The sequence below is a fragment of the Rhodococcus sp. LMD genome (genome assembly GCF_056108245.1).
In genome coordinates this window covers 5,363,625-5,421,295 of sequence record NZ_CM148557.1, presented here as the reverse complement: position 1 = coordinate 5,421,295, position 57,671 = coordinate 5,363,625, and the positions used below count along the sequence as shown (strand labels likewise).

General features: G+C 70.8%; 49 protein-coding genes (1 of these 49 only partly in view). 27 read left to right on the top strand and 22 right to left on the bottom strand.

The genetic code is table 11. From position 1 onward, the window contains the following. The 6 genes from yidC to ACWPQI_RS24825 all read left to right on the top strand — a co-directional run. A protein-coding gene (yidC, locus tag ACWPQI_RS24850) for a membrane protein insertase YidC (RefSeq protein WP_010595437.1) crosses the window boundary here: on the top strand, positions 1 to 406 show its final stretch. Its footprint begins 701 nt before the window's first position; only the last 406 of its 1,107 coding nucleotides appear in the window; its start codon lies beyond the left edge, outside the window; it ends in the stop codon at positions 404 to 406. 21 nt (positions 407 to 427) lie between these two features. Continuing rightward, on the top strand, positions 428 to 973 hold the full coding sequence (locus ACWPQI_RS24845; protein WP_010595436.1) for a Jag family protein: 546 nt from the start codon (positions 428 to 430) through the stop codon (positions 971 to 973). A 101-nt stretch (positions 974 to 1,074) separates the two neighbouring features. Then, positions 1,075 to 1,755: a 16S rRNA (guanine(527)-N(7))-methyltransferase RsmG gene (rsmG, locus tag ACWPQI_RS24840; protein WP_048771175.1), complete on the top strand. Its 681-nt coding sequence runs from the start codon at positions 1,075 to 1,077 to the stop codon at positions 1,753 to 1,755. Between the two features lie 854 nt (positions 1,756 to 2,609). After that, on the top strand, positions 2,610 to 3,614 hold the full coding sequence (locus tag ACWPQI_RS24835; RefSeq protein WP_010595434.1) for a ParA family protein: 1,005 nt from the start codon (positions 2,610 to 2,612) through the stop codon (positions 3,612 to 3,614). After that, positions 3,611 to 4,684, top strand: coding sequence for a ParB/RepB/Spo0J family partition protein (locus tag ACWPQI_RS24830; RefSeq protein ID WP_010595433.1), 1,074 nt, complete (start codon positions 3,611 to 3,613; stop codon positions 4,682 to 4,684). Before ACWPQI_RS24835 ends, ACWPQI_RS24830 begins: the two co-directional genes overlap by 4 nt. 57 nt (positions 4,685 to 4,741) lie before the next feature. After that, entirely contained in the window at positions 4,742 to 5,431 is a 690-nt protein-coding gene (locus ACWPQI_RS24825; RefSeq protein WP_026137832.1) for a hypothetical protein, read from the top strand. Positions 5,432 to 5,440: 9 nt separating this feature from the next. On the opposite strand, the gene ACWPQI_RS24820 is transcribed toward ACWPQI_RS24825, so the two are convergent. The 4 genes from ACWPQI_RS24820 to ACWPQI_RS24805 form a co-directional block, all read right to left on the bottom strand. After that, entirely contained in the window at positions 5,441 to 6,625 is a 1,185-nt protein-coding gene (locus tag ACWPQI_RS24820; protein ID WP_124258685.1) for an N-acetylmuramoyl-L-alanine amidase, read from the bottom strand. Between the two features lie 128 nt (positions 6,626 to 6,753). Further along, positions 6,754 to 7,083, bottom strand: a complete 330-nt coding sequence (trxA, locus tag ACWPQI_RS24815) for a thioredoxin (RefSeq protein WP_003936658.1) — start codon at positions 7,081 to 7,083, stop codon at positions 6,754 to 6,756. 31 nt (positions 7,084 to 7,114) lie between these two features. Next, on the bottom strand, positions 7,115 to 8,083 hold the full coding sequence (trxB, locus tag ACWPQI_RS24810; protein WP_059175062.1) for a thioredoxin-disulfide reductase: 969 nt from the start codon (positions 8,081 to 8,083) through the stop codon (positions 7,115 to 7,117). 589 nt (positions 8,084 to 8,672) lie between these two features. Next, positions 8,673 to 9,872, bottom strand: a complete 1,200-nt coding sequence (locus ACWPQI_RS24805; protein WP_017681023.1) for an NADH:flavin oxidoreductase — start codon at positions 9,870 to 9,872, stop codon at positions 8,673 to 8,675. Between the two features lie 81 nt (positions 9,873 to 9,953). Between ACWPQI_RS24805 and ACWPQI_RS24800 the strand changes: the two genes are divergently transcribed. Then, complete coding sequence (locus ACWPQI_RS24800) at positions 9,954 to 10,523, top strand: TetR/AcrR family transcriptional regulator (RefSeq protein ID WP_010595428.1); 570 nt, start codon at positions 9,954 to 9,956, stop codon at positions 10,521 to 10,523. Positions 10,524 to 10,535: 12 nt separating this feature from the next. Here the strand turns inward: ACWPQI_RS24800 and ACWPQI_RS24795 are convergent, their stop codons facing one another. The 5 genes from ACWPQI_RS24795 to ACWPQI_RS24775 form a co-directional block, all read right to left on the bottom strand. After that, positions 10,536 to 11,234, bottom strand: a complete 699-nt coding sequence (locus ACWPQI_RS24795; RefSeq protein WP_010595427.1) for a hypothetical protein — start codon at positions 11,232 to 11,234, stop codon at positions 10,536 to 10,538. Positions 11,235 to 11,285: 51 nt separating this feature from the next. After that, positions 11,286 to 11,831 (bottom strand): RNA polymerase sigma factor SigM, encoded by a 546-nt coding sequence (gene sigM / locus ACWPQI_RS24790; RefSeq protein ID WP_010595426.1) that lies wholly within the window; start codon positions 11,829 to 11,831, stop codon positions 11,286 to 11,288. 83 nt (positions 11,832 to 11,914) lie between these two features. Then, the gene (gene murJ / locus ACWPQI_RS24785; protein ID WP_474738559.1) at positions 11,915 to 15,739 is read right to left on the bottom strand and encodes a murein biosynthesis integral membrane protein MurJ; all 3,825 of its coding nucleotides are present in this window, start codon (positions 15,737 to 15,739) and stop codon (positions 11,915 to 11,917) included. After that, positions 15,736 to 18,069, bottom strand: a complete 2,334-nt coding sequence (locus ACWPQI_RS24780) for a glycoprotein (protein ID WP_474738558.1) — start codon at positions 18,067 to 18,069, stop codon at positions 15,736 to 15,738. The genes murJ and ACWPQI_RS24780 overlap by 4 nt, the downstream gene beginning before the upstream one ends. After that, positions 18,066 to 18,659, bottom strand: a complete 594-nt coding sequence (locus tag ACWPQI_RS24775; RefSeq protein ID WP_010595422.1) for an NUDIX hydrolase — start codon at positions 18,657 to 18,659, stop codon at positions 18,066 to 18,068. Before ACWPQI_RS24775 ends, ACWPQI_RS24780 begins: the two co-directional genes overlap by 4 nt. A 98-nt stretch (positions 18,660 to 18,757) precedes the next feature. Here ACWPQI_RS24775 and ACWPQI_RS24770 point away from each other — a divergent pair, with 98 nt between their 5' ends. The 8 genes from ACWPQI_RS24770 (at position 18,758) to ACWPQI_RS24735 (ending at position 30,392) form a co-directional block, all read left to right on the top strand. Beyond that, on the top strand, positions 18,758 to 20,212 hold the full coding sequence (locus ACWPQI_RS24770; protein WP_474738557.1) for a CCA tRNA nucleotidyltransferase: 1,455 nt from the start codon (positions 18,758 to 18,760) through the stop codon (positions 20,210 to 20,212). 152 nt (positions 20,213 to 20,364) lie between these two features. Then, positions 20,365 to 20,808: a Fur family transcriptional regulator gene (locus tag ACWPQI_RS24765; protein WP_026137834.1), complete on the top strand. Its 444-nt coding sequence runs from the start codon at positions 20,365 to 20,367 to the stop codon at positions 20,806 to 20,808. A 39-nt stretch (positions 20,809 to 20,847) separates the two neighbouring features. Beyond that, a complete protein-coding gene (katG, locus tag ACWPQI_RS24760) occupies positions 20,848 to 23,034 on the top strand; it encodes a catalase/peroxidase HPI (protein ID WP_059175061.1) in 2,187 nt (728 codons plus the stop codon). A gap of 242 nt (positions 23,035 to 23,276) precedes the next feature. Beyond that, positions 23,277 to 27,323, top strand: a complete 4,047-nt coding sequence (locus tag ACWPQI_RS24755; RefSeq protein ID WP_474738556.1) for a molybdopterin-dependent oxidoreductase — start codon at positions 23,277 to 23,279, stop codon at positions 27,321 to 27,323. 60 nt (positions 27,324 to 27,383) lie between these two features. Beyond that, on the top strand, positions 27,384 to 27,788 hold the full coding sequence (locus tag ACWPQI_RS24750; protein ID WP_017681031.1) for a TOBE domain-containing protein: 405 nt from the start codon (positions 27,384 to 27,386) through the stop codon (positions 27,786 to 27,788). Then, entirely contained in the window at positions 27,785 to 28,546 is a 762-nt protein-coding gene (gene modA, locus ACWPQI_RS24745) for a molybdate ABC transporter substrate-binding protein (protein ID WP_040273090.1), read from the top strand. Before ACWPQI_RS24750 ends, modA begins: the two co-directional genes overlap by 4 nt. Then, complete coding sequence (locus tag ACWPQI_RS24740) at positions 28,543 to 29,337, top strand: ABC transporter permease (RefSeq protein WP_017681033.1); 795 nt, start codon at positions 28,543 to 28,545, stop codon at positions 29,335 to 29,337. The genes modA and ACWPQI_RS24740 overlap by 4 nt, the downstream gene beginning before the upstream one ends. Further along, complete coding sequence (locus ACWPQI_RS24735) at positions 29,334 to 30,392, top strand: sulfate/molybdate ABC transporter ATP-binding protein (RefSeq protein ID WP_017681034.1); 1,059 nt, start codon at positions 29,334 to 29,336, stop codon at positions 30,390 to 30,392. Before ACWPQI_RS24740 ends, ACWPQI_RS24735 begins: the two co-directional genes overlap by 4 nt. Before the next feature lie 77 nt (positions 30,393 to 30,469). Here the strand turns inward: ACWPQI_RS24735 and ACWPQI_RS24730 are convergent, their stop codons facing one another. Next, positions 30,470 to 32,014 carry a DUF4185 domain-containing protein gene (locus ACWPQI_RS24730; protein WP_017681035.1) on the bottom strand — a complete coding sequence of 515 codons (1,545 nt, stop codon included), beginning with the start codon at positions 32,012 to 32,014 and terminating at the stop codon, positions 30,470 to 30,472. Between the two features lie 73 nt (positions 32,015 to 32,087). Further along, the gene (locus ACWPQI_RS24725; protein ID WP_474738555.1) at positions 32,088 to 33,365 is read right to left on the bottom strand and encodes an MFS transporter; all 1,278 of its coding nucleotides are present in this window, start codon (positions 33,363 to 33,365) and stop codon (positions 32,088 to 32,090) included. Between the two features lie 135 nt (positions 33,366 to 33,500). Here ACWPQI_RS24725 and ACWPQI_RS24720 point away from each other — a divergent pair, with 135 nt between their 5' ends. Further along, positions 33,501 to 34,370, top strand: a complete 870-nt coding sequence (locus tag ACWPQI_RS24720; RefSeq protein ID WP_474738554.1) for a class II glutamine amidotransferase — start codon at positions 33,501 to 33,503, stop codon at positions 34,368 to 34,370. 3 nt (positions 34,371 to 34,373) lie between these two features. On the opposite strand, the gene ACWPQI_RS24715 is transcribed toward ACWPQI_RS24720, so the two are convergent. After that, positions 34,374 to 35,300, bottom strand: coding sequence for an NAD-dependent epimerase/dehydratase family protein (locus tag ACWPQI_RS24715; protein ID WP_474738553.1), 927 nt, complete (start codon positions 35,298 to 35,300; stop codon positions 34,374 to 34,376). 129 nt (positions 35,301 to 35,429) lie between these two features. On the opposite strand from ACWPQI_RS24715, the gene ACWPQI_RS24710 reads away from it, so the two are divergent. Beyond that, on the top strand, positions 35,430 to 36,125 hold the full coding sequence (locus tag ACWPQI_RS24710) for a TetR/AcrR family transcriptional regulator (RefSeq protein ID WP_210063143.1): 696 nt from the start codon (positions 35,430 to 35,432) through the stop codon (positions 36,123 to 36,125). Positions 36,126 to 36,179: 54 nt separating this feature from the next. Further along, positions 36,180 to 36,788, top strand: a complete 609-nt coding sequence (locus ACWPQI_RS24705; protein WP_010595408.1) for a YqgE/AlgH family protein — start codon at positions 36,180 to 36,182, stop codon at positions 36,786 to 36,788. A 28-nt stretch (positions 36,789 to 36,816) separates the two neighbouring features. Here ACWPQI_RS24705 and gad read toward each other — a convergent pair whose 3' ends face one another. Both gad and ACWPQI_RS24695 read right to left on the bottom strand, forming a co-directional pair. Continuing rightward, positions 36,817 to 38,205, bottom strand: a complete 1,389-nt coding sequence (gad, locus tag ACWPQI_RS24700; protein ID WP_474738552.1) for a glutamate decarboxylase — start codon at positions 38,203 to 38,205, stop codon at positions 36,817 to 36,819. Positions 38,206 to 38,318: 113 nt separating this feature from the next. Next, positions 38,319 to 39,272: a DUF1648 domain-containing protein gene (locus ACWPQI_RS24695; protein ID WP_474738551.1), complete on the bottom strand. Its 954-nt coding sequence runs from the start codon at positions 39,270 to 39,272 to the stop codon at positions 38,319 to 38,321. Positions 39,273 to 39,388: 116 nt separating this feature from the next. Between ACWPQI_RS24695 and ACWPQI_RS24690 the strand changes: the two genes are divergently transcribed. After that, complete coding sequence (locus ACWPQI_RS24690; RefSeq protein ID WP_474738550.1) at positions 39,389 to 40,042, top strand: hemerythrin domain-containing protein; 654 nt, start codon at positions 39,389 to 39,391, stop codon at positions 40,040 to 40,042. A 23-nt stretch (positions 40,043 to 40,065) separates the two neighbouring features. Here ACWPQI_RS24690 and ACWPQI_RS24685 read toward each other — a convergent pair whose 3' ends face one another. Next, complete coding sequence (locus ACWPQI_RS24685) at positions 40,066 to 41,199, bottom strand: response regulator transcription factor (protein WP_119700235.1); 1,134 nt, start codon at positions 41,197 to 41,199, stop codon at positions 40,066 to 40,068. Positions 41,200 to 41,460: 261 nt separating this feature from the next. Continuing rightward, positions 41,461 to 41,865, bottom strand: coding sequence for an SdpI family protein (locus tag ACWPQI_RS24680; protein ID WP_010595402.1), 405 nt, complete (start codon positions 41,863 to 41,865; stop codon positions 41,461 to 41,463). Between the two features lie 104 nt (positions 41,866 to 41,969). Between ACWPQI_RS24680 and leuS the strand changes: the two genes are divergently transcribed. Next, entirely contained in the window at positions 41,970 to 44,831 is a 2,862-nt protein-coding gene (gene leuS, locus ACWPQI_RS24675; RefSeq protein ID WP_040273061.1) for a leucine--tRNA ligase, read from the top strand. Between the two features lie 51 nt (positions 44,832 to 44,882). Then, positions 44,883 to 45,188 carry a chorismate mutase gene (locus tag ACWPQI_RS24670; protein WP_010595400.1) on the top strand — a complete coding sequence of 102 codons (306 nt, stop codon included), beginning with the start codon at positions 44,883 to 44,885 and terminating at the stop codon, positions 45,186 to 45,188. Positions 45,189 to 45,349: 161 nt separating this feature from the next. Here the strand turns inward: ACWPQI_RS24670 and ACWPQI_RS24665 are convergent, their stop codons facing one another. Continuing rightward, positions 45,350 to 46,168 (bottom strand): alpha/beta hydrolase, encoded by an 819-nt coding sequence (locus ACWPQI_RS24665; RefSeq protein ID WP_010595399.1) that lies wholly within the window; start codon positions 46,166 to 46,168, stop codon positions 45,350 to 45,352. A 275-nt stretch (positions 46,169 to 46,443) separates the two neighbouring features. Between ACWPQI_RS24665 and ACWPQI_RS24660 the strand changes: the two genes are divergently transcribed. The 5 genes from ACWPQI_RS24660 to ACWPQI_RS24640 all read left to right on the top strand — a co-directional run bounded on the left by ACWPQI_RS24660 (position 46,444) and on the right by ACWPQI_RS24640 (position 51,815). Next, positions 46,444 to 47,814 (top strand): hemolysin family protein, encoded by a 1,371-nt coding sequence (locus ACWPQI_RS24660; RefSeq protein WP_017681046.1) that lies wholly within the window; start codon positions 46,444 to 46,446, stop codon positions 47,812 to 47,814. Next, positions 47,807 to 48,820 (top strand): hemolysin family protein, encoded by a 1,014-nt coding sequence (locus tag ACWPQI_RS24655; RefSeq protein ID WP_026137839.1) that lies wholly within the window; start codon positions 47,807 to 47,809, stop codon positions 48,818 to 48,820. Before ACWPQI_RS24660 ends, ACWPQI_RS24655 begins: the two co-directional genes overlap by 8 nt. Before the next feature lie 113 nt (positions 48,821 to 48,933). After that, positions 48,934 to 49,317 carry a nuclear transport factor 2 family protein gene (locus ACWPQI_RS24650; RefSeq protein ID WP_017681048.1) on the top strand — a complete coding sequence of 128 codons (384 nt, stop codon included), beginning with the start codon at positions 48,934 to 48,936 and terminating at the stop codon, positions 49,315 to 49,317. Positions 49,318 to 49,451: 134 nt separating this feature from the next. After that, the gene (locus tag ACWPQI_RS24645; protein ID WP_119700352.1) at positions 49,452 to 50,732 is read left to right on the top strand and encodes a hemolysin family protein; all 1,281 of its coding nucleotides are present in this window, start codon (positions 49,452 to 49,454) and stop codon (positions 50,730 to 50,732) included. A 279-nt stretch (positions 50,733 to 51,011) separates the two neighbouring features. Further along, positions 51,012 to 51,815, top strand: coding sequence for a DUF6777 domain-containing protein (locus ACWPQI_RS24640; RefSeq protein WP_237211207.1), 804 nt, complete (start codon positions 51,012 to 51,014; stop codon positions 51,813 to 51,815). A gap of 67 nt (positions 51,816 to 51,882) precedes the next feature. On the opposite strand, the gene ACWPQI_RS24635 is transcribed toward ACWPQI_RS24640, so the two are convergent. Together ACWPQI_RS24635 and ACWPQI_RS24630 are read right to left on the bottom strand one after the other, a co-directional pair. Next, positions 51,883 to 52,554 carry an SDR family oxidoreductase gene (locus ACWPQI_RS24635; RefSeq protein WP_010595393.1) on the bottom strand — a complete coding sequence of 224 codons (672 nt, stop codon included), beginning with the start codon at positions 52,552 to 52,554 and terminating at the stop codon, positions 51,883 to 51,885. 9 nt (positions 52,555 to 52,563) lie between these two features. Further along, positions 52,564 to 53,226 (bottom strand): SanA/YdcF family protein, encoded by a 663-nt coding sequence (locus ACWPQI_RS24630; RefSeq protein WP_225223001.1) that lies wholly within the window; start codon positions 53,224 to 53,226, stop codon positions 52,564 to 52,566. A gap of 39 nt (positions 53,227 to 53,265) precedes the next feature. On the opposite strand from ACWPQI_RS24630, the gene ACWPQI_RS24625 reads away from it, so the two are divergent. Continuing rightward, positions 53,266 to 54,294: a PHP domain-containing protein gene (locus ACWPQI_RS24625; protein ID WP_119700231.1), complete on the top strand. Its 1,029-nt coding sequence runs from the start codon at positions 53,266 to 53,268 to the stop codon at positions 54,292 to 54,294. 5 nt (positions 54,295 to 54,299) lie between these two features. Here the strand turns inward: ACWPQI_RS24625 and ACWPQI_RS24620 are convergent, their stop codons facing one another. The 3 genes from ACWPQI_RS24620 to ctaD form a co-directional block, all read right to left on the bottom strand. Continuing rightward, positions 54,300 to 55,172, bottom strand: a complete 873-nt coding sequence (locus tag ACWPQI_RS24620; protein WP_010595390.1) for a spermidine synthase — start codon at positions 55,170 to 55,172, stop codon at positions 54,300 to 54,302. Positions 55,173 to 55,244: 72 nt separating this feature from the next. Continuing rightward, on the bottom strand, positions 55,245 to 55,472 hold the full coding sequence (locus tag ACWPQI_RS24615; RefSeq protein ID WP_059175081.1) for a hypothetical protein: 228 nt from the start codon (positions 55,470 to 55,472) through the stop codon (positions 55,245 to 55,247). Between the two features lies 1 nt (position 55,473). Continuing rightward, positions 55,474 to 57,204, bottom strand: coding sequence for an aa3-type cytochrome oxidase subunit I (gene ctaD / locus ACWPQI_RS24610; RefSeq protein WP_048771649.1), 1,731 nt, complete (start codon positions 57,202 to 57,204; stop codon positions 55,474 to 55,476). Positions 57,205 to 57,671 lie beyond the last annotated feature (467 nt).

Sequence of the window (57,671 nt, the reverse complement as noted above, 5' to 3'; positions counted from 1 at the left end):
GGCGCTGTACGTGTTCCCGCTCGGCGTCATCGTCGGCGGTCCGTTCCTGCCGATCGCCATCCTGCTGTACTGGGTGAGCAACAACATCTGGACCTACGCGCAGCAGCACATCGTCTTCCGCAAGATCGACCAGGAAGAAGAGGCCAAGAAGCAGGCCGCGATCGCACGCCGCAGCGACAACGCTCCCAAGCCCGGTGCCCGTCCCGATCGGACGACGAAGAAGAAGACTGCCTCCACCGGTGTCGAGGACGCTGCGGGTGCCCCGGAGGTCTCCCTGGAGAAGACGGCCACGGACGACGCGTCCGGCGGTGCCACGCCGTCCGCCCCGCCGTCCGGATCTCCCAAGAACGCGGCCGGATCGAAACGCCCCGGCGGCTCGAAGAACTCCAAGCGCAAGCGGCGCTGACCGAAGAAGAGAGAGCGAATCATGGCCAGTGACCTGGACAAGGCACAGGAGGATGCCGACGTGACCACCGAGACGCCGGATCTCGACGCGGATTCCGACTCCGAGGACGATCTGCTGGTCGAGGAGGGCGAGATCGCCGGTGACTACCTCGAGCAGCTGCTCGACGTGCTGGACTTCGACGGCGACATCGACCTCGACGTGGAGGGCGATCGCGCGGTGGTGAGCATCGACGGCGGTAAGGACCTGTCCAAGCTCGTCGGTCGCGAGGGCGAGGTGCTCGACGCCCTGCAGGAGCTCACCCGCCTCGCCGTGCAGCAGGTCACCGGTGAACGCAGCAAGCTGATGCTCGACATCGCGGGATGGCGGGCCGGCAAGCGGGCCGAACTCAGCGCGCTCGGCACGGCCGCCGCGAAGCGTGTCCTCGAGACCGGGGAGCGCGAGGAACTGACTCCGATGACGCCCTTCGAGCGCAAGATCGTGCACGACGCGGTGGCCAGGATCGACGGTGTCTCCAGCGAGAGCGAGGGCGCCGAGCCGCAGCGTCGGGTCGTCGTCCTCAAGGACTGACGGACAGCAGTCCGACCGGACAGCAGTAAGGAGGGAGGGATCTCGGCGCGCGACGTCGGGATCCCTCCCTTCTCTCGAGGCGAGGTTGTCGCCGGGAGAGGATGTTTCACGTGGAACAGGACGAGGGACGCATCCGCGAGATCGCCGTTCGCGTCTTCGGTGAGCGGCTCGGTCTCGCGGAGCAGTATCGGGATTCGCTCGCGACCGACGGTGTGGAGCGTGGACTCATCGGGCCGCGCGAGGTCCCCCGACTGTGGGATCGTCACCTGCTCAACTGCGCCGTACTCGGTGAATTGATCGACGAGGGCGAACGTGTCGTCGACGTGGGTAGCGGTGCCGGTCTCCCGGGCATCCCCCTGGCTATCGCCCGTCCCGATCTGCACGTGATCCTCGTCGAGCCGTTGCTGCGCCGGTCGGTGTATCTGGCGGAGTTCGTCGAAGCGCACGGCCTGACCAATGTGCTTGTCATTCGCGGTCGTGCCGAGCAACCCGGCGTCGTGAAAGAGGCCGGAGGGTCCGACGTCGTCACCTCCCGAGCCGTGGCTCCCCTGGCGAAACTCGCCAAGTGGTCGCTGCCGCTCGTGCGCGAGGGTGGGCGGATGCTGGCGCTCAAGGGTTCCAGCGCGGCGGAGGAGATCGCGCGCGACCGCGACGAACTGGCTCGTCTCGGCGCCGGCAACCTCGAGGTCCTCGAGTGCGGCGTGGGGCTGCTCGAGACACCCACCCTCGTGGTGAAAGCCGAGCGGATGCCGCGGCCGACTCGGCGGCGCAAGAAGCACTGATCCGGTTTCACGTGAAACCGACCCGCACTCTCGAGTGCGGCGCCCTCTCGAGGATCGCACTCGAGGAGATGAGCGACTCGAGGCACTCGAGGCGGACAGGGTGTCGGGCAGTGCGCCCCCGTCGTCCCCGGCGGCCGCCATACCCGGATGCCGGGCCGCCCGCGGCTCGAGACCTGCGGTGTCCCTCTCCTGTCGCGTCCCTCTCCTGTCGCGTCCCTCTCCTGTCGCGTCCCTCTCCTGTCGCGTCCTTTCTCTGTCGCGTCACGGTCCTGTCGCGTCGTCACCGGCCGATCCCCGCCGAAATCCGCTCCGGTGTGCCCGGTCCTGCCCGCAACTACCGCGGGCTGGCCTCTCCTGCAGCACGAGTCACCGAAGTTGTTGTCCTCCTTGACTTTTAGGGTCGACGGCACGGCAGCGCCAGGACGGCGAATCCTCTTCGGCACACACCCTTCCCTATACCCTCGGCCAAATCGTCACTGTGACAGTAGCTCCCCCTTCACATCGAGGCGGTCGCGAGTGCGACGCGTTGTTTCACGTGAAACCTGCACTTTTCGGTTTCACGTGAAACGGTGGGTTTCCCGTGAAACGAGATTCGTCGGCGACGTCGTCGCACTCCCGCGGAAGGCGGATGGGATACTGAATCGAAACGAGGAAAGGGAGTGGGCCGGGAACGGTCGCCAACCCTCGCCGGCGCACTCCACCTTCCGAGTTCGGGCATCAGTCACTGCGCCTCGGCTCACTCCACCCCCCGTGGGACCGAAACGGTGACCGGCCGCGGTGGTCGAGCGCGGATCACCGGCGTGGTGTCGCGAGGGGGATGTACCGTGCGGGTGTCGACAACAAAGGAGCGGTCAATGTCGGGTGGATCTGAATCCGCTGTTTCACGTGAAACCGAGACGCAGAGGACGACGGCAGCCGCGTCCGGGTCCGCCGAGGACGAGTTCTCTCCGATTCCGTACGAGGGACTCTCGCCGCTGGATACGCCGATCGGCGCCGCTGCGCACCGGGCCAGCCAGGTGCTGCACCCGAGTTCCGTGAACGCCCTCCCCAAACCGGCGCACCGTCGAGTGATCACGATCGCGAACCAGAAGGGCGGGGTCGGCAAGACCACGTCCACCGTGAACCTCGCCTCCGCCCTCGCCGTCCAGGGGCTGACCGTCCTCGTCGTCGATCTCGATCCCCAGGGCAACGCCAGCACCGCGCTCGGAGTGCCACACCACTCCGGCATCCCGTCGAGCTACGAGGTGCTCCTCGGGGAGGTCAAGGCGGCCGAAGCCGTCCAGCAGAGCCCGCACAGCGAGCGCCTGTTCTGCATCCCGGCCACGATCGATCTTGCGGGCGCCGAGATCGAACTCGTCTCGATGGTGGCGCGCGAGAACCGTCTGAAGAACGCTCTCTCCGCAACTGCGCTGGGCGACCAGGACTTCGACTACATCATCATCGACTGCCCGCCGTCGCTGGGTCTTCTCACCGTCAATGCGCTCGTCGCGGCGAAGGAGGTGCTCATTCCCATCCAGTGCGAGTACTACGCGCTCGAGGGCGTCGGCCAGTTGCTGCGGAACATCGAACTGGTCCAGTCGCACCTCAATCCCGAACTGCACGTCTCCACCGTGCTGCTCACCATGTACGACGGCCGCACGAAGCTCGCCGATCAGGTGGCGGAGGAGGTGCGCGCCCACTTCGGCAGCGCGGTGCTGCGCTCCGTCATCCCCCGAAGCGTGCGGGTCTCGGAAGCTCCCGGGTACGGGATGACCGTCCTCGACTACGATCCAGGTTCGCGCGGCGCGATGAGCTACCTCGACGCGGGGCGTGAACTGGCGGCACGTGGGTACCGGAACGAGAAGCAGGGGAACGAATGAGCGCGACACGCAAGGGCGGGTTGGGCCGGGGTCTGGCGTCGCTGATTCCGACCGGCCCGGCGGCCGCCCCCGGTCTCGGCAACGCTGCGGCGGACGTGATCATCGGCGACAACCGCAAGACCGCGGCCGCGGAGACCGCGTCGAAAAAGGCTGCTGCCACCGCACCGGCGAGGTCCGGGAGCAGCCGGACCGAGGGCGCGAAAGCCGTGGGCGACGGCGGTCCGGCGCCCACCGACGCTCCCCTCCCCTCCCCCGCCGGCGCGGTCTACCTCGAGATCGACACGGACAAGATCGAGCCGAACCCGCGACAGCCCCGCCAGGTCTTCGACGAGGAGGCGCTCGCCGAGCTCGTCCACTCCATCCGCGAGTTCGGGCTCATGCAGCCCATCGTCGTGCGCAGGATCGACGGCGAGCGATACCAGCTCGTCATGGGTGAGCGCCGGTGGCGTGCCGGTCAGGAGGCCGGCCTCGCCACCATCCCGGCGATCGTCCGTGAGACCGACGACCAGTCCCTCCTGCGCGACGCGCTGCTCGAGAACATCCACCGCGTCCAGCTCAATCCGCTGGAGGAAGCCGCGGCCTACCAACAGCTGCTCGAGGAGTTCGGGGTCACCCACGAGGAACTCGCGGCTCGCATCGGACGATCGCGTCCCGTGGTGACCAACATGATCCGGTTGCTCAAGCTGCCGATCCCCGTCCAGCGGCGGGTGGCGGCGGGTGTGCTGTCCGCGGGGCATGCCCGCGCCCTGCTGTCCCTCGAAGCCGGGTCCGACGCGCAGGAGGTTCTCGCGGCGCGCATCGTCGCCGAGGGCCTCTCCGTCCGCGCCACCGAGGAAGCGGTCATGCTGGCGAATCGCGGCGACGGGAAGGACCCCGCACCGCAGCAGCGTCGCAAACCCATCCAGATGCCCGGCCTGCAGGACGTCGCGGAGCGCCTGTCCAATTCCTTCGACACCCGTGTCACGGTCAGCCTCGGCAAGCGCAAGGGCAAGATCGTCGTGGAGTTCGGTTCGGTCGACGATCTGGAGCGGATCGTGGCGATGATGGAAACTCAGGCCGACCCCTCTTGACGCCTCGGCACGTCAGGACGACAGTCGAGGATACGGACATGGAGGCTGAGTAACCCAGTGTCGACTCGAGTCACAACACTCACCCTGGGCGGACTGGACCAGCTGTCGGCACACGCCCGACGCTGTGTGTTCTGGGAGATGGATCCCGCGGCGGTACGCGACGCGGGCGGGTTCTACGATCCGGAGTTCGAGAAGGAAGCGTGGCTGTCGATGGTCATGCTCCAGTGGGGTTCCTGCGCCCAGGTCGCCACGCTCGACGACAAGCCCGCCGGCAGCGCGTTCTATGCCCCACCGAACATGGTGCCGCGCGCCCACCTGTTCCCGACCTCCCCGGTGAGCGCCGATGCGATCCTGCTGACCACCGTCCGGATCGAGCCGCTCGCGGAGGACAGCGACCTCGGCGCGGGACTGATCCGCGCCGTGATCTCCGACCTGGTCCGCCGCAACGTGCGCGCGATCGAGGCCTTCGGGTACCGGTCCGCCGGCGAGGAGGAGAGCGATGTCCCCGGCGCAACGGCGGCCCGGGACTGCTCCCCCGCCGAATGCATGATCGAGGCCGGATTCCTCGAGGACATGGGGTTCGAGGTTGTCGCCCCCCATCACCGCTTCCCCAGGCTGCGACTCGAACTCGATCGCGATCACGAGTGGAAGATCGGCGTGGAAGCGGCCCTGGACCGGCTGCTCGAGGAGGCCGCACTTACCGTCGCGGGCATCTCGGACCGCACGCCCGTCGGGGCGGCCCGCTGAGCGAACCGCTCAGCGGGTCTCGGTGATCGACAGTTCCTCGGCGAGCAGTTCGGCGAAGGTGTACGTGCCGGTGGGCTGATCGTCCTGCCCCAGGAGGTAGAGGCGCTTCACGGAGATGAGAATGGCCTCGGCGATGATGTCCCGCGAACGGGGGTTGGCCAGGACCGAGGCATCCTGCGCGTTCGTGAGATATCCGAGATCGAGCTGCACGGTGGGCATGTTCGTCAGGCGCAGCAGATCCCACGTGCGGCCGTGGCTGCGGCAGTCCCGCAGGGCCGTGCGTGCCGTCACTTCGCGTTGGATGAATCCGGTGAGCACCTGGCCGATCATCGACTCGGAGCCGTGCGCGTTGCCGTAGTGGAAGCTTGCGATGCCGCTCGCGGCCGGGTTGGTGCTGCTGTCGCAGCGGAGGGAGATCATCAGATCGGCGCCGAACGCGTTGGAGGTTCCGGCTCGCTCGATGTTCGACGGATTCGCGTGGTACGGCCGGGAGAGGAAGGTCTCCATTCCCGTCGCGGCCATGCGGCCCTCGAGGCGTCGAGCGAGGTCCCACAGGATGTCGGCCTCGGAGATGTCGCCGTGTGGGCTGCGCACGATGATTCCGTGGTCGCGCCCGCCGAGGCCGGGGTCGATGACGATGCGTTTGCCGCTCAGATGCGGACCGGACCGGCGGACGATCTCCTCTTCGCTGATGGCGTGCGGAGACCCACCGGTGACGCGGGTGCCGAGCAGCTCCAGCGAGCGGAGGGTCTCCGGGCCGCAGATACCGTCGGGCGCGAGACCGATCTCCCGCTGGAAGGAACTCAGCGCCTCGTGGGTGCGCGGTCCGAAGTAGCCGTCGACCCGGTCCACGTAGAACCCGAGGTCCTGTAGGCGCCGCTGCAGGGTTGCGACGTCGTCGCCGTAGAGCGGGGCGGAGAGCTGATAGATGAGGGTGCGGGCGCCGAGCCGGTACGAGGCTTCCTTCAGCGACCGGTACGTGGCGGGACCGACGATGCCGTCGACGAGCAGACCACGCTGCTGCTGGAACGCACGCACCGCGCTGTCGAGGTCACGGTCGAACACCGCATCGGAGCCCACCCAGCTGTCGCCGGCGGCGACGTCGGACTCGCCGTGCAGAAACCCGAGGCCGGTGAGGGTGCTCCGGATTTCGGCGACGGCAGGGCCATGGTCGCCGTAGCGCAGTCGGTGCATGTCTCGGCCCTTTCCGTGCTGCTGACCTGCTGTGCCCGGTGTTCCACCAGACCATCGTTCGATTGTCGCAGATACGCCCGGACCACGAATAATCCGGGCGCATCCGTGTCGACGTGGAAAACGGTGATTCAGAGTACGTCGGCGAGGTCGCGGAGGAGGGCCGCCTTGCCCTTCGCACCGACGATGGTCTTCACCGGCTTGCCGCCGGAGAACAGGATCATCGTCGGGATCGACATGACCTTGTAGTCGCGCGCCGCAGCGGGGTTGGCGTCGATGTCGAGCTTGGCGATCTTGAGCTTGTCGGAGTGCTCCCCGGCGATCTCCTCGAGAACGGGAGCCACCATCTTGCACGGGCCGCACCAGGTGGCCCAGAAATCGACCAGTACCGGCTTGTCGGACTGCAGGACGTCCTCGACGAACGAGGCGTCGGAGATGGTGACGGTGTTCTTGTCGGCCACGATTGCTCCTACTCGATGAAGGGGGAAGGGATCAGTATCCGGCGTTGACGGTGATCGGGTGGTGGTCCGGCAGTTCGGCGAGCCAGCGCTCGGCGTCGAGCGAGGCGGAGCAGCCGGTGCCGGCGGCGGTGATCGCCTGGCGGTAGATGTGGTCGACGAGGTCGCCGGCGGCGAACACACCGGGCAGGTTGGTGGCGGTGGTCGGCTGCTGCACCTTCACGTAGCCGGCGTCGTCGACGTCGACCTGTCCGCGGACGAGTTCGCTGCGGGGATCGTGGCCGATCGCGACGAACATGCCGGTCACCGGGAGAGTGCTGCGTTCGCCGGTGACGGTGTCCTCCAGGACCAGACCGGTGACGGAGGTATCGCCGAGCACCTCGACCGGCTTGGCGTTGGTGACGATGCGGATCTTCTCGTTCGCGCGGGCGCGGTCGAGCATGATCTTGGAGGCGCGGAACTCCTCACGACGGTGGACGAGGGTGACGCTGCGGGCGAAGCGGGTCAGGAAGGTCGCTTCCTCCATGGCGGAGTCGCCACCGCCGACGACGGCGATGTCCTGGTCGCGGAAGAAGAAGCCGTCGCAGGTGGCGCAGGCGGACACACCGCGTCCGAGGAGCTGTTCCTCGCCGGGGATGCCGAGGTAGCGGGCGGCGGCGCCCATCGCGAGGATGACGGCGCGGGCCTGGTAGGTCTGTCCGTTGGCGACGATCTTCTTGACGTCGCCGGTCAGGTCGAGTTCGTCGACGTCCTCGGAGCGGATGTCGGCGCCGAAACGCAGGGCCTGCTCACGCATCTGATCCATCAGGTCCGGCCCCATGATGCCCTCGCGGAAGCCGGGAAAGTTCTCGACTTCGGTGGTGGTCATCAGGGCGCCGCCGAACTGGGTTCCTTCGAACAGCAACGGCTTCAGTTCGGCACGGGCGGCGTAGATCCCGGCGGTGTATCCGGCCGGGCCCGAACCGACGATGACAAGGTCGTGGATCGTGGAATCAGTGGTCATGCGAGCCTTCCGGTGTCTGCTGGTGCTTCTGCTGGTACTTCTGCCTGCTGGTACTTCGATGACGGACGAGCCTGAAGGCCCGTGACCGGGACGTCAGTGGTCCACAACATGGGTCAACACCAGGGTAAGGGGTGTTGTTCCTCGCGTGCCGTGCGTCACGCCACAGTCAGGCGTATTCTGCCCCGCTGCCGGTGGAGTGGTGGCGGGAGCCCTGGCACACAGAGGTCGAATCGTCACGTTGACGATATGGACGCTGTCAGCTCTTGCCGTCTCGTCCCGGGCATCGGGTCCTCTCCCCTCCCCCACGCGCGACCCGATGCCCGGCATGTCGACGACCGCCGATCATGTCTCCCGGGAGTCCGGGCGCTCGTACCGTCCGAGCACGGGCCGGGTCTGCACGGGATCGGGTGTGCACGGGCCGGGTGAGTGGGGTGGCGCCACGAGGTACGCGGTCGGCGCCCGGCGGGTGCCGCACCGGCGGCGCGACCCGCTGCGCACGCGGCGCATCGGGTTCGATTCCGGAAGCGCGAATCTCGTGCGCGAACGCCGGGTCCCGGATCGTCGGCCCCGCATCGCCGTTCAGCGTCCGTCAGGCGCGGTGCTCCACGTCGCGCAGGGCTTCGCGCACGACACACCGGGTGCCGGTGTAGATGGTCGGCATGCACTTGTTGCAGTGGATGCACAGCCCCTCGCGCACGTGTTCGTCCCGGAACTTGTTGACGAGAGACGGGTCCCGCAACAGCGCCCGCCCCATCGCGACGAAATCGAATCCCTCGTCGAGCGCGTTCTCGATGGTGTCGATCCGGTTGATGCCGCCGAGGAGGATGAGCGGCATGCTCAGTTCCGACCGGAACTGCCGCGCCATCGGGAGGAAGAACGCCTCCTCGAACGGGTAGACGGGGAAGAGCCTCGGTCCGTAGAACCGCAGCCCCAGTCCGACGAGCCTGGGCTGGGACGCGACGAACTCGGCCATCGGGACGTCGCCGCGGAAGAAGTACATGCCGTTGAGCAGCGAGCTGCCGCCCGTGAGTTCCATTGCGTCGATGTGACCGTCGGATTCGATCAGCCGCGCCATCGGCAGGCTCTCGTGGAGCCACAGTCCCTTCGGGACGCCGTCCGTCATGTTGAACTTGACGATGACGGCAACCGAGTCACCGGCTGCCTTTCGGACGGCCTCGAGAACGCGCCGGGGCAGCGCGGTTCGCTTCTCGAGACTGCCGCCGTAGCGGTCGCTGCGCTTGTTGAGATTCGGGCTGAGGAACGAGCTGAGCAGATAGTTGTGTCCCAGATGCACCTCGAGCGCGTCGAATCCGGCCTCGACGGCGTAGCGGGTCGCGTTCTCGTAGTCGGCGACGACCTGATCGAGTTGCTCGAGACTCGCGCCCCGCACCAGGCCCATCGCGGGGGCGCTGATGCGGGTGGACGGGGCGAGGGTCTTCGTTCCGTTGGAGATCTGATTGGCGACGAGGCCGGCGTGACCGATCTGCGCCGAGGCGAGAGCGCCCTCGGCGTGCACGGCGTCGGTGAGTCGCCGGAGGCCGGGGACGGTGTCGCGGTCGAGGACGACGGTGTTGCGATGCACGCGTCCGCCTGGGGCGACGGCGCAGTACGCGACGGTGGTCAGGGCGGTGCCACCGCGGGCGACCTCGGCATGGAACTCGACGAGTTCGTCGGTGACGCGACCGCCGGGCATGACGCCTTCGAATGTCGCGGCCTTGAGGATGCGGTTGCGCAGGGTGAGCGGTCCGAGCCGGGCGGGCTCGAACACGGCAGGTCGCGACGAGGTCATGCCCCTACTTTCGATGCCAGTGGTTCTGTAACGTGTTGCAACTATAGTGCCGCGGCGTGCCGTGCGCCACAATCACCGGTGATGACCACATCCGACCGCTCCCCCACGCCCGCCGGCCGCCCCCGCGATCCGCGCATCGACACCGAGGTCCTCGCCGTGACCCGTGCGATGCTGCTCGAGGTCGGCTGGGAGCGCCTGAGCCTGCGCGGGATCGCGGCCCGCGCCGGGGTGAGCCGGGCGGCGCTGGCCCGGCGGTGGCCGTCCAAGGCGCACCTCGTGCTCGACTCGATTCTCGGCTCCGCGCCGGACCTGGCACCGATCCAGGGGACGGACCGTCGGGGCTGGATCGAGTGGGTGGTCCAGGGCAGTGCGGACCTGTTCGCCCGCCCCGACGTCCGCGCTGCCCTGCCCGGGCTCGTCGCGGCGCTCCGTGATCACGAGGATCTGCGGAACACGCTGTGGCGCAACTTCAGCGGCCCGAGCGCGGCCCTGTTCTCCGACGGCTCCGCCCGCGCCGACCTCGACGCGCGCGCCGTGCTCGTCCTTGCCGCGGGCGCGGCGATGTTCGCGAGTGTCGTTGCGGCCGAAGATGATACGTCGTCCCTGCGGACACGGATCCTCGACCTGCTGCTGCCCGCCGCCGACGAGTGAACTCGTTGCGTCTCAGCCGATCCCGTGGACAGCCAGGGTGGCCGGATCGGAGGCGCCACACCCGGTACCCACCACCAGCGCCGTCAACCGCGGCGACGCGGGATCGCCCAGGACCAGTGCCACCGCCTCCCGGCCGTCGAACCGGATCGTGCGCGATCCCAGTAGTAGTCGTGACTCGTCGATCCCGTTGGCGTCGAGGCATTCTCGGAGGGCTTCCCGGTCCGACAGAGGACCGGTGTCCGACGAGCCGATCATCGCGCGCCACGTCGCCGGATCCAGTACGTCGGTGTCGGGCGCGACGGTGTCGGGAGCGACGAGGGCAGGCGCAGCTGTCGATGCCGGAATCTCCGGACGGTCCGCGCCGCGGGCGACGACGGCGAATCCGATCGCCACCGCGGCCGCGGCCGCGGTCCCGATGCCGGCCGCAGCGAGCCGTCGGCGGCGACGCGCGGCGGCGTCGGCGGTCAGCGCCGTATCGATCCGGGCCGCGACGTCCGGCGGGATCGACGGCCCCCCGCCGTCTTCGGCTTCACCGAGAGCCCGCAGACGGCGGCCGACGGAGTCGAGCGCGGCGATCACCGTCATGGCGTCCGGATCCCGCCGTACCGCCGGCCACAACCGGGCGGCGACATCGTCGTCCAGAACACCGGCGTGCAGGTCGGCGAGCAGGTCGGCAGAATACGGCGGCTGCGGCAGCTCGTCCTCGGTCATCCGCTGTCCTCTCCGCCTCGGGTGCCCTCACCAGGATAAGACGGTCACCGCTCACGATCGGTTCCCCGTCTCCCGCAGGTCGCCGAGAAGCACCGCGAGCCGACGACGCCCCCGCGCGCACCGGCTCTTGACGGTGCCCTCGGGGACGCCGAGCCGTCGGGCCGCCTCGCTCACCGGCCGGCCTTCCACGTCGACCGCGACGATTGCGGCGCGCTGCTCCGGTGGCAGGGTGCACAGCGCCGCCTCGATGTCCAGCGCAATTTCCCGCTCCGCGATGCGATTTCGTTCGTCGCGGATGTCGGTGTGGTCGTCGTACAGCGGAACGGTCGGTCGTGCCCTGTTGCGCCGGATGCGGTCCAGGCACGCGTTCACCACGATGGTGTGCAACCAGCTGCGCACCGCCGCGTTGTTCCGGAACTTCCCCGCCGTGCGATGCGCCGACAGCAGCGCCTCCTGCAGTGCGTCCGCTGCATCCTCCGGCGAGTAGCTGGTGCGGCGCGCCACCTGCCACAGATGGTCGTAGTGCCGTTCGAGCAGGTGCGCGAACGCACGTCGGTCCCCCGCCACGTGCGCCGCCAGCAACTCGGCGTCGGACATGGCAATTCCTGCGATCCCCCCCAAAATTCGCACGCGCGGATGGTAGCCGATCGAGGTGGGCTACCGGGGGGTGCGAGTGCCGGCTACTCGGCGGCGGTGAACGTCACCTCGGCGATCGAGCTCTTGTTGCCGCCACCGGACGTGCTCAGGCCCGTGATCCACACCAGCACGTCGGAGGTGCGTCCCTCGGACTCGACCGGGATCTCCGTGACGCCGGAACGCAGTGTCGCCGAACCGATCACCTGGGTCTGGTCCAGGGACGCCTGGTCCGACGGCGCGCTGCGGATCTCGACCTTCGTACCCGGGCTGTCCGATGTCACCGACACCGACGAGAGCGCCGCCGGCTCGGCGAGCGCCACCATCAGGCCCACTCCGTTCTTCAACGCGGGAAACGGCTGGAAGTAGGCATCGGTGCTCCACTCCGTCGAGGGATCGCCGTCGATCGCCAACCGCGCCGTCGCCGGCGAGTCCGGAGTGCCCTGGGGGGAGAACACCGACACCGCCGACGCCGCCACCGGGCCCGCGGCCGCGGCCGGCGCCGGCGCCTGGGCCACCGGTTCCGACGGGGCCTCGGTGGTCGGGGTGAGTCCGAAGTCCTGACTCGTGAGCGGCTCGTCGGAGCTGCCCCCCGCGAGCAGGTTCGCGATCCACCAGCCGATCAGGGCGAGCAGCACCACGGTGGTGATGCCGAGCCCGACGAGCGCGAACAGCATCCGCTCCGACCGCTTCTTCTCCTCCGCGAGGGCCTCGGGGTCCGCGAGCGCGTGGTTGGTGGCACCGGGACTGCGCTGCCCGAGCCGCAGCGCCGGGATCATGTCGGTCTTCTGGTCCACGACCGAGGCCTGGCCGAGGATGTGCTGCACGGTGGCCGCCGTCCGGATGCCGCCGTCGGCCGCGAGCGCGCGCACCGCGACCGCCGAGATCTCGAACGGCACCTCCGGCCGCAGCGCGCGGGGTTCGACCGGGGTGCCCTCGGCGGTCAGGTCCGCGGGGCGCATGCCGCCGATCGTGCCGCCGGTCTGGGCCGGGGGCTGCTGCCCGGGCGCGGCCTGCTCGGGCAGCGGCCAGCGCGCGGTGATCAGGCCGTACAGGCCGGCGCCGAGGCCCCGGACGTCGGAGGTGACGCCCGCGTCGGCGAAGGTGGCGGGGAAGGCCAGCACCGCGTCGCCGGCGACACTGATGCGGATCCGGTCGGGGTGGTCGATCGAGAGGGCGCCACCGCCGCGGTGCGCAGCCTCGGCCGCGGCCGCGAGGGCCTGCACCGCGCGTGCCGCACCGAGCGGGGACGGCTCGGTGCCGGACATCTCGCGCAGCGAGCGACCGGGTGTCCACTCGGCGACGACGATGCCGCCCGAACTGCCGCGGACCACGTCGAGTACCCGGGCGAGCCCCGGTGAGTTGATCCGTCCCAGGCGCAGCGTGCGCGAAAGGATCGCCTGCGGACCGTCGGGACCGGTGACGTCCCCGGCGCGCTGCTCGGCGTCGACGAACGTCAGCGCCACCTCACGGTCGAGCTTGACGTCCTGCGCCTGCCAGAAGCGCAGACCGCGCGCGCCGCCGTGCGGGGCGAGCAGACGGTAGCGACCGCCGGCGACCGACGCGCCGGGGATCAGCTTCGGCCCGCGCATCGGGGTGCGCGGAGCGGACCCGGGCACCCGCAGGGGCGGCAGCTGGGGCGAGCCGACGGGGACGACGCCGGTGTCGACGTGAGGATCGCGCTGCGGCCGGCCGGCGCCGGACCGGCCGTCGGCCGCACCGTCGGCGGACTTGCGGGACGAGGGGGAACGATCGGGCGTGCCGGCCTGCGGGGACCGCGTGCCGTCGGCGTCTGTGGACACCGAACCGGGATCGGTCGATGCGGACTCATCGACCGTGGACTTACCGGTAGCGTGATCGTCGCTCACCCTCACTCCTTCTTGTTCGACTCGCCCGCCCCGGAGGTAGCCGGGAGGCCGTCCGGCATCCGCGAACCGGCGCGATCCGTCCCGGGCGGTCCGAACCTGCCGTCGACCAGGGTACGGGAGTTGCCCGTGTGCATCGATGTGGCTCGGCAGGTTCCGGAGCGCGGGAAGCACCTCGGTGACCGCGTCGTAGGGGGCCACCCCGTAGTCGCCGTAGTCCAGTCGTGGCAACACGATGGTCTTCTCCGCCTCGGACTCCCGGGCCGCCTCGAGTTCGGCGATCTCGTCGGCATCGGCCTCGGCGATCTCCGGTTCGACCGGCGTGCGACCGCGCAGCGCATCGACCTTGCGCCGGACCGCCGCGGTGATCGCCAGGATCTCGGGCACCTTCAGCAGCCACATGACCGTGAGAGTCACCAGCAGCATCAGCGCGCCGGTGATCGCGACGCGCACCATCGAGCCGACGCCGCCGAACCGGTCGCTGAGCGCACCGAGCCGCAGCAGCCGATCGGCGATCAGCATCACCACGGCGCCCGCGGCCGACGCGGTCACCACGTGCCACAGGGTCCGGCCCACGTTCGCCATCCGCAGATCGCCGAGGGCGCGGTGCAGCAGGAATCCGCCGATGCCCGCCCCGACCGTGAACGCCAGGCCGGTCGCCACGCCCAGCAGCAGCACCACCTGGTCGTCGTTGCGGGCGACGACGGGCGCGAGGGCGGACAGGGCGACCTTCACGGCGGTGATGCCGAGGATGATCCACGTGGGGGTCCACGCCTGCTCGCGCGCGTAGAACACGCGCAGATGGATGAGGACGAGGGCGTACGGGATCAGGGTGAACGCCGACCAGCTGACGGCCTGGCCGAGCCGTTCGGCGTTGCCCTCGCCGAAGCTGCCGTAGCCGTACAGGGCCGTGCCGATCTGCGGGCCGGCGACGGTGAAGAACACGACGATCGGGATCAGCGCGATCATCGTCAGCCGGGTCGCGACCGACAGGTCGTCCACCACGGCGGGGGTGTCCTCCGCGGCGGCGTTGCGGCTCAGCCGCGGCATGATCGCCGTGAGCACCGTGACGCCGAGGACGCCGTACGGCAGCTGCAGCAGCAACCACGCGTTGTTGTAGATCGCCGGACCGGCCGCGTCGGCACTCGACGAGACGTGGGTCGCGAACACCATGCCCGCCTGGCTGATGAGCACGTACAGCACGATGGCTGCGCCCATGCCGCCGAACTGGCGCAACCGGTCGTCGAGCCCCCACAGCGGTTTGAGGCTGATCCCCTCGCGGCGCAGCGCCGGCACCAGGGACATCGCCTGGGTCACCACACCGAGGGTGACGCCGCAGCCGAGCAGGAGCAGGTGCGGGTCGCTCATCCGCACCGGGTCGAGGGTGATCTCCCCGGGCAGCAGGAAGTACAGGACGAGAACCGTGATGACGACGACGTTGTTGAGCACCGGCGCCCACGCGCCCGGCTTGAACACCTGCCGGGTGTTCAGGATGGCGGTGAGCAGCGCCGACAGGCCGTAGAACAGGATCGCCGGCAGCAGCAGATACGTCAGCGCCGTGGTCAGCGTCGTCGACACCTTGCCCGTGTCGTCGAGGAAGAACCGGGTGACGAGGACCGGCGCGGCGGCGGTGGCCAGCAGGGCGGCGAGCCCGAGCACGGTGACGGAGACGGTGAACAGGCGCCGGACGAAGGCCGCACCGCCGTCCGGGTCCTCGCGTTCCGCGCGGACCAGCACCGGCACGACGATCGAGGTGAGGACGGCGCCGAGCACCAGCTCGGAGATCATGTTCGGGATCTGGGCGGCGACCGTGTAGGAGCTGGCGACGGCGGCACCGAGCAGGGTCAGCAGCAGCACCTGCTTGACGAAGCCGGTGATCCGGCTGATCAGGGTGGCGAAGGCGATCGAGCCGGTCGCGGCGAGGAGGCCGGGGTTCTTACGCGGGGCCGGCTCCGCCGCCGCGGGGGCGGGCGGGGCGACGTCCTCACGGGTCGGATTCCCGGTCATTGCTTCTCGTACCCTTCGTCGGCTGGATCGGGCTCGCCGCGGAAGCGGTGCAGGAGACGACGGCCCGCCAGGAACAGCAGCAGCGCCCCCGCACAGCCGGTGACGATCGCGAGAACCTGGCCGTACGCGTTGGACCGTACCGTCACGTTCGTCGGGGTGCCGAGCGGCAGCCCGGACTCCGTGGTCAGGGCGAACTCGACACCGATCTTCCGCGAATCGCTGATCTGCGCGGGCACCGTGAGGGTGCGGCTGCCCCGCGGCGGCAGCTGCGTGGGCCCGATGTCGGTGATCTTCATCGCCGACGGGGCGTCCACGTGCAGCCGCACGGTGATGCCCACCGGCAGATCGTTGCGCGCGACCAACAGTAGGGGACTCTGCTCCGAGGTCAGCGTGTAGACGCCACCGGGTGAGAGCACGGTCACCCCCGCGAACATCCCGTCGACGGCGTCGCGGACCTCGTCGCCGCGCCGCACCGCGTCGCGTGCTGCGGCGCCGGGGTCGGGTCCGCGCCGGCCCGCCAGACTCATCGCGCGCAGCAGATCCTCGCGCAACGGCGCGGTGAACTGCTGCGGCGTGAGCTGTGCCTGGGGATCCTCGACGAGCGCCTCCTCGAACGCATCCAGGCGGGGTGCCTGCTCGCGGGCCGTGTCCATCACCTCGGCCGAGGCGCCGTCGACGATGGCCTGCTCCGGGTAGGACAGCGCGACAGTGGGCGTGTCCCCGGGGACCGGTGTGAACAGGGTGTCGAACGGACGCGCGGTGGCCAGGCCCGAGCGGATCAGCGTGCCGACCATCGACAGGACCGCGGCGGCGTCGTCGCCGGATGCGCTCCACGACTGCGGCGGCGCGAACAGCACGGAGTCCGGGGCCGCGGGTGCGCCGGTGGACACGGTCCGGGTGACGTCGTCCCGGGTGCGCAGCGCGGACCAGCTCAGGGCGCCCAGCGCGTCCTGCAGACGGGCGTCCGGGGAATCCTCGGTGAGGTCGTAGCGGGCGTCCTCGTCGGTGAACGACGGCGTCTGCGGTGCGTCACCGAGCGCCGCGAGCGCGGTCGCGGCGGCGCTGTCGAACAGGACCGTGGACAGGCCGTCCACGCCCCGCACGGGCGCGGGACCCGTGCCCGCGGCCGAGTCCGCGGCGTCGACCGCGGTGTCGGCGAGCAGGGTCGTCACCGGACTGTCGGCGGCGAGCAACGCCCCCGCCTTCTCGGTCAGGACTCCGGCGTCGGGCCAGACCACGTCGTCGCGGGTCGTGGTGATCCCGAGGATCGTGTTCACGATGCCGGTGGGGGCGGCGAGGGCGGGTCCGGCGAGCGAGGCGTCGTCGAGTTCGGCGAGGGCGGCGGTGTCGACCTGGGCGAAGGGCACGGCGACCGTGCACATCGAGCCGGCGACGGCTCGCAACCGTTCCAGCCACGCGGCGGCCGCCGCCGTCCCCTCCCCGTCGCGGGCGTCGCCCATCGGCTCGGCGGGGTCCTCGACCACCAGATAGCCGCGGGTCATGTTGGCGACGGTGACGAGCAGGTCGGGGTCGACAGCCAGGCACAGCGCGTCGGCGACGCGGCGGTCCTCGGCGGTGGCCGCCCGTTCGGCGGCGTCGAGCAGTCCGTCGAGACGACCGCCGTCGGCGAGCGACGTCGCAAGGTCGTCGTCGACGAGGCGGACCGGCTCCGTCGCCGAGCCGGGCACCCCCGCCGCGAGACGCGGCCGGTCCGCGAGCGGCCACATCATCGTGATCCCCACGGGTGCGGACGTGTCCGGCGGCACGGGGCGGTCCGTCCGGTTCTCGCTCGGGGGCACCCCGAGCACGGGCAGCAGGAACCGGGCGTCGTCGAGCCGGGCCTGACCGCCGTACTCGGGAGCGCCGTTGACGTTGACGAGCAGCGGGTACACCCCGGGTGCGTCGATTCCCAGCGACGGGTCCTGCGCCGAGCGCAGCGCCAGTTCGAGACGGAACTGCCGCTGCTCACCCCGCTCGAGGACGTCGGCGACCGATTCGAACGGACCCGTGCGGTCGTAGGCGGTCTGATCCCAGGTCAACGCGGTGCGCAGCTCCTCGGCGGAGCCGACCGCCGGGGCACGCTGCAGCCGCACGGCGATGTCCTCGACGTCGCGGTCCCCGACGTTCTCGAGCGTGCCGGTCACCGTCACCACCGGCTCGCTGCTGGTGGACACCGTCGTCGGCGTCACCGAGTCGATGCGCAGTTCGAGGAAGCGCGGCGCGTCGGACCCGTCGCTGCGCGGCTGGGCGACGGACACGCCCGCCGTCGTCAGGACGAGCGCGAGCACGGCGAGAACGGCCGCCGCGGCCCGGCGAGCTGCCGACGTCATCCGAGACGGGCCTCCGGTCCGCCGGGTCCGAGCAGCATCGACGGATCCATCTCGGCGATCAACTGGTCGGCGACGTCGGCGAGCCTGCGCTCGTCCGCGTACGCCAGGCGCGAGCGCAGCTCCGGCAGCGGGACCCAGGCCACCTCGGTGACCTCGACGTCGGCGTCGGAGAGCTCGCCGTCCAGGTAGCGCAGCAGGTAGTGGTGCACGGTCTTGTGGACGCGCCGGCCCTCGGTGACGAACCAGTAGTCGATGCTGCCGAGGGTGGCGAGGACGGTGCCGTGGATGCCGGTCTCCTCGTGGACCTCGCGCATCGCCGTCTGCTCGGCGGTCTCACCCTTCTCGATGTGTCCCTTCGGCAGCGACCACAGCAGCCGGCCCCGACGGTCGGTGCGTCCGATCAACGCCGCGCACAGTTTCTCGGGGGGTCCGCCGAGGCCGTCGACCACCAGTCCCCCGGCCGAGGTCTCGCGGACCGTGCGCAGGTGAGGCTTCGACGTGTCGGAGGTGGACCGGCCACCGGACTTGGCGCCCGCGCCACGCCGCCGCGAGGTGCGGCGGTTGCGGTTGGCACGTTCTGCGGGCGACACCCCATCGATACTAGTTGGCGGGACGCGCCCGGCGGTTCAACCAGGCACGTCCGGAGCGCGCACCGGTGCGTTCGGCCACCTCGGTAAGGTTCGAAGACGTGAACTCTCCCTCCACCGACACCGAGCGGCGCGCCCGACTGCTCGCCGGGGCCGACGCGACGCTGCGTGCGCTGTCGGACATCCTGGCGCCGCTCGGTGCGCGCTTCACCGCCGCCGGTCACGAGCTCTACCTGGTGGGAGGGAGCGTCCGGGACGCGGTCCTCGGTCGCCTCGGGACCGATCTCGACTTCACCACCGATGCGCGGCCCGAGCAGGTGCAGGCGCTGCTGCGCGGCTGGGCCGACCACCAGTGGGACACCGGCATCGACTTCGGCACGATCAGCGCGGTCAAGGGACCGGAGCAGATCGAGATCACCACGTTCCGCAGCGACGCGTACGACCGCGTCACCCGCCATCCGATCGTCGAGTACGGCACCCGCCTCGAGGACGACCTCGTCCGGCGCGACTTCACCGTCAACGCGATGGCCGTGCGGATCGGCCCGACCGGCGCGGAGGACTTCGTCGATCCGCTCGGCGGAATGGATGCCCTGCTCGCCGGGGTCATCGACACGCCCGCGCTGCCGAGCGAGTCGTTCCACGACGACCCGCTGCGGATGCTGCGCGCGGCGCGGTTCGTCTCCCAGCTGGGGTTCGGGCTGGCCGAACGCGTGCACGACGCGATCGTGGCCATGGCCGACGAGATCCTGCGGATCAGCGCCGAGCGGGTGCAGGCCGAACTCGACAAGCTGATCCTCGGTGACTACCCCATCGAGGGCATCGACATCATGGTCGAGACGGGCCTCGCCGAGCGAGTGATCCCGGAGATCCCCGCGATGAAGCTCGAGATCGACGAGCACCATCAGCACAAGGACGTGTACTGGCATTCGCTGACCGTGCTCCGGCAGGCCATCGACCTCGAGGACGGCGACCCCGACCTCGTGCTGCGCTGGGCGGCCCTGCTGCACGACATCGGCAAGCCCGCGACGAAGCGCAACGAGCCGGGCGGCGGCGTCAGCTTCCACCACCACGAGGTCGTCGGCGCCAAGCTCGTCCGCAAACGGATGCGGGCCCTGAAGTACTCCAAGCAGATGATCGACGACGTCGGTCAGCTCGTGTTCCTGCACCTGCGGTTCCACGGCTACGGCAAGGGCCAGTGGACGGATTCGGCGGTCCGTCGCTACGTGCACGACGCCGGTGACCTGCTGCCCCGGCTGCACAAGCTGGTCCGGGCGGACTGCACCACCCGCAACAAGCGCCGGGCCGCGGCGCTGCAGGCCACCTACGACGATCTCGAGACGCGCATCGAGCGCATCGCCGAGCAGGAGGACCTGGCGAAGGTCCGGCCCGACCTCGACGGCAACGCCATCATGGAACTGCTCGGCCTGAAGCCCGGCCCGCAGGTGGGGCAGGCGTGGAAGTTCCTCAAGGAGCTGAGGCTCGACCGTGGGCCCCTCGATCGCGACGAGGCCGAGGCCGAGCTGCTGAAGTGGTGGTCGCAGCAACCGAAGCCCTAGCGCCCGGTAGCCGGGGCCGTCCCGCACGACCCGGTAGCCCGGACCACCCCGCCCAGCTGTGGGCGGCGCCCGGGCATGCGCCCGAACTCTGATCATGCTGCGATTGCGTCAAAGTCGGGACTCATTCCAGAAAAGTGCGTCATAGTATCCCCGTGCCCTCGACGCAGGAATTCGTGGAGCAATTGCGTACGGCGGAGCTGCGCGTGACCCGGCCCCGGATCGCAGTGCTGGAGGCGGTGCACGAGCACCCGCACGCCGACACGGAGACGATCTTCGGAACCGTGCGTACCGGTCTGCCCGACGTGTCCCGGCAGACCGTGTACGACGTGCTGCACGCCCTGACCGGTGCCGGTCTGGTGCGCAGGATCCAGCCGTCCGGTTCCGTCGCACGCTACGAGTCGCGGGTCGGGGACAACCACCACCACCTCGTCTGCCGGTCCTGCGGGGTCATCGTCGACGTCGACTGCGCCGTCGGCGAGGCGCCCTGCCTGACGGCGTCCGACCCCAGCGGCTTCCTCGTCGACGAGGCGGAGGTCATCTACTGGGGCACGTGCCCCGACTGCTCGGCAGCGCACGCTTCGCGGTCACATCCGTGATCATCGTCCGATTCACCGCATCCGGAAGGAAGGGCCGACGTGTCCAACAGTGAAAGCGAAAATCCGGTAATCCCGTCCCCCGAGCCGAAACCGCACCGGCCCAGGACCAACCGGGACTGGTGGCCCAACCAGCTGGACCTGCAGGTTCTCCACCAGCACTCGCCCCTCTCCAATCCGATGGGCCCGGACTACAACTACGCCGACGAGTTCGCAAGCCTCGACGTCGAGGCCCTCAAACAGGACATCTTCGCGCTGATGACGACGTCGCAGCCGTGGTGGCCGGCCGACTACGGCCACTACGGGCCGCTGTTCATCCGGATGAGCTGGCATGCCGCGGGCACGTACCGCATCGCCGACGGCCGGGGCGGTGGCGGTAAGGGCGCCCAGCGCTTCGCTCCCCTCAACAGCTGGCCCGACAACGCGAGCCTCGACAAGGCGCGCCGGCTGCTGTGGCCGATCAAGCAGAAGTACGGCCGCAAGCTCTCCTGGGCGGATCTGCTGATCTTCGCCGGCAACTGCGCGTACGAATCCATGGGATTCAAGACGTTCGGTTTCGCCTTCGGCCGCGAGGACATCTGGGAGCCCGACGAGGTGTTCTGGGGTCCCGAGGACACCTGGCTCGGGGACGAGCGGTACGCCGGCGAGCGGGAACTGTCCGGCCCGCTCGGCGCCGTGCAGATGGGGCTGATCTACGTCAATCCGGAAGGGCCCAACGGTAATCCGGATCCGCTCGCCGCGGCCATCGACATCCGGGAGACGTTCGGCCGGATGGCGATGAACGACGTCGAGACGGCGGCCCTCATCGCGGGCGGGCACACCATCGGCAAGACCCACGGGGCCGCGACCGCCGACCACGTCGGTCCCGAGCCCGAGGCCGCCCCCATCGAGCAGATGGGCCTGGGCTGGAAGAACTCCTACGGCACCGGCGTCGGCGGGGACGCGATCACCAGCGGGCTCGAGGGCGCCTGGACCCCCACCCCGCGGCAATGGGACAACACCTACCTCGAAACCCTGTACGGCTACGAGTGGGAGAAGACCAAGAGCCCCGCCGGCGCGTGGCAGTGGATCCCGAAGGACGGGGCCGCAGCCGACGCCGTCCCCGACGCCCACGATCCGTCCAAGCGCCACTCACCGGTGATGCTGACCACGGACCTCTCGTTGCGGCTCGACCCGATCTACGGGCCGATCACCCGTCGCTGGCTGGACAACCCGAAGGAATTCGAGGAGGAGTTCGCCAAGGCCTGGTACAAGTTGCTGCACCGCGACATGGGGCCGGTCACGCGCTACCTCGGCCCGTGGGTCCCCGAGGCGCAGCTGTGGCAGGACCCCGTCCCCGCAGTCGATCACGAACTGATCGGCGCGGACGACATCGCCGCCCTGAAGACCGAGATCCTCGAGTCGGGACTGTCCATCCCGCAGTTGGTCGCGACCGCGTGGGCGTCGGCGGCGAGCTTCCGCGGCACCGACAAGCGCGGCGGGGCCAACGGCGCCCGCATCCGCCTCGAGCCGCAGAAGAGCTGGGCGATCAACGAACCGGACAAGCTGGCCGAGGTACTGCCGGTGCTCGAGCGGATCCGGCAGGATTTCAACGGCGCGCAGTCCGGGAAGCAGGTCTCGCTCGCCGATCTGATCGTCCTCGGCGGCTGCGCCGCAGTCGAGCAGGCGGCGAAGAATGCCGGTGTCGAGATCACGGTCCCGTTCTCGCCGGGCCGCACCGATGCCTCGCAGGAACAGACCGATACGGAGTCGTTCGCCGTACTCGAGCCCCGGGCCGACGGGTTCCGCAACTACCTGCGCAACGGGGAGAAGCAGCCGCCCGAGCGCCTGCTGCTGGACCGGGCGAACCTGCTCACGCTGACCGCCCCGGAGATGACGGTGCTCGTCGGCGGCCTGCGAGCCCTCGACGCCAACTTCGGTGGCTCCGCCCACGGTGTCTTCACCGACCGGCCCGGGGCGCTGACGACCGACTTCTTCGTCAACCTGGTCGACATGGGCACCGAGTGGAAGGTGTCCGAGACCGCCGAGAACATCTACGAGGGCCGCGACCGGGCCTCGGGTGAGGTCAGGTGGACAGCCACGGCCGTCGACCTGGTCTTCGGTTCGAACTCGCAGTTGCGCGGCATCGCCGAGGTCTACGGCAGCGCCGACGCGCAGGAGAAGTTCGTGCAGGACTTCGTCGCGGCCTGGAACAAGGTGATGAACCTCGACCGGTTCGACCTCACCTGATCCCTGAGGGTCGGGCCTCACCCGGACCGATCCTCACATCTCGGGGCGGCATCCCGCCGGCTGTGACGGCCGGCGGGATGCCGTGCGTCCGGGGTGCGCGCTCACCCTCTCACCGGCCCGCACGGCGAATCGTGAGCCAGATGTCACCGGGGACTCACCACGGTTAATGCTCACGAAACACGGGGTCGGGAGCATGGGACGCGGCCGGAGGAACGTGGCCGACCCAGGTGAGGAGCGGTTCGATGCAGGGCGAGATCACGAAGGTCAAGACCGCCTGCTCATACTGCGGCGTGGGCTGCGGCATGGTGCTCGAGGTCGGCCTCGATCCCGCCACCGGTGCCCGGCGGGTGCTCGACGCGTACGGCGACAAGGACCACCCCACCAACTTCGGGCGTCTCTGCACGAAGGGGGCGACCAGCGCGGAGATGCTGGCCGCCGGCGGACGCATGGAGACCGCGTACCGTCGCACCGAACGCGGCGGCACCCCGGTGCCCGTGGACGTCGACGCCGCGATCGCCGACACGGCCCGCCGGTTGCGGGGGGTGCTCGACGAGCACGGCCCCGACGCCCTGTCCTTCTACGTCTCCGGACAGATGTCGCTCGAGGCGCAGTACCTGGTGACCAAGCTCGCGAAGGGATTCGTCGGTACCAACAACATCGAGTCCAACTCCCGGTTGTGCATGGCCGGTGCCGGCACCGGCTACAAGCAGTCGCTCGGCGCGGACGGCCCGCCCGGCTCCTACCAGGACTTCGACCACGCCGACCTGTTCTTCGTCAGCGGCGCGAACATGGCCGACTGCCATCCCATCCTCTTCCTCAGGATGATGAACCGGGTCAAGGCCGGGGCCAGACTCGTCGTCGTCGACCCCCGGCGCACCCCCACCGCCGAGAAGGCGGACCTGTTCCTGCAGATCGCGCCCGGGACCGACCTGGCGCTGCTCAACGGCCTGTTGCACCTGATCGTCGAGAACGGGCACGTCGACCGGGACTTCGTGGCGGAGTTCACCGAGGGCTGGGAGGCCATGCCTCCCTTCCTCGCGGACTACACGCCCGAGCGCGTCGCGGAGATCACCGGGCTGGCCGAGGACGACATCCGCACGGCCGCGCGGTGGATCGGCGAGGCGGGCAACTGGATGTCGTGCTGGACGATGGGCCTGAACCAGAGCACGCACGGCACCTGGAACACCAATGCGGTCTGCAACCTGCACCTGGCCACCGGCGCGATCTGTCGCACCGGCAGCGGCCCCTTCTCGCTCACCGGTCAGCCCAACGCGATGGGCGGGCGCGAGATGGGGTACATGGGGCCCGGTCTGCCGGGGCAGCGGTCCGTTCTCGACGACGCCGAGCGGACCTTCGTCGAGCAGCAGTGGGGGCTGCCAGCCGGTGCGATCCCCACCACCGTCGGCAAGGGCACGATCGACATGTTCGAGCAGATGGCCGCCGGTGCCATCCGGGCCTGCTGGATCATCTGCACCAATCCGGTTGCCTCCGTGGCTAATCGGCGCACCGTCGTCGAAGCGCTCGAGAGGGCGGAGCTCGTCGTCGCACAGGACGTCTTCCTCGAGACCGAGACCACCGCGTACGCGGACATCCTGCTACCGGGAGCGCTGTGGGCGGAGTCGGAGGGGGTGATGGTCAACTCCGAGCGCAACCTGACGCTGTTGCGACAGGCGATCGACCCGGTCGGGCAGGCCCTGCCGGACTGGCAGATCATCGCGCGCGTCGCCTGCGCGATGGGCTACGCCGAGGCGTTCACCTACTCGTGCTCCGAGGAGATCTTCGAGGAGATCAGGCGCTTCCGGAACCCGAAGACCGGATACGACCTGCGCGGAATCAGCTACGACCGGCTGCGCGAGACCCCCGTGCAGTGGCCGTGCCCGCCCGAGGGCGCGACCGACCGGAACCCGATCCGCTATCTCAACGACGGCGTGAGCCAGACCCTGCTGAGGTCCGGGGACGGCTCCCTCCCCCGGCTGCGGTTCGCCACCGCCAGCGGCCGGGCCGTGTTCCATCCCCGCCCCCACATGCTGCCGGCCGAGATGCCCGACGACGACTTCCCCGTCGTGCTCAACACCGGCCGCGTCCAGCACCAGTGGCACACCCTCACCAAGACGGGGAAGGTCGCCAAGCTCACCAAGCTGAACCCCGGACCCTTCGTCGAGATCAATCCTGCCGACGCGCAGAGGCTCTCGATATCGGACGGCGACCAGGTGGAGGTCGCGTCCCGCCGCGGCCGGGCGGTGCTGCCGGCCGTGGTCACCGACCGGGTCCGGCCGGGATGCTGCTTCGCCCCGTTCCACTGGAACGACATGTTCGGGGAGTACCTGGCGGTCAACGCGGTCACCAACGACGCCGTCGATCCCGCGTCGCTGCAGCCGGAGTTCAAGGTGTGCGCGGTGTCGCTGACGAAGGTGGCGACGGCGGCCGGGGACGACGCGCCGGCGGACCGTCTCGCCTCCGCGCTCGGACTGGCCGACACGGCGCGGCCGGTACTCGACGAACTCGAAAAACACTATCTGACCGGATTTCTGGCGGGATTCCGGGAGTCCGGGCAGGCGGGTGTCCCCGTGCTCCCGGCGTCCGCTCCGCTGCCGGCCGCCACCCGCGCCTGGGTGGACGGGATGCTGGCGGGCCACTTCTCGCACACCGCGCAGGACCGCGACGAGTCCGACGGGGTGGCGCCGGTGGTGGTGGTGTGGGCCTCGCAGACCGGCAATGCCGAGGAGTTCGCCCGGTTGTGCGCCGAGCGGCTGCGCGCCGCGGGCAGGCCCGTCACCCTGACCGGGATGGACGACGTCGACGTGTCCACGCTGACCGGGGTGCGCGATCTGCTCGTCGTCACCAGCACGTTCGGCGACGGCGACGCCCCGGACAACGGCACCGCGTTCTGGAATGCGCTCGACCGGGACGACACACCCCGCCTCCCCGACACCCGCTACGCCGTGCTGGCGTTCGGCGACTCGAGCTACGACGACTTCTGCGGCCACGGCCGCCGCATCGACGAGCGCCTCGCCGAACTCGGAGCCACCCGGCTCACGCAGCGGGTGGACTGCGAACCCGACTACGAGGGACCGGCCGGCGAATGGCTCGCCACGGTCGAGCAACTCGTGCGTCTCGACGGGGCCGTGCCGGCTCCGTCCGCGCCGGGACCGCCGGCGAAGTCCGAACCCGCCTACAGCCGGAAGGTGCCGCTCGTCACGCGCCTGACCCGGAACGTGCCGCTCAGCGGGTCCGGTTCGTCGAAGGATGTGCGCCAGTTCGGATTCGAGTTGTACGACCCGGATTTCGTGTACGAGGCGGGCGACGCGCTCGGCGTGATGCCCACCAACGGACCCGAGGCGGTCGACGAATGGCTCCAGGTCACCGCGCTCGATCCCGAAAAACCCGTGGAATTCCCGGATCTGCCGACCATTCCGCTGCGCGAGGCCGTGACCCGGCACCTCGAGATCGCTCGGGTGACCCCCGAGCTGCTGCGGTTCGTCCACGAGCAGACCCAGAGCGCGGAACTGGCGAAGCTGCTGCGCCCGGGCAACAAGATCGAGTTGCAGCGGTGGTTGTGGGGCAAGCAGGCGATGGACGTGATCGCGGCGTATCCGTTCAAGGCGCCGATCGCGGAATGGCTGCCCGTGCTCAAGCGGTTGCAGCCCCGCCTGTACTCGATCTCGTCGAGCCCGCGGACCAACCCCCGCGAGGTGCAGCTGACCGTGTCGGTGGTGCGGTACAACTACGAGGGCATCGCCCGGGCGGGGGTGTGCTCGAGCTTCCTCGCCGACCACAGTCACGGCGTCGACATTCCCATCTTCGTCCAGCGCAGCACCCACTTCCGGCCGCCCCGGACTCCGGACACCCCGATGATCATGGTCGGGCCCGGCACCGGTGTCGCACCGTTCCGCGCCTTCCTGCACGATCGCCGCGAGATGGGCCACACCGGCCGGAACTGGCTGTTCTTCGGTGATCAGCGGTCGTCGACCGACTACCTGTACCGGGACGAGATCGAGGCGATGCACGCCGACGGCTTCCTGACCCGGCTCGATCTCGCCTTCTCCCGCGACCAGCGACAGAAGATCTACGTGCAGGACCGGATGCGCGAGCACGGAGCGCAGCTGTGGAAGTGGTTGCAGGACGGTGCCCACTTCTACGTGTGCGGCGACGCGAGCCGGATGGCGAAGGACGTCGACGAGACGCTGCGCGAGGTGGTTCAGGTGCACGGCCGGCTCGACGCGGTGGACGCCGAGGCGTACGTCGAGCAACTCGCCGCGGAGAAGCGCTACGTGCGCGACGTGTACTGAACCGCAGATTCGTCGATTTTCGGTTGATAGGCCCGCAGACGCGGAAGTAGTGTCTGCATTGTGACGCAGATTCGCATCAAGGATGCCGCCCGGCTGCTCGGCGTCAGCGACGACACCGTGCGACGGTGGATCGACCAGGGCGCTCTGCCGGCCGGCAAGGACGGCGCCGGGCGCAAGATCGTCGAGGGAGCCGACCTCGCCGAGTTCGCCCGACGGCAGGCGGACGAGGCACCCGATCTGCTCGGCGTGGGCAGCTCCGCCCGCAACCGGTTCGCGGGAATCGTGACCCGGGTGGTCGCGGACACCGTCATGGCGCAGGTGGAGATGCAGTGCGGCCCGCACCGCGTCGTCTCGCTGATGAGCCGCGAGGCCGTCCGGGAACTCGGCCTCGAACCGGGCAGTCTCGCGGTCGCCGTCGTCAAGGCCACGACGGTCATCGTCGAGACCCCCGGAGGGGCATCGTGAAACCCGCTCTCGCAGTCGCCGTCGCCGCGCTCGTCCTCGCCGGATGCGCCGGGGAGGCCGGCGGCGGCCCGGGGTCGCCGTCCGGGGCCGCGGGTGAGCTCACGGTGTACGCGGCCGCGTCGCTGCAGGCGCCCTTCCGCGAGATCGGCGCGGATTTCGAGGCCCGCAATCCGGGCACCCGCGTCGTGTTCGACTTCGCGGGCTCGTCGGATCTCGTCGCCCGCCTGTCGCAGGGTGCCGAGGCGGACGTCCTCGCCACCGCCGACGCCGCCAACATGACCAGGGCCGTCGACGCCGGTGTCGTCGCGGGCGATCCCGTGGCCTTCGCGACCAACACCCTCACCATCGTCACCGAGCCGGGCAACCCGCTCGGCATCACCGGTTTCGCGGACCTGGGCCGGCCCGGAGCCGACGTCGTCGTGTGTGCGCCGCAGGTGCCGTGCGGCGCGGCGACGGCCCGCATCGAGCAGGCCACGGGGGTCGACCTCGCTCCGGTCAGCGAGGAGTCGTCGGTGACGGACGTCCTCGGCAAGGTGACCAGCGGCCAGGCCGACGCCGGGCTGGTGTACGTCACCGACGCCCGACAGGCCGGGGACGCCGTGACCACCGTGCCGTTCCCCGAGTCCGCCGCGGCCGTCAACACCTACCCCGTCGCCGTCCTCGCAGAGGCGGCGGATCCCGCGGCGGCGTTCGTCGCGCACGTCACCGGGCCCGACGGGCGACGGGTCCTGACCGAGCACGGGTTCGCGGGCCCGTGACGCGCGTCCGTCCGGCGGGGCTGCCGGCGTGGATCTACGTCCCCGCGCTCGTCGGGGGACTGTTCGTCGCCGTGCCGCTGCTGTCGCTGATCCTCGCCGTCGACTGGCGGCACTTCCCGGATCTGGTGACCTCCGAGGCGTCCCTGCAGGCCCTGGCCCTGAGCATGCGGACCGCGGGTGCCGCCACGGTGCTGTGCGTCCTGCTGGGCGTGCCGATGGCGACCGTGCTCGCGCGCAGCACCTTTCGCGGGCTTCCGGTGCTGCGCTCGCTCGTGCTGCTGCCACTCGTGCTGCCGCCCGTCGTCGGCGGCATCGCGCTGCTGTACACCTTCGGTCGCCGGGGACTGCTCGGCGAGTACCTCGAACTGCTCGGAATCCGTATCGCGTTCTCCACCACGGCAGTGGTCCTCGCGCAGACGTTCGTCGCGTTACCGTTCCTGGTGATCAGTCTCGAGGGCGCCCTGCGCACCGCCGGCACCCGGTACGAGGCGGTCGCCGCAACGCTGGGGGCACGCCCGACCACCGTCTTCCGCCGCGTCACCCTCCCCCTCGTGCTGCCGGGACTCGCGTCCGGCACCGTCCTCGCCTTCGCACGGGCGCTCGGAGAGTTCGGCGCCACCCTCACCTTCGCCGGCAGCCTCCAGGGTGTCACCCGCACGTTGCCGCTCGAGATCTACCTCCAGCGGGAGACCGACGCCGACGCCGCGGTGGCGTTGTCGCTGCTGCTCGTCGTGGTCGCGCTCGTGATCGTCGTCGCCGTGCGGGGGCGACGGACAGCGGGTGGGCCGTGACCGGACTGCAACTGCGGGCCCGGGTCGAGTCCCGCGACGTCGACCTCGCGGTCGCCGCGGAGTCCGGCAGCGTGCTCGCCGTCCTGGGGCCCAACGGTGCCGGGAAGTCGACCGCGTTGAACGTGATCGCGGGGTTGCTGCAGCCCGACGACGGCCGCGTCGAGGTCGACGGGCGGGTTCTCACCGACACGGCGACGGGGGTGGCGGTGCCGCCGCACCGCCGCGCGGTGGCGCTGCTCGCCCAGCAGCCGCTGTTGTTCCCGCACCTGAGCGTCCTCGACAACGTCGCATTCGCTCCCCGCAGTGCGGGACGCGGCCGATCGGCCGCCCGCGCGGCGGCGTGGCGGCACCTCGCCGCCGTCGGCGCGACGGACCTCGCCGACCGGAAACCGCGGCAGCTCTCGGGCGGTCAGGCCCAGCGCGTCGCGATCGCCCGCGCGCTGGCCGCCGACCCCCGGCTGCTGCTGCTCGACGAACCGATGGCGGCCCTCGACGTGACGGCCGCCCCGGCCGTGCGGTCGCTGCTGCGCACGGTCCTGAAGGACGCCGGACGCACGGCACTCGTGGTCACCCACGACCCGCTCGACGCCCTCGCCCTCGCGGATCGTACCGTCGTCGTCGACGGGGGCCGGATCGTCGAGGCAGGCACGGTGCGCGACGTGCTGTCCCGGCCGCGCAGCGCGTTCGCGGCCCGCATCGCGGGACTGAACCTGCTCGCCGGCACCCTCACCGCGGACGGCGTCGACACCGTCGTCGGCCGGGTGCGGGGGGTGCCCGACGACGACTGCGCGCCGGGGGATTCGGCGGTCGCGGTGTTCGCCCCCGCGGCCGTCGCGGTCTATCCCGACGAGCCGCACGGCAGTCCCCGCAACTCGTTCGCCGTCGTCGTCGGGGAACTCGAGGTCCGCGGTGCCACCGTCCTCGTCCGCGCCGCCGAGTCCGGGATGACCGCCGAGGTCACCACGTCCGCAGCCGCCGATCTCGCACTCGCACCCGGCGCGGCGGTGTGGTTCGTCGTCAAGGCCACCGAAGTCCGCATCCACGCCGCCCGCTGACCGAGCGAACACATCGTTCCGTCGGGCCGCGGAGGTGAACGGTACACTCGCTCGGCTCCGCTGCGGCGCAGCCGGATTCAATCCAGGCGGGCGCGCATCAGGTAGACGTTGTAGCTGTCCCACTCCGACACGGTGAAGTACAGGTCCCGGCCGTCGGACCAGGGATGCATGAAGCCGCCGTAGGCCTTCGGGTAGTCGGCCGTCCGCACCAGCGGCGTGGCATCCGACCAGTGGCCCTGAGGTGAATCCGACTCGCGCAGCACGATGTTGCCGGCGATCGGATCCAGGTAGCTCATCTGCCAGCGGTCTCGCGCGGCGTCGAACCGCACCGACAGCTCGCTCGCCGCGCCGTCGGCGAGTGGGGTGGCGAGCTGCTCGAAGACCGGCATCCAGCGGTCGTGTACCCAGTACTGGTATGCGGAAGGGTTGAGCACGTCGTCGACCGGCACGCGGGCCAGGCCCACCGACCCGATGCGGCCGTTCGGAGTGCCGAACATGTAGACGTGGTCACCGTGCGGCACCATCGTCGCGACCTGGAACCGGCCCAGCCCGAACACGTTGTCCCAGCGGGCATGTGGATCCTTCACCCACGTCTGTCCGTGGTCGTCGGAGTAGGCGATGCCGCCGTGGTTCGTGTACCACATGCCCGGCACGACGCTCCACCGTCGCACGGACATGTAACTCAGGTACTGCCGGTCGCCGATCGCGAAACCGGACGTGGGGATGACGGTGGTCTCGAAGTTCTTCACATGCCGGGCGTCGAGGATCTCCGCGGCGTGGCACGGGCTGTCCTGCACCATCGCGTCGATGGTGAGGCCGTCCGACAGGTCCGCGTCGCGGCTGAACGCCAGCACGTTGCTGCGCCAGTCGCCGCCGGCCCCGCCCGGCGGGGACCACTGCGCACCGAACGTGTCGCCGAAGGCGAGGGCCACCTCCCCGGGGCGCGTCTCCCACGCGATGCCGAGATCGGTGCCGTGCACGGCCCAGCGCGCGTCGGTGCGATTCTCCGAGCCGGGACCGGTGAGCTGGGAAATCAGTTCGACGTCGCCGACGACGGGCGCGGGCGGGCGGGCGGTGACCGTGCCCGGCTCGAACGGCGGATCCTCCCGAGGCGGGGCCGGTGGGACGGGTGCACCCGGCGGGCCGGGCACGGGGATCGGGATCGTCTCCGGCTGCGGATCCAGTTCGACGCGAGGCAGGAAGCTCGAGGATCCGCTCGAGCCTGTGGAGCCGCTCGAGCCTGCGGACCCACTCGAGCCGCTCGAGCCGCTCGAGAGGGCATCGGGAGCGTCCGGCGCGAGGCCCGGAACCGGGCACGGGTCGGCACACGGATCGGCGGGTAAGGGTTCCTGCGGCACGCGGGTGACGTCGGGCTCCGGTCCGGGAACCGGGACCGGCACGATCTCGGGATACGGCAGGGGGATCTTCACGACGGGCGGGATGTCGATCCGCGGCAGCTGCGGCGCGCCGGGGTCCGGCGGCTCCACCGCCGGGTCGAAGCCCTCTTCCCCGCACGAGTTGACCGGCGGGGCGGCCGAGGCGTGGCCGGGCAGCGCGAGCAGCGGCAGCGCCAACGAGACCAGGGCGAGCGCCGACAGCGGTGTGCGGTGCCTGCGTGCCATGGCGTTCTCCTCCGGGACGGTCGGGAAAATGCCCCGCGAACCTAACAAATCCGGCGCCCGAAACCGCGCAGGCTCACATGCGCAACCGGCGAACCGCCGTCGCCGCGACGAGCCCGCCGGCATACACCGCCACTCCGGCGAGGGCGAGCCCCGGGCTGCGGCCGTCCGGCGCGACGATCAGGGCCGCCGCGACGATCGCCATGAGGAACGCCATGTTGAACACGGTGTCCTGCAGGGCGAACACCTGTCCGCGCCGGGCGTCGTCGATCTCGATCTGCATCGCGGCGTCTCCGGTGAGCTTGACGGTCTGACCGACGAGACCCAGCAGGAACGCGGCGACGAGCAATGCGGTCTCGTCGAAGCCGGTGACCAGGACGAGCTGGACGATGCCCGCACACGTCAGTGCCGTGACGACGGTGCGGGGCCGGCCGAGGCGCGGGATGACGAGCGGGGCGGCGACCGCCGCGACGAGCATCCCGGCGGCGGTGGCGCCGACGGCGACACCGAATCCGACGAGCCCGCCCGGCAGCGTGGCACCGTCGGCGTCGCGCAGCACCAGCACCATGATGAGCGTGTCGATGCCGAAGACGATGCGGTGCGCGCCGATGCCGATCATCGCGACGGTGACGCCGGGCGCCTCCCACACCGCCGTGGCGCCGGTGTGCAGGCCGGCGGCGACGGCGCGGATCGGGTGGCGCGGCACGGCCCGGTCGGGACCGAGCGCGTGACGGGCGAAGCCGCCGGCGGCGAGCGCGGCGACCACGGATCCGCTGACGCCGAGCGCCACGGCCACCCCGGAGCCGAAGTCGCCCTCCCCCACGAGACCGATCGTGGTGACCGCGATGCCGGCCCCGACCGCGGAAATTCCCGAGCCCACCGTGGCGAGCACGGAATTGACCGGCACCAGCCATGATTGCCGCACCACATGCGGGACGGACGCCGAGACCCCGGCGAGCACGAAGCGACTGACACCGACGGCGGCGAGGGCGAGCAGCAGCAGCGGGGTGGAACCGCCACCGGTGAGGAGCAGCGCCGACATCGCGAGGATGAGCACGCCGCGCAGGGCGTTGGCGACGACCAGCACCAGGCGACGGTCCCACCGGTCGAGCAGGGCGCCGGCGAACGGTCCGACCACCGAGTACGGCAGCAGCAGCACCGCGAATCCGGCAGCGATCGCGGCGGGATCGGTCTGGCGCTCGGGATTGAACAGGATCGCCCCGCCGAGCGCAGCCTGGAACAGCCCGTCGCCGAACTGACTGGCGAAGCGGACGGTCGTCAGGCGGGCCAGTCCGGGCGATCGGCGCAGTGCCGTCGCCGTGGAGCGCCACGCCTGCCGCCTCGACTCCCGCACAGTGCCCGACACTATCGGTCCGACACTATCCGTCCGGCGCGGGTCGTCTCGCTGCGACGGTTCCGCCTCCCCCGCCACGTCTACCGGCCTACCCTCTGCGCAACCGGCAACTTCCGGAAGAGGGGACACACCGCCATGTGCCGACTGTTCGGGCTGACCGCCGCGCCGCACCGGGTACACGCCACCTTCTGGCTGCTCGATGCGTCCGATTCGCTGGCCCGCCAGAGTCGGCGTGAACCCGACGGCACCGGGCTCGGGACGTTCGCCGACGACGGCCGCCCGGTGGTGGAGAAGCAGCCGCTGGCGGCGTACGAGGACCGCGCGTTCGCCACCGAGGCGAAGGAGCGGCGTTCCCGGACGTTCGTCGCGCACATCCGGTTCGCCTCGACCGGGGGTCTCGACGTGGGCAACACGCATCCGTTCGAGCAGCGCGGGCGGCTGTTCGCCCACAACGGGGTCCTCGGCGACCTGCCGCGGCTCGAGGCCGAACTCGGCCCGTACCGCGACCTGGTGGCGGGCGAGACGGACTCGGAGCGGTTCTTCGCGCTCGTCACCCGCCGCATCGACGAGCACGGCGGCGACGTCGGTGCGGGCCTGACGGCCGCCGTCCGGTGGGCCGCCGGGAATCTGCCCGTCTACGCATTGAACGTGGTCCTGACGACCGCGACGGAGCTGTGGGCGCTGCGGTATCCGGACACCCACGACCTGTTCGTCCTCGAGCGTCCCGCCGGCGGCCCGCACGGAGGCCGCCATCTCGAGCACGCCAGCGAGGCCGGCACGGTCCGCGTGCGGTCGGGCCACCTGGCGCGGCAGCCGGCGGTCGTGGTCGCCAGCGAGCGCATGGACGAGGATCCGGGCTGGTCGGACCTGCGCTGCGGGGAGTTGCTGCATGTCGACGGCGAGCTCCGGGTCACCCGCACCGTCGTCGTCGGCGAGCCCCCGCAGCACCCGATCACCCTCGCCGACCTCGACGAGCGAGCGGCCGCGTCGCAGACCGGGAAGTGAGCGTCACTGCTCGCGCCACCACCGCACCGTCGCGGCCGCGGCTTCGGGCAGCGGGGTCGGGCGCAGGCCGAGCAGGTCCTCGCTGTACGTGGAGTCCATGACGAACGGATCGGTGAACTGGTAGAGCATCTCCGTCAGTTCGCGGGCGTCGCGGTTCACCAGCGCGCCGGCGCGCAGCAGCCAGGTGGGGATCGTGCCCACCTTCGGAGCCGGCATCTGTGCGGCGGCGGCGAACGCGGCGACAAGTTCGCGCTGGGTGCCGGCCGGGCCGGTGGGGGCGTGCAGGACCCGGTTCCACGCCGCCGGATTCGCCGCGGCCGCGATCATGGCGGCCGCCAGGTCGGGCACGTATGTGAACGAGTGCGGGACGTCGGGTGAGCCGAGTACGCGGGGGCTGCGCCCGGCCAGGACGGTCGGCACCATCCGCTCGCCGGCGTGGGCGTTGCGGGCGTGGGGTCCGAAGAAGTCGGACGCGACCACGCTGACGGTCGGGGTGTCGCTCTCGGCACGGCGGTCCAGCAACCGGGCCCGTACCCCCCGCTTGCCGGTGGTGCTCGCGCGCGGCGACGCCTCGGTCATGACCCGCTCGGGTTCGCTGTACGAGTACAGGCTCTCGGGGAAGACCACGACTGCGCCCGTGCGCCCGGCCGCCTCGAGAACGGTGCGCTCCGCGGCCGGCAGTTCGCGTTCCCAGGTGTCGGCGCGGTAGGCGGAGCCATGGATGCAGTGGTACACGGCCCCGGCGCCCTCGAGGGCGGGACCGAGCCGGGCGGGATCGGAGACGTCGACCCGGCTGCGCTCGACGAGCGGATGCTCCGGACCACTGCCGGACCGGGTGAGGACGCGGACGCGGTGGCCCCGGCCGGCGAGTTGTTCGGCGACGGTCCAGCCGACGGGACCGGCGCCGGTGACGACCTGCAGATTCGACATGGTGTCCAGCTCCTTCGAAATGTGAGCACTGCTCTCTGTTCGAGACAACAGTGCGCCCCTCGACGAGGAAAGTCAAGAGCAGTGCTCACTTTTGTTGACGGTGCTCGCGAATCTGGCAGGGTGAACGACATGACCGGAACCCCCCGCGCCCGCGCCCGGCAGCAGACGATGGCCGACATCCTGCGGATCGGCCGCGAACATCTCGCCACCCACGGCGCCGCCGCCCTGTCGCTGCGCGCCGTCGCCCGCGACCTCGGCGTCGTCTCCTCGGCGGTGTACCGCTACGTCGCGAGCCGCGACGAACTGCTCACCCTCCTCGTCGTCGACGGCTACACCGAACTCGCCGACACCGTCGACGACGCGCTCGCCGCCGTCGCCGCCGACGCCCACGCCGAACAGTTCCGCGTGCTCGGCCACGCGGTGCGCAGCTGGGCCCTCCGCGAACCCGCGCGCTACGCCCTGCTGTTCGGCAGCCCGGTCCCCGGCTACCACGCTCCCGCGGAGCAGACCACGGGCCCGGGCACCCGCGTCGTCGTCCGGCTCGTCCGCATCCTCGACGACGCCCACGCCGCCGGCGCCCTCCGCGTCCCGGTCACCGTCGCCGTCCCGGACGGCCTCACCACCGATCTCGGCCGGATCCGCGCCGCGCTCGGTTCCGGTGTCCCCGACACGGTCCTCGCCCGCGGTGTGCTGGTCTGGGCCGCCCTGTTCGGGGCCGTGAACTTCGAGGTCTTCGGCCAGTACGGCACCGACACCTTCACCGAACCCGGGCGGTTGTTCGACCATCACCTCGCGGTGCTCGCCGAGACCGTCGGGCTCTCCTGAACGTCTCCCCGCCTTGCCGCCACGCCGCGTCGGCGACGGTGGGATGATGTCGGGGTGGCGCAGCATCAGGACGAACCCGAGGACCGCACGGCACCGGCGACACCGGCCGTCCGACCCGGAACGCTGCTCGTGTCGGCCACCGATCTCGTCGAGCCGACCTTCCGGCGAACAGTCGTCTACATCATCGAGCACGGGGACGTGGGCAGTCTCGGCGTGGTGCTCAACCGCACCAGCGACACTGCGGTCCAAGCCGTGTTGCCGCAGTGGACGGAGCTCAGCGCCGCACCCAAGGCGCTCTACGTAGGCGGTCCCGTCCGGCGGGACTCGGCTCTGTGCCTGGGTACGCTGCGCGTCGGCGTCTCGGTCGAGGGGGTGCCGGGGGTGCGCCGGATCGACGGGCGGGTGGTCATGATCGACCTCGACTCCGATCCGGCCGTCATCGGCCCGCTCGTCGAAGGCATCCGCATCTTCGCCGGCTACGCCGGGTGGAGCGCCGGGCAGCTCGACGGCGAGCTCGACAACGACGACTGGATGGTCATCTCCGCCCTCCCCCAGGACATCCTCGGGCCGCCCCGGGTCGACCTGTGGGCGCGGGTGCTGCGCCGGCAGCCGCTGCCGCTCGCGCTGCTGGCCACCCATCCCATCGAGGTCGAGCGGAACTGAACGCTCCCGGCCTCGGTGAAGTGAGGGCTCAGTGCGCGAAGTGCTGCTCGCTGGAGTGCCGGAGCGGACCCTCCTTGCGCAATTCGGTACACACCCGTTCGATGTCGGCGAACAGCTGTCGCGCGAGGTCGGCACTGAACCCCTCCCGGACCACGATCCGCAGGACCGCAACCTCCTCGGCGTCGGCCGGCATGGTGTACGCGGGCACCTGCCAGCCGCCCGCCCGCAGTTCGTGCGAGACGTCGAACACGGTGAACCCCGGATCGCCGGTCAGCTCGAATGCGATCACCGGGATGGCGGTACCGTCGGAGATCACGCGCATCCCCTCCAGCCCGGCGAGCTGCTCGGCCAGCCGGCTCGCGGTCGAGCGCAGGGTCTCCATCACCCGGCGGTACCCGTCGCGGCCGAGCCGCAGGAAGTTGTAGTACTGGCCGACGATCTGGTTTCCCGGCCGCGAGAAGTTCAGGGTGAAGGTGGGCATGTCGCCGCCGAGGTAGTTGACCCGGAAGACCAGGTCCTCGGGCAGGTGCTCCTTGTCGCGCCACACCACGAATCCGATGCCCGGGTAGGTCAGTCCGTACTTGTGGCCGCTGACGTTGATCGACACCACGCGCGGTACCCGGAAGTCCCACTTCAGTTTCGGTTGCAGGAACGGCACGACGAATCCACCGCTGGCCGCATCCACGTGCAGCGGCACGTCGGGTCCTCCCGAAGCGGCCACGTCGTCGAGCGTGCCGGCGATCTCGGCGACCGGCTCGAGCTCGCCGGTGTACGTCGTGCCGAGGATCGCAACCACCCCGATCGTGTTCTCGTCCACCGCGTCTCGCACCTGCTCCGGGGTGACGACATACCGCCCGGGCTCCATCGGCAGGTACTTCGCCGCCACGTCGAAGTAGCGGCAGAACTTCTCCCACACCACCTGAACGTTGCTGCCCAGCACCAGGTTCGGGCGTGCGGTGTCTTCTCCCGCCGCCTGCCGCCGGGCCCGCCAGCGCCACTTGAGCGCCAGCCCGGCGAGCATCACCGCCTCGCTCGAGCCGATCGTGGACACACCCGTCGCCGTACCCGGGTCGACGTCGGACAACCCTGGTGCGTGGAACAGGTCGGCGACCATCGCCACGCAGCGCTCCTCCATCGCCGACGTCGCCGGATATTCGTCCTTGTCGATGAGGTTCTTGTCGAACGTCTCGGCCATGAGCACGTCGGCCTGCGGCTCCATCCACGTGGTGACGAACGTCGCGAGATTCAGCCGCGAACTGCCGTCGAGCATCAGTTCGTCGTGGATGTACCGGTACGCCTCCGCCGGGTCCATCGAGTGCGCCGGCAGCCGCAGCGCCGGAACCGGCTCGCTGTCGATGCGCCCGGTGTACGCCGGTGCGAGGACTCCGTCCGGGTGCAACCGCTTCCGATGGCTCACGTCGGCCTCCGTACTCGTCGGCAATCGCTGTACTCGTCGGCAATCGCTCCCATTAGACCGGATCGGCCACGCACTCGCGGCGTGTTCGGGAAGCGGTATCCGCCGGCCGGTGGTCAGCGACGGTCGGCGAGCGCATTCAGCGCGCCGGCCATGCGTTCCGCCTGCGCCGCAGTGACGGTGAACTCCTGCCCACCGGCGACGGTGAGCACCAGCGCGGGACCCGTGATCGTGACGAGGCCGTACCGGCCCCGCCCCTTGGCGCGCAGTCCCCACCCGCCCCAGTCCTGGAAGGGGCGGACGTGCGCGACCCGCGCGCCGACGATTTCGTCGAGGTCGTAGTCCACCGCCGTCATTCCCAGGTTCTGCACCCGCACGCCCGCGCCGTCGACGACGACGCGGAAGCGCAGCAGGCTCAGCACGAGCGCGGCGACCGGCAGGAAGATCGCCAGCGGCCACCAGCTGCGCGCCGCGCCGCACACGACGACGGCAGGTGCCACCACCAGCGCCGCCAGCGCCACAGTGGTGCGCGTCCCGGTACCGACCTGCTCGACGATCGGCAGCTCGACCGGCCCCCGCGGCAGCGCCGGATCCGGGCGGCCGGTTGCCGGCCGCCGGACCCGGTGATCCCGCAACCGGGACGCGCCGAGCACCCCGGCGGCGACGCCGAGCGCGACGCCCGCGCCGATACTCCACATCGGCAGCCGTGCCTGTTCGGCCGGGGTGTCCAGTTGGCTCGCGAGCACCGTCGCACCCAGGGTGGACAGCAGGCCGGTCACGCCGAGACCGAGCACCAGCATGTAGCGGCGCATCAGCAACATCGCGGGGGCCAGCGCCGCGATCGCGCTGCAGCCGCCGCCGACCAGCAGGATCACCAGCGCCATCGTCCACGAGAACGAGACCGGGTCCGAGAATCCGTCCGGTGCGGACCCGGACCAGTGCGTCGCGATCCGCGGGGGCAGCCGCGATTCCCACACCCGGGTCAGCAGCAGTGTCGCCGCGGCGGCGACGAGGGGCAGGCCCAGTCCGAACAGGGCCCCGGCGGGGTCGATCACGCGGCGGGTGGTCACGGCCCCAGCGTAGGAAACGGCGTCGTCGACCACCCCCACGAACGGGGGATTGAGGGCCTGTGCCCGGGGCTGCAGGCTCGTAGAGAGAACTCGAGCACGACAGGATCGAGGCCGACATGACCACCACCAAGTCCACTGCCCTGACCGACGACGACATGGTCGTGATGACATTGCTGCACGCGGCGTTCCGGCGCGACGTCGGACGCCTGGCGAACGTGGCACAGACCTACGGCACCGAGACCGACGAGGTCCACGATGCGCTGCTGGTCGGCTGGCACGGTTTCAGCCGGGAACTGCACCACCATCACCGGATCGAGGACACGCACATCTGGCCGCTGATGCGCCGCAAACTCGCCGACCGGCCGGACGATCTCGCGGTGTTCGACGACATGGAGGCCGAGCACTCTCTCATCGATCCGACGCTCGCCGCGCTCGAGGCGGCGTTCGACGATCGGGAGCACGGGCCGGAGCAGGTGCCTCATCGCATCGACGACCTCGTCGGACTGCTGCGGTCGCACCTCGCGCACGAGGAGCGCGACGCGTTCCCGCTCATCCGGGAGGTGATCACCGTCCCGGAATGGCGCGCGCTCTCCAAGGCCTCGGTGAAGGAACTTGCCTACAGCGACATCGCGCAGCTGGGGCCGTACGTCGTCGAGGGCGCCACCCCCGAGCAGGCGCGCCGGGTGCTGAGCGAATTGCCCGTGCCGCTGCGGCTCGTCCACCGCTTCTGGTGGAACCCGCGCTACCAGCGCGTACGCCGCTGGGGGTGACGGCCGCCCCCGAGGCGCCGGCTTCAGTTCACCGGGTCCGGCTGCTGCGGCTGCTCGAAGAAGCCGTCGGCGCCGACGGGGGTGCCCAGACGGGGCACGTACTCGGTTTGTGCGAGCTTGGCGACCAGGGTCGCGCGGCTGTTGACGCCGGTCTTGGCGAACACCGCCTTCAGATGGTCCTGCACGGTGTACGGGCTGATGCCCAGCGAGCGGGCGATCTCGTGACGGGTCTTGCCGGCGAGAAGCAAGGCGAGAACCTCGGATTCACGCCGCGTCAGTCCGTGTGCCGCCGCCACCAGGGTGACGATCTCGGGTAGCTGCGCCCGTTCCACGGTCATCAGCACCCGCCGGGGCGGATGCTCGCTGTCGAATCGTCCGACGCGGATCACGAGCCATTCCCCGTCGAGGGTACGGGCCCGCAGGACGGTGGCATCCGCCCCCGAGCGCCGCAGCCACAATGCTGCAGACACCGCGGGCGCACCGGTCTCGGGATTGCCGCGCGGGCCCCAGCCGAGTCGTTCGAAGTACTCGAGGGCGGAAGCGGTGACCGACTCGAACTCGTCGTCGGGTCCGACGATCGCCACCGCCGGGCCGTCCGGGCCCGGGGCCGGGACATGCGCGCTGCTACGGAACAACGTGGTGCGCAACCCTTCCCCGATGTCGACGAGGACAGCGCCCAGAGTGTCGAGTTCCTCGTCGGCGAACTCAGAACCCGGCCGCCTGGCCATCGTGCACGCGCCCCAGCACGCGCCGTCGCGACCGCGGAAGAGCATGCGGACTTCGTCGTGCAGGCCGCTCGGCGCGAGCAGGTCGGCGTAGTGGCGGCTGCTCGTCACATGGTCGCCCGTCACCTCCCGGAGGGTGCGGATGGGGACCGCCCGCCCCACCAGCGAGCCGAAGCGGCTCGGCTCCGGATCGGGACCGTACTCGAGTTCCAGGGCCGTCGCGTACACCCGCGGTGTCTCGTAACCGCGAGTCGTCAGCGCGGTGGGGATCAGCACGGCGGGATCGATGGTGGCCAGGCAGACACCGTCGTAGGGCACCCGGGCGCGGATCGCGTCCAGGACGACCTCCCGGAACTCGGTCGAGTCCGTCGCCGCGGCGGCCGCATCGCGGATCGTGGACCTCAATCGGGCGCCGGCCAGTGCCGGGGTCACCCTGTCAGTATCGCGTCCGAACGCGCGCTCGGGAACCCTCCCGCAGATTCCTGCGCTCGGGCGGTGACAATGCGCCCGCCGCTGCGCTCGGGCGGTGACGTCGCGCCCGCCGCTGCGCTCGGGCGGTGACAATGCGCCCGCCGCTGCGCTCGGGCGGTGACAATGCGCCCGCCGCTGCGCTCGGGCGGTGACAATGCGCCCGCCGCTGCGCTCGGGCGGTGACGTCGCGCCCGCCGCTGCGCCCGGGCGGTGGGGGTTCGCTCAGGCGGTCGGCTCGCAGGCGCCGCGCAGGCTGCACGCCCCGCACGACGTGCCGCAGCCGGCGGTCTCGGCCGGAGCGCTGGCTGCCGCGACGCGGGCACCGATGGAACCGCCGACACCGGCGGTGAAGAAGGCGGCGATACCGGCACCCACGACGGCGATCAGGCCCGGGACCGTGTCGAGCGTGAGCGCGCCCACGCCGCCGAGGACGAGCAGGCCCGCCGCACCGAGCTGACTGGGAGCCGCGACCTTGTTGGCCAGGGCGAACGTCTCCTCGTCGCGCAGGGCCTCCGCGGTACGCACACCCGCCCACCGGTTGCGCGGCAGCCGTCCGGTCAGACCCGCGACGGCGACCCCGGCGACGACGAGAGCGAGCACGAACAGTACGAGGGCGACGATCAACACCCCTCGAGGATACGTGGGAGACGCAGCCGCTGGTCGGGCCGGGGCAGGCCACGCTCTACCCTGGTCGGAGGTAACCGACGTCAGCCAAGTAGATAGCGACCACCGTGACTCGTCCTGTGCAGCCCTCCACCTCGTCGTCCGACGCCACCCCGCAGCACCGATACACCGCCGATCTCGCCGGCCGGATCGAGCAGCGGTGGCAGGATCAGTGGCGCGAGCGTGGCACGTTCAACGCGCCGAATCCGGTCGGCCCGCTCGCCGGCGACGTCCCCGAGGACAAGCTGTTCGTGCAGGACATGTTCCCCTACCCGTCGGGGTCCGGCCTGCACGTCGGGCATCCGCTCGGCTACATCGCCACCGACGTCTACGCCCGGTACCACCGCATGCTGGGGCACAACGTCCTGCACACGCTCGGCTACGACGCGTTCGGACTGCCGGCCGAGCAGTACGCGGTGCAGACCGGCACGCACCCGCGCACCACGACCGAGGCCAACATCGAGAACATGCAGCGGCAGCTGCGCCGGCTGGGGCTGGGCCACGACGAGCGGCGCTCGGTCGCCACGACGGACGTCGACTTCTACCACTGGACCCAGTGGATCTTCCTGACGATCTACAACGCCTGGTACGACCCGGAGCAGAACCGGGCGCGCCGCATCGACGAGCTCGCCGCCGAACTCGACGCCGGCGCCCGCACGCTCGCGGACGGACGCGACTGGGCGTCGCTGTCGAAGGCCGAGCGGCTCGCCGCCCTCGACGAGTACCGGCTGGTGTACCGCTCGGATTCCCTCGTCAACTGGTGCCCGGGTCTGGGCACGGTGCTGGCCAACGAGGAGGTCACCGCCGACGGCCGCTCCGAGCGCGGCAACTTCCCGGTGTTCCGCAAGCACCTGCAGCAGTGGATGATGCGGATCACCGCCTACTCCGACCGTCTCATCGACGACCTCGAGTACCTGGACTGGCCCGAGAAGGTCAAGACCATGCAGCGCAACTGGATCGGGCGCTCGCACGGAGCGCAGGTGAAGTTCGCGGTGCGGGGCGCCGGCGATGCGGAGACCGGCCGCGACATCGAGGTGTTCACCACCCGCCCCGACACCCTGTTCGGTGCCACCTACGTCACGCTGGCGCCCGAGCACGCGCTCGTCGACGAGATCGTCGCCGGTGCGTGGCCGGAGGGGGTCGACGAGCGCTGGACCGGTGGCGCCGCCACCCCGGCCGAGGCCGTCGCCGCTTACCGGGCGTCGATCGCCGCGAAGTCGGATCTCGAGCGGCAGGAGAGCAAGGAGAAGACCGGCGTCTTCGTCGGCGCCTACGCCGTCAACCCGGTGAACGGGCAGTCGCTGCCGGTGTTCATCGCGGACTACGTGCTCACCGGGTACGGCACGGGCGCGATCATGGCCGTGCCCGGTCACGATCAGCGCGACTGGGAGTTCGCCACCGCGTTCGGCCTGCCGATCGTGGAAGTGATTGCGGGCGGTGATATCTCGCAGGAGGCGTACACCGGCGACGGAACGCTCGTGAATTCCGGCGAGCTGAACGGGCTGAGCGTCGCCGACGCGAAGAAGGCGATCATCGCGAGGCTCGAGGAGTCCGGCGCGGGCACCGGCACCATCCAGTACAAGCTGCGGGACTGGCTGTTCGCGCGGCAGCGGTACTGGGGCGAGCCGTTCCCCATCGTCTACGACGCCGACGGCAACCCGCACGCCCTGCCGGAGTCGGCTCTGCCGGTGGAACTTCCGGACGTCGAGGACTACGCGCCGGTGTCGTTCGATCCCGAGGACGCGAGTTCGGAGCCGTCGCCGCCGCTGGCCAAGGCCGAGGAGTGGGTGAACGTCGAGCTCGACCTCGGTGACGGGCTGCAGCACTACACCCGCGACACCAACGTGATGCCGCAGTGGGCCGGCAGCTCGTGGTACCAGCTCCGCTACATCGACCCGACGAACAGCGACGAGTTCTGCGCCAAGGAGAACGAGGCGTACTGGACCGGTCCGCGTCCGCAGATCCACGGCCCGCACGACCCCGGCGGGGTCGACCTGTACGTCGGCGGTGTCGAGCACGCCGTGCTGCACCTGCTGTACGCGCGGTTCTGGCACAAGGTGCTGTTCGACCTCGGCTACGTCACCTCGTCCGAGCCGTACCGGCGCCTGTTCAACCAGGGCTACATCCAGGCGTACGCCTACACCGATTCGCGTGGCGTGTACGTGCCGGCCGAGGAGGTCGAGGAGCGCGCCGGGAAGTTCCTCTACCGGGGCGAGGAGGTGCACCGCGAGTACGGCAAGATGGGCAAGTCCCTGAAGAACTCCGTCGGGCCGGACCAGATCTGCGACGACTACGGCGCCGACACGCTGCGGGTGTACGAGATGTCGATGGGCCCGCTGGACCAGTCCCGGCCGTGGGCGACCAAGGACGTCGTCGGTGCGCAGCGGTTCCTGCAGCGGGTGTGGCGGGCCGCGATCGACGAGGAGGCCGGCACGCTGCGGGTCACCGACGCCGAGCCGACCGACGAGACGCGGCGTGCCCTCAACAAGGCGATCGCGGGCGTGTCCGACGACTACGCGGGCCTGCGCGACAACACTGCCATCGCCAAGCTGATCGAGTACACCAACCACCTCACCAAGGCGTACCCGGACGGGGCGCCGCGGACGGCGGTGGAACCGCTCGTGCTCATGCTGGCGCCCGTCGCCCCGCACCTCGCCGAGGAACTGTGGTCGCGGCTCGGGCACACCGAGTCGCTCGCGCACGGCCCGTTCCCCGTCGCGGACGAGAAGTGGCTCGTCGAGGACACGGTCGAGTACCCGATCCAGGTCAACGGCAAGGTGCGCAGCCGCATCACCGTGCCGGCCGACGCGGCGCGGGAAGCGATCGAGGCGGCCGCCCTCGCGGACGAGAAGATCGCCGCCCTCCTCGAGGGCGCGGCACCCCGGAAGGTGATCGTCGTACCGGGCAAGATGGTGAACGTGGTCAGGTAGTCGACCGGTCCGTTCTCGGGAGCGCACCGCGTGGCATGCCACAATGCGCGCATGAACGCACCCGATACCGAGCGGTCTCTTCCCGACCTCGCGGCCGTCCGTGCCGCTATCGACGGACTCGACGCGAAACTGGTCGAATTGCTCTGTGAGCGTGAGGCTCTGGTGCGCCGCGCAGCCGAACTGAAGTCCACCGCGGCGGAGGTCGCGGCGCCCGACCGGGCCCTGCTCGTGATCCGGCGCGCGGCCGAGGCGGCGGCCGCGCGGGGAGCAGACCCCGCTGTCGCGGAAGCGGTGTTCACGGCGATGGTGCAGTCCTTCGTCGCGCTCGAGCTGCGCGCGCACGCCGGCGAATCCTGACGGCGACCCGGTCGCGCCGGAGCGGGCCGCCGACCGCCCTCACCCGTCCGGCGAGCGGCGGCCGTCCCCGGCGGCCCGGCCGCCTTCCGCGACGTCCCGGCCGCCGTCCCGGCAACCGGCGCCGGACGAGCGCTGACGTGCCGGCGCCCGCGACCGGGTGCTCATCGGCCGCCCGCCGCGATCCGTGAGTGGACGAAATCGACGACGTCGTCGAGAACCTCGTCGCGGTTGGTCTCGTTGAAGATCTCGTGCCGCGCCCCGGGGTAGACCTTCGACGTCGACTGCGGGCCGGCGAACGTCGCCCAGCCCTCGCGGCTGCCCCCGAGGGGGACGAGCCCGTCGTCCTCGCCGTGGAGCCACAGCACGGGCACGTCGCCGACGGTGCCCGCGGCGGTGATCGTGTCGAGGCAGTGTTGCAGCGCCTCGACGGTGGGGCGCTTGAAGGGACCGTGCCACACGAGCGGGTCGTCCACGTACGCACGGCCCACCTCCGGGTCCCGCGACAGCGTCGCGGGGTCGATGGGGGCGTCCGGGATCTGCTCTGCCGCGAGCATCGCTTCGAGCGCGGGCCAGCGGCCCAGCACCGGGCCGGACAGGACCACCGCGGCGAGTTCGGAGCCGTAGCGCTGCGCGTACCGGGCGGCGATCATCCCGCCCATCGAGTGCCCGACGAGCACCACCGGCAGGCCGGGATGATCGCTGCGGGCCGTGGCGTCGAGCAGGCGGAAGTCGTCGACGACCCGCTCGAAGTCCTCGATCAGGACGCGTTCGCCCTCGCTGAGCCCGTGCCCTGTGTGGTCGACGGCGTAGACCACCGCACCGTCGGCGACCAGCCGGGTGGCCACGTATTCGTAGCGTCCGGCGTGCTCGCCGTAGCCGTGGCACAGCAGCACGACGTACCGGGGGTGGTCGTGGACCCAGCACCGGGCGGCCAGGGTGCCGGCATGCCCCGGCAGGGGGAAGGTGGTGGTCTCGTTCATCGAGGCTCCTCGGGGTGTGGCCGTGTGCCAGGACAGCCAAGCACTGCCGACCGCTCCGGCGTGGTATCCGCGCCGGGTGTCGGGTTCCGGCCCGGCCGCTGTGACCGGGTCGGCGCGGCAGGCGGGAACTCGTCCGCGGCCCGGTTCGTCGTATTCTGTGACAGGAAGTCGTCGTCTATCGCAGAGAGAGCCATGAGACGCGCCAAGCGCAAACCTCGAAGACCCTCCCCGCCCCAGAGTGACGGCCCGTCCGTCACCGCCCCCCGGAGCCGACCGTGCTGACAGTCCTCGGTATCGCACTCGGCATCCTCGTGGTCCTGGCCATCACGGCCCTGACCGGCTATTTCGTGGCCCAGGAGTTCGCCTACATGGCGGTGGACCGGTCCCGGCTGAAGGCGCGTGCCGAAGCCGGTGACACCGCAGCCGCCCGCGCCCTGTCGGTCACCCGCCGCACCTCGTTCATGCTCTCCGGCGCTCAGCTGGGCATCACGGTCACCGGCCTGCTCGTCGGCTACGTCGCCGAACCGCTCATCGGCAGCGGCCTCGGCGAACTCCTCGGCGGCGTCGGGATCCCCACCGCGGTCGGGGTGGCGGTCGGCACGGTGCTGGCGGTGCTGTTCTCGACCGTGGTGCAGATGGTGTTCGGTGAGCTGTTCCCGAAGAACCTGGCGATCGCCCGGCCCGAGCCGGTCGCCCGCTGGCTGGCGCTGTCGACCACGCTGTATCTGAGGCTGTTCGGCTGGCTGATCAAGTTGTTCGACGCCTCGTCGAACCTGCTGCTGCGCGCGTTGCGGATCGAACCGGTGCACGACGTGGAGCACTCGGCCACCGTCCGCGACCTCGAGCACATCGTGGCCGAATCCCGGGAGGCCGGCGAGCTGCCCAAGGAGTTGTCGACGCTGCTCGACCGGATCCTGGACTTCCCGACCCGCACCGCCGAGCACGCCATGATTCCGCGGGCCCGGGTGGACTACGTCCGGGCCGGGGAACCGATCACGCAGGTGCTCGCGAAGATGAGCGCGGGGCACACCCGGTACCCGGTGGTCGGTGCGTCCGCCGACGATCTGCGCGGGGTCGTGCACCTGCACGATCTGCTCGCGCGTGACACCGCGGCGGGCACGGCCGGGACGGTGTGCCGGCCCGCGGTGATCGTGCCCACCACCCTGCCGCTGCCGGACGTGCTGGCCCGGCTCACCGAGGGGCACGAGGAGATGGCGCTGGTGGTCGACGAGTACGGCGGCTTCGCCGGCGTCGTCACCGTCGAGGACATGGCCGAGGAACTCGTCGGGGAGATCGCCGACGAACACGACACCGCCGTCGAGACGCAGGTGATCACCCGCCAGGGTGAGGGCTGGGTGATCCGCGGCGACGTGCACCTCGACGAGGTCGCCCGCACCCTGGGCCACGAACTGCCCGAGGGGGACTACGAGACCCTCGCCGGGCTGGTCATCGCCGAATTCGGCGGCCTGCCCACTGTCGGCGACACCGTCGCGATCCCACTCGAGCCCGATCCGGCGGAGCTGGCGCACGTGAACTCGCCCCCGACGCGGACGCTGATCGCGGAGGTCCGTGGGATCGACCGGCACGTGCCGGCGTCGGTGCTGGTGACCGTACGGACCGATCACGAGGTGAGCGACGATGAGTAACCCCTGGATCGTGCTCGCCGTGACGGTCGGCCTGATCGCGGCGAGTGCCTTCTTCGTCGCGGTCGAGTTCGCGCTCATCGCCGCGCGCCGGCACCGCCTCGAGGACGCCGCCCCGCACAGCCGCTCGGCCCGCGCGGCGTTGCGCAGCGCGTCGGAACTGTCGGTTCTGCTCGCCGGGTCCCAGCTCGGCATCACCGTGTGCACCCTGGCCCTCGGCGCGGTGACCAAGCCCGCCGTGCACCATTGGCTCACCCCGGCCTTCGAGAACTGGGGTGCGCCGCTGTGGCTGGCGGACGTCGCGGGGTTCGTCCTGGCGCTGATCATCGTGACGTTCCTGCACCTGGTGGTCGGCGAGATGGCTCCGAAGTCCTGGGCGATCGCGCACCCGGAGAAGTCGGCGACCATGCTCGCGATCCCGATGCGGGCGTTCATGTGGGTCACCCGCCCGGTCATCGTGCAGCTCAACCACCTGGCCAACTGGTGCCTGCGGCGGGTCGGGGTCGTCCCGGTCGACCAGGTCGGCACCGGCCAGGACCCGGACGCGTTGCGGCACCTGGTCGAGCACTCGGCCACCGTGGGCACTCTCGACGAGCGCTACCACGGGCACCTGACCAGCGCCCTCGAACTCGAGGCGCTGACCGTCGGCGACATCGTCCGTCCCAACGCCCGGCCGAGCAGTGTCCGGCCCGACGCGGACGCCGCGCAGATCCAGGACACCGCCCGGCGCACCGGGCACCTGCGTCTGCTCGTGCGCGGCAACGGGCACATCGACGGGGTGGTGCACGTGCGCGACAGCCTGCACGCCGCGGCGGGGATCACCGCCGCCGAGCTGATGCGCCCGGCGCTGACCCTCGAGGCGACGGTGCCGGTGTACGAGGCGCTGCGCACCATGCGCGAGACCCGCAACCACCTGGCCACCGTCACCGACAACGGACAGGTGGTCGGGTTGATCACCCTCGCCGACGTCCTCGAACGGCTGCTGCCGACCGCCGAGGCGGGCGTCTGAGCCGGCTGCGGACGGGTGCCCGCGAGGCGGCGGTACCGCCGGGCATTCCCAGTCCCGGCGTGCGCTGCTAACCTCCGTTGCTAGAACGCGTTCTAGCAACGGAGGTTTTCCGCATGGCTCCCACTCCCGCCGCGATCCGCGCCACCGTCGAGTCCTACATCAGGTCGGTCGCCAAAGGGACCACGGACGAGGTGCTCGCCCTCTACGCTCCCGGAGCCACGGTCGAGGACCCGGTGGGCACCGAGGTGCGCACCACCGAGGCGTCCCTGCGCGAGTTCTACTCGATGATCGAGCCTCTCACCCAGACCGGGGAACTGCTCAGCCTGAAGATCGCCGGCGGCAACGCCGCCTTCCTCTTCCGATTGACCACCCATCTCGGCGAACAGGACCTCGTCATGGAGGTCATCGACGTCATGACGTTCGACGACGACGCCCGGATCACCGGCATGAAGGCCTACTGGAGCCAGGAGGACATGCAGACCGTCCCCGCCTCCTGAACTGTTTCACGTGGAACATCCGTCCTGAGGTGCGGCCGGTGCCCGAACAGCCGGGGCTCTCCTAGACTGGAAGTCGTATCCCGCGTCCTCCCGATGAGGTGACACGACATGGCCCACGGTCCAGGGTGGCCGCCATGACCGCGCTCGCCGACATCCTCCTGGTTCTGGTGTTCGTCCTGATCGGCGGCGTCTTCGCCGGCACCGAGCTGGCGCTGGTGTCGCTGCGTGAGAGCCAGATCCGTGCGCTCGAGGAGCGGGGCCGGCGGGGGCGGCGGACGGCCGAGCTGGCGCAGAATCCCAACCGCTTCCTGTCCGCGGTGCAGATCGGCGTCACCGTGGCCGGGTTCTTCTCCGCCGCCTACGGTGCCTCCGCCATCGCCCCCGACCTCGTCCCGGCGCTCGAGTCGTGGGGGCTGCCCGCCGCAGCGGCGAGCGCCGTCGCCTTGACCGGCACCACCCTGGTGATCGCCTACCTCTCCCTGGTCCTCGGGGAACTCGTTCCCAAGCGCATCGCCCTGCAACGGTCCACCGGGGTGTCGTTGCTGACCGCACCGACCCTGGACCGTTTCGCCACCCTGATGCGACCGGTGATCTGGTTGTTGTCGGTCTCCACGGACGGGCTCGTCCGGCTGCTGGGAGCCGACCCGGCGCGCCGGAGCGAGGAGATCACCCACGAGGAGTTGCGCGATCTGCTGCTCAGCCATTCGGCGGTGCCGGAGGACGAGCGCACGGTGCTCGCCGAGGTGTTCGACGCCGGGCAGCGATCGTTGCTCGAGGTGATGCGTCCGCGCACCGAGGTCGACTTCCTGCCCGCCGACACCCCGCTCCCGGCGGCGCGCGAACAGGCCCTGGCAGGCGCGCACAGCCGGTATCCCGTCGTCGGCACGTCGCTCGACGACGTCGTGGGCTTCGTGCACCTTCGCGACCTGCTGCTCGCCGATCCGGCGACCGCCCCGACCGTCGCGGACGTGTGCCGTCCCATCCTCGCGCTGCCCGCCTCCAAGCCGGCGCTCGCGACACTGTCGCTGATGCGACGCACCAACGACCAGATCGCCCTCGTCGTCGACGAGTACGGCGGCACCGCCGGGATCGCGACGCTCGAGGACATCGTCGAGGAGATCGTCGGCGAGATCGGCGACGAGTTCGAACCGACTGGGCAGGCCGCGTCCCCGTCCGCGCCGGCGCAGGCCGGCACGCAGCAGGTGGACGGTCTGCTGATCGTCGAGGACTTCGAACGCGACACCGGGATCGGGCTGCCGAAGGGCCCCTACGAGACCGTCGCGGGGTGCATGGTGCACCACCTCCAGCGCCTGCCACGACTCGGCGACAGCATCACCCTCGACGGTCACCGCCTCACCGTGAGCGAACTGGACGGCCACCGGATCGCTCGCGTCCGCCTGACGTCCGACGGCTGAAGCCGACCGAAACCACCCGAGGCGCGGAGGGGTTGCGCCTACCATGGGCGGGTGGCCGCCGGCACCGCTGCGCGCGGATTCGGGATGGTACTCGCGCTGACTGCGCTCGCCGTGGGGGGATGCTCCACGGACGGTCCGTCGCGAACCGAGCTGGTTCGCCTGGACCTGGCGACATCGCGGGGCGAGCATCCATGGAGCGGCCTGCTCCTGCCGGATCAGGTGCCGGTCGCCGTTCCACCGGCGCCGCAGGCCGAGCTCCCCGTGCCCGACGGAGGTCCGGTGACGGTGTCCGGAGACCGGACCGGCCTCTACGGCGGCAGCCTCGAACGTGAGCTGTGCGACCGGGAGCGGCTCGCCGGCACGCTCGAGCAGGACCCGGTCAAGCAGGCAGCCTGGCTCGACGTGTTCGACATCGCCGACGCCCGCGCATACCTGCGCACCCTGACACCGGTGCTGCTGCGGGCGGACACCCGGGTCACCGATCACGAGTACCGCGGGGGACGCGCGGTGCCCGTGCAGTCGGTCCTCGAGACCGGAACCGTCGTTCTGGTCGACGACCGCGGTGTGCCTCGCGTGCGGTGTGCGCCGGGAAGTCCCCTGATCTCCCCCGTTCTGTCCTCGGGTCAGGAGATCGAAGGAGAACGCTGGTCCGGCCTCGACGAGGAACGGTTGTTCGTCGTGCAGCCGGGAGCGGCGCCGGTCGGCGAACTGACCGTCGTCGACGTCACCACCGGGAATCTGCTGGCGGTGCCCATCGGCGCCGGTCCCAAGCAGCCGGCGCCCGGGGCCGCCGACCCGGTACCGCCGCCCGCACCGGAACCGTCACCCGCGCCGCCGGCGCCGGAGGCGGAGATCGCGGCGCCCGCGCCGCGGGCTCCGGTGCCGCCACCGCCACCGCCACCGCCTCCCCCGCCGCCGCCACCGCCTCCCCCGCCGCCGCCACCGCCGCCTCCCCCACCGCCGCCTGCGCCGGAGCCGCTTCCCCCGGCACCGGTACCGGCGCCGGCCCCACCGCCGCCGCCACCCCAGATCCGCATCCAGCTGCCGAACGGGGCGCCGGTCGTGATCCCACTGCCGTTCTGACGCCGGCGGCGCTGCCGTTCCGACGGTGCTGCCGTTCCGACGGTGCTGTCGTGTCCGGCGCCGACGGCTACCGGGGCCGCAGCACGATCTCGGTCGGGTGCGCGTCGACGGGGGTCCGAACGGCCTGCCCCACCGCCAGTGCCACGGTCGAGGCCTTCAGGAAGCGCTCCGGTTCGTAGGTCCGGCCCTCGCTCGCCACGATCGCACGCTGCATGTCGGTGTCGATCCGGCCCGGATGCACCGACGTCACCCGCAGCGCCGGCTCCTCCTGCCGCAGGACGTCGGCGAAGGCCCGCAACGCGAACTTGCTGGCGGCGTATGCGCCCCAGCCGGCCCTCGCGTTCAGGCCGGCCCCCGAATTGAGCAGCACGACATGGCCGTTCGCGGCCCGCAGCGCCGGCAGGAGCAGCCGCGTCAGTTCCACCACCGCCACCACGTTCGCCTCGAACATCTCCCGCCACTGCGCGATTCCGCCGTCGGCGATCGTCCCGAGTTCGGCGAGCCCCGCGCTGTGCACCAGCACGTCCAACCGGTCGATGCCGGAGCAGGCCGCGGCCACCGCCGCGTGGTCGAGCAGGTCGACCGGCCACGGTGCCGCCTGCGGGAGCTCCGCGCAGATCGCCCGGAGCGACTCCGCGCGGCGGCCGCCGAGCAGCAGGTCGTGACTGGGGGCGAGTTCCCGGGCGATGGCGGCGCCGACGCCGCGGCTGCCACCGGTGATCAGGGCTGAAGGTCGCATGCGACGACCCTAGGCGAGGATCCCGGCCGATGCGCCGCCCACGCCCACCGTCACCCGCGGAGGGCGCGGAAAATGCATCTCCACAAGCGCTTTCGGACGAGAGAGCACATACTCACGCAGCACGTTGCGCACCCGGGTGCGCAGCCGGCAGTCGCACTCCGCGATCACCCCGGCCAGGTCGATCCCCGCCCGCCGCCCCAGCGCGACGGCCCGCGGCAGATGGAATCCCTGGGTGGCGATCACCGCCGTCCGCACCCCGTAGACCTGCGCGGCGCGCAGACAGGTGTCGTACGTGTCGAGCCCGTACGGGTCGGTGGCGATCACTTCCCGCCCCACGCCGTGTGCCACCAGATAGTCGGTCATCGCCGCGATCTCGTCCCCGGAGCGGCCTCCTGCGTCGCCCGAGACGAGCACGCGGCGGGCGCGGCCGTCCGCGAGCAGCGCGACAGCCACGTCGAGGCGTCCGCGCAGCATCGCCATGGGCCATCCGTTCCGGACGCGGGCACCCGGCACGATCACCACCGGCGCGGCCGGCGCATCGGCGACGGTGTACAACCGCCCGGCCGCGGGCGTCGCGACCCGGGCCGCGACGCCGGCCAGCACCAGCGTCCCCCCGGCCACCCCGATCGCGGTTCCGGTCAGCGTCCGTCGCCACCTCGCATTTGTGCGCATGCGCCCCACGCTACGGACCGCCGCGGCGAGAATGGACGCATGGACCCGGTGGACGCCCTGCGGGAGGTCGCGTTCTGGCTCGAACGCGACCGCGCCGAGAGCTACCGCGTGAAGGCGTACCGTCACGCCGCCGACGTCGTCGCCCGGCTCGACCCGGACCAGCGCGCCGCGCGGCGCCGGGCGGACAGTTGGACGGCTCTGTCCGGCGTCGGGCCGAAGACCGCCACCGTGATCCGCGAAGCCTTCGACGGCGTGCCCGCGTACCTGCGGCAACTGCGTGAGGAGGCCGAGCCGATCGGCCGGGGCGGCGCGGGCCTGCTCGAGGCCCTGCAGGGCGATCTCCACGTGCACTCGGACTGGTCGGACGGCGGCAGCTCGATCGCCGAGACGATGCGGACCGCCGCGGCGCTCGGACGCCGGTACTGCGCGCTGACCGACCACTCACCCCGGCTGAAGGTGGCCAACGGTCTCACCGCCGAGCGGCTGCGCAACCAGTTGGGAGTCGTCGCCGATCTCGACCGGGTCTTCGCCGACAGCGGCATCCCCTTCCGCATTCTCACGGGGATCGAGGTGGACATCCTCGACGACGGCACCCTGGACCAGGACGAGGGACTGTTGGCCGAACTCGACGTCGTGGTGGCGAGCGTGCACTCGAATCTGCGGGCCGACCGGTCGGTCATGACGAAGCGGATGTTGAAGGCGGTGCAGAATCCGCACGTCGACGTGCTCGGGCACTGCACGGGCCGGCTGGTGCAGGGCGGTCGCGGTACCCGCCCGGAGTCGCGCTTCGACGCCGAGTCGGTGTTCTCGGCGTGCCGCGATCACGGCACGGCGGTGGAAATCAACGCCCGCCCCGAGCGGCAGGACCCGCCGGAGCGGCTGATCGACCTGGCGCTGAATCTCGGCTGCCGCTTCGCGATCGACACCGACGCGCACGCGCCCGGTCAGCTGGACTGGATCGGGTACGGCTGTGAGCGTGCCGCCGAACGCGGGGTGGAACCCGAGGACGTGGTCAACGCCTGGCCCGTCGAGGACCTGCTCGCCTGGACCGCGGGCCGGTCCGGGTGACGACGTCAGCCGGCCGCGACCTCGCCACCCGGGCGGCACTCGGCGTCGAGCAGGACGCGGGCGTCGGCGGCGAACCGGCGGACCTGCGCGTCGGTCCACACCTGGGCGGGCACGCCGCCGCCGAGCAGTTCGCGGGCGAGTGCCGGTGACTCGCCGAGCGGGGCGTCGCTGCCGGCGATGACGATGTTGCCGTAGCGCCGGCCCTTGAGCATCGCGGGATCGGCGATGATCGCGGTGTGCTCGAAGACGCTGCCGATGGTGGCTGCCTCCCGCCGGGCGGTGGTCAGATCGCGGGTGTCACCGCAGTTGACGACGTAGACGCCGCCCGCGTCGAGGACCCGGCGGGCGTGGCGGGTGAACTCGACGGTGGTCAGCGCGACGGGCGTGCGGTTCACCGCGAAGACGTCGCGGACGATCACGTCACGGGTCGCGTCGGTCAGGGAGGCCAGGACCGCCCGGCCCTCCCCCACCCGAATCCGCAACAGCGGGGCGCGGGGCAGGTCGAACCAGTCCCGGACGAGTTCGGCCAGGCGCCCGTCGATCTCGACCACCACCTGCCGTGCGTTCGGGTAGGTGGCGGCGAGATAACGGGCCATCGTGCAGGCCCCACCACCGAGGTGCAGCACCCGCAGCCGTTCGTCGTGCGGCCGTTGCGATTCGAGCAGGTGAGCGATCCACCGCATGTACTCGAACTCGAGCAGCGTGGGATCGGTGAGATCGATGTGGGAGCTGGGCACCCCGTTGACCTCGAGCACCCAGCCGTCGGGCCGGTACCGATCCTTGACCAGTTCACAGGTGCCGGTGTCGATGTCGTGGATGCCCTCGGCCGGGCCGCGGCCGGACCCCGCCGCGGCCCGACGCTCCCGCTGCCTGCCCATGGCATCGAGGGTAGCCGGACCGCCGGGAACCGTCGGGGCCCGGCCGGCAGGTCCGGGTGACCGACCGTGCCGCTACGACCAGCGGGTCGGCACGATGGTTCTGCGGCTCGTGGCGCCGACCGAGACCGTGCCGGCGGCGGCCGCGACGATGAGCAGCACGGCCGGGACCGGTGACAGCCACCACGGGGACGCGAGCAGCACCGCCAGCACCAGCATCGCGATCAGCAGGGCCGTCGGGTCGGGCCGGGTACGGGTCTCCCCGAGCGTCGCGTACCGGCGGAACCGTCGTCCGTCCGTCATGTCAGTGCGTCCCCTCGAGCGTGCGAGCGGTCTGGGCGTGCGAACCCCAGCCCACGTGCGCCTCGGCGCGCATCTTCTCGCTCATGTGCGGGTAGTGCAGCTCGAACGCGGGCCGCTCGGAGCGGATGCGCGGCAGCTCGGTGAAGTTGTGCCGCGGCGGCGGGCAGCTCGTCGCCCACTCGAGGGAGTTGCCGTAGCCCCACGGGTCGTCGACCGTGACGACCTGCCCGTACCGGTAGCTCTTGAACACGTTCCACAGGAACGGCAGCGTCGAGGCGCCGAGGACGAAGGCACCGACGGTCGAGACGATGTTCAAGGTGGTGAACCCGTCCGACGGCAGGTAGTCGGCGTAGCGGCGCGGCATGCCCTCGTTGCCCACCCAGTGCTGCACCAGGAACGTGGTGTGGAAGCCGACGAAGGTCAGCCAGAAGTGCCACTTGGCGAGGCGCTCGTCGAGCATGCGCCCGGTCATCTTCGGGAACCAGAAGTAGACGCCGGCGTAGGTGGCGAAGGCGATCGTCCCGAAGAGCACGTAATGGAAATGCGCCACGACGAAATACGACTCGTGCAGCTGGAAGTCGAGCGGCGGGCTGGCGAGGATGACGCCGGACAGGCCGCCGAACAGGAAGGTGACGATGAACCCGACCGAGAACAGCATCGGCGACTCGAACGTCAGCTGCCCCTTCCACATGGTGCCGATCCAGTTGAAGAACTTCACGCCGGTGGGCACCGCGATCAGGAACGTCATGAAGGAGAAGTACGGCAGCAGCACGGCGCCGGTGGCGTACATGTGGTGCGCCCACACCGCGATGGAGAGCGCCGCGATCGCCAGGGTCGCGTAGACCAGGCCGGTGTAGCCGAAGATCGGCTTGCGGGAGAAGACCGGGAAGATCTCCGAGACGATGCCGAAGAACGGCAGCGCCAGCACGTATACCTCGGGATGACCGAAGAACCAGAACAGGTGCTGCCACAGCATGACACCGCCCGTGCCGGGATCGAAGATGTGAGCGCCGAACTGCCGGTCGACGAACAGGGCGATCAGCGCCGCCGCCAGCAGCGGGAAGATCAGCAGGATCAGCAGCGAGGCGATGAAGGTGTTCCAGGTGAAGATCGGCATCCGGAACATGGTCATGCCGGGGGCGCGCAGGCACACGATGGTGGTGATGAGATTGACCGCGCCGAGGATCGTGCCCAGGCCGCCGACGGTGAGGCCGAGGATCCACAGGTCCGCGCCGACGCCGGGCGAATGCAGCGAATTCGTCAGCGGCACATACGCCGTCCAGCCGAAGTCCGCGGCGCCCCCGGGGGTGAGGAAGCCGGCCGCGGCCATGAGGCCGCCGAAGACGTAGAGCCAGAAGCCCACCGCGTTCAGCCGGGGGAAGGCCACGTCCGGTGCCCCGATCTGCAGGGGCAGAAGATAATTGGCGAAACCGAAGAACACCGGCGTCGCATAGAGCAGCAGCATGATCGTGCCGTGCATGGTGAAGAGCTGGTTGTACTGCTCGTTCGACAGGAACTGCAGGCCGGGCACGGCGAGCTCACCCCGGATGAGCAGCGCCATGAGCCCGCCGACGAGGAACCACGCGAAGGCCGCCACGATGTACATCACACCGATCACCTTGTGGTCGGTGGAGGTGACGACCGTGAGGATCCTCGAGCCTTTCGGGCGGTGGGTCGGAGGATACGGCCGGTGCGCGTCCGGCGTCCTCAGTATCGGCGCGACATCGACCATGACCACGACTCCTGCCTTCGGGCCCGCCTCCCGGCGGGGCATCGAGTTCCGACCTGCTGCCGCGAGCGGGCGGATTCGCGGCCGCCCGCTCGACCGGCGGCGCAGACGTCCGAGTGGAGCCGCCGACCGTCGGCGCGCTGACTCTTGCACCGCCGCATCGACATCGGCAATGAGACGTGGAGCACGTCCACGGCGCGGCGCGGACTCGCCCTGGTGCGCCGGGCACCGCCCGCTGCTCCGGACGGACGGAGCCGTCGCGGGCGCCGGGGTCGTCGTCGGCCGGGTCGAAAATCACTGATCAACAGGTTTTTCCACAGCTGTGGATACTCGCGTTCGCGAGCGGTCCGGGCACCCGCCGCGCACCGGCGGGACGGGAAACGCACCTCGACTCCGGCACGGCCGGAGGGACCGAGGGCCGGGAGAAAAGGGTCCGAAGACTCCCGTCGCATGCGCCCATCGGTCGGAGC

What these genes read in the sequence shown, in the direction of transcription:
- trxB (WP_059175062.1), bottom strand. Translation starts at nt 8,083, where the DNA reads ATGACCACTGATTCCACGATCCACGACCTTGTCATCGTCGGTTCGGGC.
- ACWPQI_RS24800 (WP_010595428.1), top strand. Translation starts at nt 9,954, where the DNA reads ATGACCACATCCGACCGCTCCCCCACGCCCGCCGGCCGCCCCCGCGAT.
- ACWPQI_RS24780 (WP_474738558.1), bottom strand. Translation starts at nt 18,069, where the DNA reads ATGACGTCGGCAGCTCGCCGGGCCGCGGCGGCCGTTCTCGCCGTGCTC.
- ACWPQI_RS24650 (WP_017681048.1), top strand. Translation starts at nt 48,934, where the DNA reads ATGGCTCCCACTCCCGCCGCGATCCGCGCCACCGTCGAGTCCTACATC.
- ACWPQI_RS24670 (WP_010595400.1), top strand. Translation starts at nt 44,883, where the DNA reads ATGAACGCACCCGATACCGAGCGGTCTCTTCCCGACCTCGCGGCCGTC.
- murJ (WP_474738559.1), bottom strand. Translation starts at nt 15,739, where the DNA reads ATGACCGGGAATCCGACCCGTGAGGACGTCGCCCCGCCCGCCCCCGCG.
- ACWPQI_RS24620 (WP_010595390.1), bottom strand. Translation starts at nt 55,172, where the DNA reads ATGGGCAGGCAGCGGGAGCGTCGGGCCGCGGCGGGGTCCGGCCGCGGC.
- ctaD (WP_048771649.1), bottom strand. Translation starts at nt 57,204, where the DNA reads ATGGTCGATGTCGCGCCGATACTGAGGACGCCGGACGCGCACCGGCCG.
- ACWPQI_RS24715 (WP_474738553.1), bottom strand. Translation starts at nt 35,300, where the DNA reads ATGTCGAATCTGCAGGTCGTCACCGGCGCCGGTCCCGTCGGCTGGACC.
- ACWPQI_RS24720 (WP_474738554.1), top strand. Translation starts at nt 33,501, where the DNA reads ATGTGCCGACTGTTCGGGCTGACCGCCGCGCCGCACCGGGTACACGCC.
- ACWPQI_RS24845 (WP_010595436.1), top strand. Translation starts at nt 428, where the DNA reads ATGGCCAGTGACCTGGACAAGGCACAGGAGGATGCCGACGTGACCACC.
- ACWPQI_RS24690 (WP_474738550.1), top strand. Translation starts at nt 39,389, where the DNA reads ATGACCACCACCAAGTCCACTGCCCTGACCGACGACGACATGGTCGTG.
- ACWPQI_RS24625 (WP_119700231.1), top strand. Translation starts at nt 53,266, where the DNA reads ATGGACCCGGTGGACGCCCTGCGGGAGGTCGCGTTCTGGCTCGAACGC.
- ACWPQI_RS24645 (WP_119700352.1), top strand. Translation starts at nt 49,452, where the DNA reads ATGACCGCGCTCGCCGACATCCTCCTGGTTCTGGTGTTCGTCCTGATC.
- ACWPQI_RS24795 (WP_010595427.1), bottom strand. Translation starts at nt 11,234, where the DNA reads ATGACCGAGGACGAGCTGCCGCAGCCGCCGTATTCTGCCGACCTGCTC.
- rsmG (WP_048771175.1), top strand. Translation starts at nt 1,075, where the DNA reads ATGTTTCACGTGGAACAGGACGAGGGACGCATCCGCGAGATCGCCGTT.
- ACWPQI_RS24830 (WP_010595433.1), top strand. Translation starts at nt 3,611, where the DNA reads ATGAGCGCGACACGCAAGGGCGGGTTGGGCCGGGGTCTGGCGTCGCTG.
- ACWPQI_RS24665 (WP_010595399.1), bottom strand. Translation starts at nt 46,168, where the DNA reads ATGAACGAGACCACCACCTTCCCCCTGCCGGGGCATGCCGGCACCCTG.
- ACWPQI_RS24635 (WP_010595393.1), bottom strand. Translation starts at nt 52,554, where the DNA reads ATGCGACCTTCAGCCCTGATCACCGGTGGCAGCCGCGGCGTCGGCGCC.
- ACWPQI_RS24630 (WP_225223001.1), bottom strand. Translation starts at nt 53,226, where the DNA reads ATGCGCACAAATGCGAGGTGGCGACGGACGCTGACCGGAACCGCGATC.
- ACWPQI_RS24835 (WP_010595434.1), top strand. Translation starts at nt 2,610, where the DNA reads ATGTCGGGTGGATCTGAATCCGCTGTTTCACGTGAAACCGAGACGCAG.
- ACWPQI_RS24710 (WP_210063143.1), top strand. Translation starts at nt 35,430, where the DNA reads ATGACCGGAACCCCCCGCGCCCGCGCCCGGCAGCAGACGATGGCCGAC.
- ACWPQI_RS24655 (WP_026137839.1), top strand. Translation starts at nt 47,807, where the DNA reads ATGAGTAACCCCTGGATCGTGCTCGCCGTGACGGTCGGCCTGATCGCG.
- sigM (WP_010595426.1), bottom strand. Translation starts at nt 11,831, where the DNA reads ATGTCCGACGCCGAGTTGCTGGCGGCGCACGTGGCGGGGGACCGACGT.
- ACWPQI_RS24805 (WP_017681023.1), bottom strand. Translation starts at nt 9,872, where the DNA reads ATGACCTCGTCGCGACCTGCCGTGTTCGAGCCCGCCCGGCTCGGACCG.
- ACWPQI_RS24755 (WP_474738556.1), top strand. Translation starts at nt 23,277, where the DNA reads ATGCAGGGCGAGATCACGAAGGTCAAGACCGCCTGCTCATACTGCGGC.
- ACWPQI_RS24730 (WP_017681035.1), bottom strand. Translation starts at nt 32,014, where the DNA reads ATGGCACGCAGGCACCGCACACCGCTGTCGGCGCTCGCCCTGGTCTCG.
- ACWPQI_RS24615 (WP_059175081.1), bottom strand. Translation starts at nt 55,472, where the DNA reads ATGACGGACGGACGACGGTTCCGCCGGTACGCGACGCTCGGGGAGACC.
- ACWPQI_RS24820 (WP_124258685.1), bottom strand. Translation starts at nt 6,625, where the DNA reads ATGCACCGACTGCGCTACGGCGACCATGGCCCTGCCGTCGCCGAAATC.